The 54,775-nt window shown below is 63.1% G+C and carries 57 protein-coding genes and 1 pseudogene (2 of these 58 only partly in view); 30 read left to right on the top strand and 28 right to left on the bottom strand.

Annotated features, from left to right (window positions below; genetic code table 11):
- Positions 1-1,231: the 5' portion of an HNH endonuclease signature motif containing protein gene (locus HAV21_RS06540; RefSeq protein WP_166841120.1), read on the bottom strand. It extends 296 nt beyond the left edge of the window; 1,231 of the gene's 1,527 nt are visible here — the first part of the coding sequence; its start codon is at positions 1,229-1,231; the stop codon falls past the left edge of the window.
- A 151-nt stretch (positions 1,232-1,382) separates the two neighbouring features.
- Positions 1,383-2,198 carry a tryptophan-rich sensory protein gene (locus tag HAV21_RS06545; RefSeq protein WP_166841121.1) on the bottom strand — a complete coding sequence of 272 codons (816 nt, stop codon included), beginning with the start codon at positions 2,196-2,198 and terminating at the stop codon, positions 1,383-1,385.
- Between the two features lie 124 nt (positions 2,199-2,322).
- On the opposite strand from HAV21_RS06545, the gene HAV21_RS06550 reads away from it, so the two are divergent.
- Positions 2,323-2,862, top strand: a complete 540-nt coding sequence (locus tag HAV21_RS06550) for a MarR family transcriptional regulator (RefSeq protein ID WP_208096357.1) — start codon at positions 2,323-2,325, stop codon at positions 2,860-2,862.
- Here HAV21_RS06550 and HAV21_RS06555 read toward each other — a convergent pair.
- Genes HAV21_RS06555 through idi form a run of 6 tightly spaced genes read right to left on the bottom strand, consistent with a single transcriptional unit; the run spans position 2,857 to position 8,683 of the window.
- The gene (locus HAV21_RS06555; RefSeq protein WP_166841123.1) at positions 2,857-4,062 is read right to left on the bottom strand and encodes a prenyltransferase; all 1,206 of its coding nucleotides are present in this window, start codon (positions 4,060-4,062) and stop codon (positions 2,857-2,859) included. The genes HAV21_RS06550 and HAV21_RS06555 overlap by 6 nt on opposite strands.
- The gene (locus HAV21_RS06560; RefSeq protein WP_142937005.1) at positions 4,059-4,415 is read right to left on the bottom strand and encodes a lycopene cyclase domain-containing protein; all 357 of its coding nucleotides are present in this window, start codon (positions 4,413-4,415) and stop codon (positions 4,059-4,061) included. Before HAV21_RS06560 ends, HAV21_RS06555 begins: the two co-directional genes overlap by 4 nt.
- Positions 4,415-6,067 carry a phytoene desaturase family protein gene (gene crtI, locus HAV21_RS06565; RefSeq protein ID WP_166841124.1) on the bottom strand — a complete coding sequence of 551 codons (1,653 nt, stop codon included), beginning with the start codon at positions 6,065-6,067 and terminating at the stop codon, positions 4,415-4,417. The genes HAV21_RS06560 and crtI overlap by 1 nt, the downstream gene beginning before the upstream one ends.
- Positions 6,064-6,999 (bottom strand): squalene/phytoene synthase family protein, encoded by a 936-nt coding sequence (locus HAV21_RS06570; protein ID WP_166841125.1) that lies wholly within the window; start codon positions 6,997-6,999, stop codon positions 6,064-6,066. Before HAV21_RS06570 ends, crtI begins: the two co-directional genes overlap by 4 nt.
- A complete protein-coding gene (locus tag HAV21_RS06575; protein WP_142937002.1) occupies positions 6,996-8,132 on the bottom strand; it encodes a polyprenyl synthetase family protein in 1,137 nt (378 codons plus the stop codon). The genes HAV21_RS06570 and HAV21_RS06575 overlap by 4 nt, the downstream gene beginning before the upstream one ends.
- A complete protein-coding gene (idi, locus tag HAV21_RS06580) occupies positions 8,129-8,683 on the bottom strand; it encodes an isopentenyl-diphosphate Delta-isomerase (protein WP_166841126.1) in 555 nt (184 codons plus the stop codon). The genes HAV21_RS06575 and idi overlap by 4 nt, the downstream gene beginning before the upstream one ends.
- A 103-nt stretch (positions 8,684-8,786) precedes the next feature.
- Here idi and HAV21_RS06585 point away from each other — a divergent pair, with 103 nt between their 5' ends.
- Entirely contained in the window at positions 8,787-9,386 is a 600-nt protein-coding gene (locus HAV21_RS06585) for a MarR family transcriptional regulator (protein ID WP_166841127.1), read from the top strand.
- A 42-nt stretch (positions 9,387-9,428) separates the two neighbouring features.
- On the opposite strand, the gene HAV21_RS06590 is transcribed toward HAV21_RS06585, so the two are convergent.
- The gene (locus tag HAV21_RS06590; protein ID WP_166841362.1) at positions 9,429-10,232 is read right to left on the bottom strand and encodes a CPBP family intramembrane glutamic endopeptidase; all 804 of its coding nucleotides are present in this window, start codon (positions 10,230-10,232) and stop codon (positions 9,429-9,431) included.
- 188 nt (positions 10,233-10,420) lie between these two features.
- On the opposite strand from HAV21_RS06590, the gene HAV21_RS06595 reads away from it, so the two are divergent.
- From HAV21_RS06595 to HAV21_RS06605, 3 genes are all read left to right on the top strand, one after another.
- Entirely contained in the window at positions 10,421-11,521 is a 1,101-nt protein-coding gene (locus HAV21_RS06595; protein ID WP_166841128.1) for an EAL domain-containing protein, read from the top strand.
- A gap of 114 nt (positions 11,522-11,635) precedes the next feature.
- Positions 11,636-12,940, top strand: a complete 1,305-nt coding sequence (locus HAV21_RS06600; protein WP_166841129.1) for a glycosyltransferase family 87 protein — start codon at positions 11,636-11,638, stop codon at positions 12,938-12,940.
- Between the two features lie 25 nt (positions 12,941-12,965).
- Positions 12,966-14,237, top strand: a complete 1,272-nt coding sequence (locus tag HAV21_RS06605) for a glycosyltransferase 87 family protein (protein ID WP_166841130.1) — start codon at positions 12,966-12,968, stop codon at positions 14,235-14,237.
- Here HAV21_RS06605 and mptB read toward each other — a convergent pair.
- The 3 genes from mptB to HAV21_RS06620 all read right to left on the bottom strand — a co-directional run bounded on the left by mptB (position 14,234) and on the right by HAV21_RS06620 (position 17,823).
- Positions 14,234-15,841 (bottom strand): polyprenol phosphomannose-dependent alpha 1,6 mannosyltransferase MptB, encoded by a 1,608-nt coding sequence (gene mptB / locus HAV21_RS06610; RefSeq protein ID WP_166841131.1) that lies wholly within the window; start codon positions 15,839-15,841, stop codon positions 14,234-14,236. The two genes, HAV21_RS06605 and mptB, sit on opposite strands and share 4 nt — an antisense overlap.
- A 186-nt stretch (positions 15,842-16,027) precedes the next feature.
- Positions 16,028-16,915: an SGNH/GDSL hydrolase family protein gene (locus tag HAV21_RS06615; RefSeq protein WP_142936994.1), complete on the bottom strand. Its 888-nt coding sequence runs from the start codon at positions 16,913-16,915 to the stop codon at positions 16,028-16,030.
- A 47-nt stretch (positions 16,916-16,962) separates the two neighbouring features.
- Positions 16,963-17,823: a helix-turn-helix transcriptional regulator gene (locus HAV21_RS06620; RefSeq protein WP_142936993.1), complete on the bottom strand. Its 861-nt coding sequence runs from the start codon at positions 17,821-17,823 to the stop codon at positions 16,963-16,965.
- 86 nt (positions 17,824-17,909) lie between these two features.
- On the opposite strand from HAV21_RS06620, the gene ilvD reads away from it, so the two are divergent.
- Positions 17,910-19,772, top strand: coding sequence for a dihydroxy-acid dehydratase (ilvD, locus tag HAV21_RS06625; RefSeq protein WP_166841132.1), 1,863 nt, complete (start codon positions 17,910-17,912; stop codon positions 19,770-19,772).
- Between the two features lie 127 nt (positions 19,773-19,899).
- Here the strand turns inward: ilvD and hxlA are convergent, their stop codons facing one another.
- A complete protein-coding gene (hxlA, locus tag HAV21_RS06630; protein ID WP_166841363.1) occupies positions 19,900-20,517 on the bottom strand; it encodes a 3-hexulose-6-phosphate synthase in 618 nt (205 codons plus the stop codon).
- A gap of 80 nt (positions 20,518-20,597) precedes the next feature.
- Complete coding sequence (hxlB, locus tag HAV21_RS06635; RefSeq protein WP_223941546.1) at positions 20,598-21,194, bottom strand: 6-phospho-3-hexuloisomerase; 597 nt, start codon at positions 21,192-21,194, stop codon at positions 20,598-20,600.
- 138 nt (positions 21,195-21,332) lie between these two features.
- On the opposite strand from hxlB, the pseudogene HAV21_RS06640 reads away from it, so the two are divergent.
- Both HAV21_RS06640 and HAV21_RS06645 read left to right on the top strand, forming a co-directional pair.
- A pseudogene (locus tag HAV21_RS06640) lies at positions 21,333-22,596 on the top strand (LuxR C-terminal-related transcriptional regulator).
- Positions 22,597-22,844: 248 nt separating this feature from the next.
- Positions 22,845-23,066 carry a hypothetical protein gene (locus HAV21_RS06645; RefSeq protein WP_142936988.1) on the top strand — a complete coding sequence of 74 codons (222 nt, stop codon included), beginning with the start codon at positions 22,845-22,847 and terminating at the stop codon, positions 23,064-23,066.
- Positions 23,067-23,136: 70 nt separating this feature from the next.
- Here the strand turns inward: HAV21_RS06645 and HAV21_RS06650 are convergent, their stop codons facing one another.
- Positions 23,137-23,346, bottom strand: coding sequence for a hypothetical protein (locus tag HAV21_RS06650; protein ID WP_142936987.1), 210 nt, complete (start codon positions 23,344-23,346; stop codon positions 23,137-23,139).
- Between the two features lie 135 nt (positions 23,347-23,481).
- Between HAV21_RS06650 and HAV21_RS06655 the strand changes: the two genes are divergently transcribed.
- On the top strand, positions 23,482-24,219 hold the full coding sequence (locus HAV21_RS06655) for a GAF and ANTAR domain-containing protein (protein WP_142936986.1): 738 nt from the start codon (positions 23,482-23,484) through the stop codon (positions 24,217-24,219).
- A 14-nt stretch (positions 24,220-24,233) separates the two neighbouring features.
- Here the strand turns inward: HAV21_RS06655 and HAV21_RS06660 are convergent, their stop codons facing one another.
- Positions 24,234-24,527: a hypothetical protein gene (locus HAV21_RS06660; protein ID WP_142936985.1), complete on the bottom strand. Its 294-nt coding sequence runs from the start codon at positions 24,525-24,527 to the stop codon at positions 24,234-24,236.
- A 368-nt stretch (positions 24,528-24,895) separates the two neighbouring features.
- Between HAV21_RS06660 and HAV21_RS06665 the strand changes: the two genes are divergently transcribed.
- Entirely contained in the window at positions 24,896-25,276 is a 381-nt protein-coding gene (locus HAV21_RS06665; protein ID WP_166841133.1) for an META domain-containing protein, read from the top strand.
- A 31-nt stretch (positions 25,277-25,307) separates the two neighbouring features.
- On the opposite strand, the gene HAV21_RS06670 is transcribed toward HAV21_RS06665, so the two are convergent.
- Both HAV21_RS06670 and HAV21_RS06675 read right to left on the bottom strand, forming a co-directional pair.
- Positions 25,308-26,624 carry an MFS transporter gene (locus HAV21_RS06670; RefSeq protein WP_166841134.1) on the bottom strand — a complete coding sequence of 439 codons (1,317 nt, stop codon included), beginning with the start codon at positions 26,622-26,624 and terminating at the stop codon, positions 25,308-25,310.
- Positions 26,625-26,702: 78 nt separating this feature from the next.
- Complete coding sequence (locus HAV21_RS06675; RefSeq protein WP_165450140.1) at positions 26,703-26,870, bottom strand: hypothetical protein; 168 nt, start codon at positions 26,868-26,870, stop codon at positions 26,703-26,705.
- Positions 26,871-27,068: 198 nt separating this feature from the next.
- Between HAV21_RS06675 and HAV21_RS06680 the strand changes: the two genes are divergently transcribed.
- The 3 genes from HAV21_RS06680 to HAV21_RS06690 are packed head-to-tail and all read left to right on the top strand — an operon-like array spanning position 27,069 to position 29,465.
- Positions 27,069-27,887 (top strand): hypothetical protein, encoded by an 819-nt coding sequence (locus tag HAV21_RS06680; RefSeq protein ID WP_166841135.1) that lies wholly within the window; start codon positions 27,069-27,071, stop codon positions 27,885-27,887.
- Positions 27,871-28,620 (top strand): 5-oxoprolinase subunit PxpA, encoded by a 750-nt coding sequence (locus HAV21_RS06685; RefSeq protein ID WP_166841136.1) that lies wholly within the window; start codon positions 27,871-27,873, stop codon positions 28,618-28,620. Before HAV21_RS06680 ends, HAV21_RS06685 begins: the two co-directional genes overlap by 17 nt.
- 35 nt (positions 28,621-28,655) lie before the next feature.
- Positions 28,656-29,465, top strand: a complete 810-nt coding sequence (locus HAV21_RS06690) for a biotin-dependent carboxyltransferase family protein (protein WP_166841137.1) — start codon at positions 28,656-28,658, stop codon at positions 29,463-29,465.
- Between the two features lie 90 nt (positions 29,466-29,555).
- Here the strand turns inward: HAV21_RS06690 and HAV21_RS06695 are convergent, their stop codons facing one another.
- On the bottom strand, positions 29,556-29,984 hold the full coding sequence (locus HAV21_RS06695; RefSeq protein ID WP_142936979.1) for a VOC family protein: 429 nt from the start codon (positions 29,982-29,984) through the stop codon (positions 29,556-29,558).
- 40 nt (positions 29,985-30,024) lie between these two features.
- Positions 30,025-31,371 (bottom strand): DUF445 domain-containing protein, encoded by a 1,347-nt coding sequence (locus HAV21_RS06700; RefSeq protein ID WP_166841138.1) that lies wholly within the window; start codon positions 31,369-31,371, stop codon positions 30,025-30,027.
- Between the two features lie 50 nt (positions 31,372-31,421).
- Between HAV21_RS06700 and HAV21_RS06705 the strand changes: the two genes are divergently transcribed.
- The 4 genes from HAV21_RS06705 to HAV21_RS06720 are packed head-to-tail and all read left to right on the top strand — an operon-like array spanning position 31,422 to position 33,852.
- Entirely contained in the window at positions 31,422-32,309 is an 888-nt protein-coding gene (locus HAV21_RS06705; RefSeq protein WP_166841139.1) for a glycerophosphodiester phosphodiesterase family protein, read from the top strand.
- Between the two features lie 51 nt (positions 32,310-32,360).
- Positions 32,361-32,795, top strand: a complete 435-nt coding sequence (locus tag HAV21_RS06710; RefSeq protein ID WP_166841140.1) for a hypothetical protein — start codon at positions 32,361-32,363, stop codon at positions 32,793-32,795.
- Positions 32,792-33,544: an AzlC family ABC transporter permease gene (locus HAV21_RS06715; RefSeq protein WP_166841141.1), complete on the top strand. Its 753-nt coding sequence runs from the start codon at positions 32,792-32,794 to the stop codon at positions 33,542-33,544. Before HAV21_RS06710 ends, HAV21_RS06715 begins: the two co-directional genes overlap by 4 nt.
- Positions 33,541-33,852 (top strand): AzlD domain-containing protein, encoded by a 312-nt coding sequence (locus HAV21_RS06720; protein WP_142936974.1) that lies wholly within the window; start codon positions 33,541-33,543, stop codon positions 33,850-33,852. Before HAV21_RS06715 ends, HAV21_RS06720 begins: the two co-directional genes overlap by 4 nt.
- A gap of 7 nt (positions 33,853-33,859) precedes the next feature.
- Here the strand turns inward: HAV21_RS06720 and HAV21_RS06725 are convergent, their stop codons facing one another.
- Positions 33,860-34,489 (bottom strand): TetR/AcrR family transcriptional regulator, encoded by a 630-nt coding sequence (locus HAV21_RS06725; RefSeq protein WP_142936973.1) that lies wholly within the window; start codon positions 34,487-34,489, stop codon positions 33,860-33,862.
- 92 nt (positions 34,490-34,581) lie between these two features.
- Here HAV21_RS06725 and HAV21_RS06730 point away from each other — a divergent pair, with 92 nt between their 5' ends.
- The 6 genes from HAV21_RS06730 to HAV21_RS06755 all read left to right on the top strand — a co-directional run bounded on the left by HAV21_RS06730 (position 34,582) and on the right by HAV21_RS06755 (position 38,752).
- Positions 34,582-34,914, top strand: a complete 333-nt coding sequence (locus HAV21_RS06730; protein WP_142936972.1) for a thiamine-binding protein — start codon at positions 34,582-34,584, stop codon at positions 34,912-34,914.
- A 40-nt stretch (positions 34,915-34,954) separates the two neighbouring features.
- The gene (locus HAV21_RS06735) at positions 34,955-35,626 is read left to right on the top strand and encodes an O-methyltransferase (RefSeq protein WP_166841142.1); all 672 of its coding nucleotides are present in this window, start codon (positions 34,955-34,957) and stop codon (positions 35,624-35,626) included.
- Between the two features lie 3 nt (positions 35,627-35,629).
- A complete protein-coding gene (locus tag HAV21_RS06740) occupies positions 35,630-36,133 on the top strand; it encodes a GNAT family N-acetyltransferase (RefSeq protein ID WP_142936970.1) in 504 nt (167 codons plus the stop codon).
- Positions 36,134-36,277: 144 nt separating this feature from the next.
- On the top strand, positions 36,278-36,595 hold the full coding sequence (locus HAV21_RS06745) for a BatC protein (RefSeq protein ID WP_166841143.1): 318 nt from the start codon (positions 36,278-36,280) through the stop codon (positions 36,593-36,595).
- Positions 36,596-36,635: 40 nt separating this feature from the next.
- Positions 36,636-37,802, top strand: a complete 1,167-nt coding sequence (locus HAV21_RS06750; protein ID WP_166841144.1) for a cupin domain-containing protein — start codon at positions 36,636-36,638, stop codon at positions 37,800-37,802.
- Positions 37,803-37,846: 44 nt separating this feature from the next.
- Positions 37,847-38,752, top strand: coding sequence for a sucrase ferredoxin (locus tag HAV21_RS06755; RefSeq protein ID WP_243753177.1), 906 nt, complete (start codon positions 37,847-37,849; stop codon positions 38,750-38,752).
- A 64-nt stretch (positions 38,753-38,816) separates the two neighbouring features.
- Here the strand turns inward: HAV21_RS06755 and HAV21_RS06760 are convergent, their stop codons facing one another.
- The gene (locus HAV21_RS06760; RefSeq protein ID WP_166841145.1) at positions 38,817-38,987 is read right to left on the bottom strand and encodes a hypothetical protein; all 171 of its coding nucleotides are present in this window, start codon (positions 38,985-38,987) and stop codon (positions 38,817-38,819) included.
- A 117-nt stretch (positions 38,988-39,104) separates the two neighbouring features.
- Here HAV21_RS06760 and HAV21_RS06765 point away from each other — a divergent pair, with 117 nt between their 5' ends.
- Positions 39,105-40,031, top strand: a complete 927-nt coding sequence (locus tag HAV21_RS06765) for a fused MFS/spermidine synthase (RefSeq protein WP_166841146.1) — start codon at positions 39,105-39,107, stop codon at positions 40,029-40,031.
- On the opposite strand, the gene HAV21_RS06770 is transcribed toward HAV21_RS06765, so the two are convergent.
- The 3 genes from HAV21_RS06770 to HAV21_RS06780 all read right to left on the bottom strand — a co-directional run bounded on the left by HAV21_RS06770 (position 40,014) and on the right by HAV21_RS06780 (position 44,520).
- Positions 40,014-41,768: an ABC transporter ATP-binding protein gene (locus HAV21_RS06770; RefSeq protein WP_166841147.1), complete on the bottom strand. Its 1,755-nt coding sequence runs from the start codon at positions 41,766-41,768 to the stop codon at positions 40,014-40,016. The two genes, HAV21_RS06765 and HAV21_RS06770, sit on opposite strands and share 18 nt — an antisense overlap.
- Complete coding sequence (locus tag HAV21_RS06775; protein ID WP_243753155.1) at positions 41,765-43,552, bottom strand: ABC transporter ATP-binding protein; 1,788 nt, start codon at positions 43,550-43,552, stop codon at positions 41,765-41,767. The genes HAV21_RS06770 and HAV21_RS06775 overlap by 4 nt, the downstream gene beginning before the upstream one ends.
- A 71-nt stretch (positions 43,553-43,623) precedes the next feature.
- Positions 43,624-44,520 (bottom strand): LysR family transcriptional regulator, encoded by an 897-nt coding sequence (locus HAV21_RS06780; RefSeq protein ID WP_208096361.1) that lies wholly within the window; start codon positions 44,518-44,520, stop codon positions 43,624-43,626.
- A 137-nt stretch (positions 44,521-44,657) separates the two neighbouring features.
- Between HAV21_RS06780 and HAV21_RS06785 the strand changes: the two genes are divergently transcribed.
- Positions 44,658-46,049: an MFS transporter gene (locus tag HAV21_RS06785; RefSeq protein WP_166841149.1), complete on the top strand. Its 1,392-nt coding sequence runs from the start codon at positions 44,658-44,660 to the stop codon at positions 46,047-46,049.
- Between the two features lie 4 nt (positions 46,050-46,053).
- Positions 46,054-46,803 carry a 3-hydroxybutyrate dehydrogenase gene (locus HAV21_RS06790; protein ID WP_166841150.1) on the top strand — a complete coding sequence of 250 codons (750 nt, stop codon included), beginning with the start codon at positions 46,054-46,056 and terminating at the stop codon, positions 46,801-46,803.
- Between the two features lie 13 nt (positions 46,804-46,816).
- Here the strand turns inward: HAV21_RS06790 and HAV21_RS06795 are convergent, their stop codons facing one another.
- Complete coding sequence (locus tag HAV21_RS06795; protein ID WP_142936962.1) at positions 46,817-47,194, bottom strand: helix-turn-helix domain-containing protein; 378 nt, start codon at positions 47,192-47,194, stop codon at positions 46,817-46,819.
- 105 nt (positions 47,195-47,299) lie between these two features.
- Here HAV21_RS06795 and HAV21_RS06800 point away from each other — a divergent pair, with 105 nt between their 5' ends.
- Positions 47,300-48,163 (top strand): SDR family oxidoreductase, encoded by an 864-nt coding sequence (locus HAV21_RS06800; protein ID WP_166841151.1) that lies wholly within the window; start codon positions 47,300-47,302, stop codon positions 48,161-48,163.
- A 94-nt stretch (positions 48,164-48,257) separates the two neighbouring features.
- Positions 48,258-49,703, top strand: coding sequence for a DUF222 domain-containing protein (locus tag HAV21_RS06805; RefSeq protein ID WP_166841152.1), 1,446 nt, complete (start codon positions 48,258-48,260; stop codon positions 49,701-49,703).
- A 71-nt stretch (positions 49,704-49,774) separates the two neighbouring features.
- Here HAV21_RS06805 and HAV21_RS06810 read toward each other — a convergent pair whose 3' ends face one another.
- On the bottom strand, positions 49,775-51,235 hold the full coding sequence (locus tag HAV21_RS06810; protein ID WP_142936959.1) for an amino acid permease: 1,461 nt from the start codon (positions 51,233-51,235) through the stop codon (positions 49,775-49,777).
- Between the two features lie 268 nt (positions 51,236-51,503).
- On the opposite strand from HAV21_RS06810, the gene HAV21_RS06815 reads away from it, so the two are divergent.
- Together HAV21_RS06815 and HAV21_RS06820 are read left to right on the top strand one after the other, a co-directional pair.
- Positions 51,504-53,561: an ALF repeat-containing protein gene (locus HAV21_RS06815; protein WP_166841153.1), complete on the top strand. Its 2,058-nt coding sequence runs from the start codon at positions 51,504-51,506 to the stop codon at positions 53,559-53,561.
- Positions 53,562-53,744: 183 nt separating this feature from the next.
- Positions 53,745-54,551: an IclR family transcriptional regulator gene (locus HAV21_RS06820; protein WP_142936957.1), complete on the top strand. Its 807-nt coding sequence runs from the start codon at positions 53,745-53,747 to the stop codon at positions 54,549-54,551.
- Between the two features lie 7 nt (positions 54,552-54,558).
- On the opposite strand, the gene HAV21_RS06825 is transcribed toward HAV21_RS06820, so the two are convergent.
- Positions 54,559-54,775: the end of an SRPBCC domain-containing protein gene (locus tag HAV21_RS06825; protein ID WP_166841154.1), read on the bottom strand. It continues 221 nt past the right edge of the window; only the last 217 of its 438 coding nucleotides appear in the window; its start codon lies beyond the right edge, outside the window — the gene reads right to left on this strand; the stop codon is at positions 54,559-54,561.

The following is a 54,775-nucleotide window of genomic DNA, read 5'->3' on the forward strand; positions in this document are numbered from 1 at the left end:
GGGCTGTGGAGTCCATGCTCAATAGTTCGCCCGTTCCGGGTGCGGTGTAGAGCCGCCGGAGCCACACGGTGAAGTCGCGGTCCGGAACTGGTGAGCCCGCCCGGCCGGTCGCCAAACCACTTGCTTCGCCTTCCTGACTGGTCGCCAAACCACTTGCTTCGCCTTCCTGACTGGTCGCCAAACCACTGGCTTCGCCTTCCTTACGTTCACCAACCTGATGTTCACCAAGCTGACGTTTACTACCCTGAGGTTCACGAAGTAGTTTCCTGGCCCACTGGGCCGGGACGATTCCATAGCCTTTGAGCCGGGCCGGTTCGCTGTCTGCCTGAAACAGGGTCCGGTCCGTCATCACGAGATCGAGGTTGATGCCCGCGACCCCGCCCGGGGTTCCGGTAACGCGTTCGACCAGGGTGTCAGCCATGACCTGACCGCGGGAACGGGAGTCACCGCCGGCCCGGGCAGTATCAGCCTCACGGGTCAGGGCCGCATACGCCGCGACGCCTTGGGCCACTGGCAGGAGGGCGGTCAGGTAAGTCATGGTGTCCGGGGCGGGTCGCAGGCTCACGGTCCGTTCAGTGGCTGCGTGACTGGCGCGTTGGGCCACCGAGCGGGGATCACGACGATACGCGGCAGCCTTGACCGCGGCGATGATGGCCCGGTCGCCCTTGCCTTCGAACGTCCCCCAATCGGGGGCGAGTTCCTCATCCACCGCGCACCGGTCCTCCGCGGACAGGCACGCTGTTTCCTTCACCAGCAGCATGGCCCGCCATTCATTGAGCTGGCCTGATTCCAGGGCGGCCAGGGTGCGGGGCATCTCCGTCACCAACGCCCTCGCCAAGCCCAACAACCGGGGACCCTTATTGGGAGACTCCCTCCGAGCCAACGCCAGCTGCGCCCCGACACCCTGACCCTGCTCGGACGCAGGAACACCAGCAGCGGCCTGCTCGGCCCGCTGCGCATGATCAAAGGCCACAGCAGCCCGCGCCTGCAGGCCGGTGATGGCGGACTTCAGCTCCTCCAACCCCCGGAGCTGATCAATCAGCTCGCCACTGGAGCCGGCAAGCGGAACAGAGCCAAGGAGCGCAATGAGGTCAGACACCCGGGGCGATGAATAGCCTGGCAGAGGCCCCGTAGCAGGGAGTGCGGAGTGGGAGTGCCCGGGTAGTGCTTCCCAGGCGCGCCCGAGCTCATCATCGTGTGACGGCGTCTGCGTGGCCCGGATCTGCTCCATGCTCCAACTCTTCCAGCACGCAGCAGGCGCTATAAGACCACAACTTCCGTATGTGGAAACCACGCCCTATGTGGAAAACAGTGCCCGTGCGGAAAACAGTGCCCTGGAGGAAAACAAGTGCCCGGTCGGCAAAGAGTTGAGATCTCGCCCCTCAGCGGTCGCTCGCAACTCCAACTCCAGCCCCAGCCATCACGCTCCTGGCCCGCACCGTGACGGCTGCCCCGAGAACTAGAGCAGCAGCAACAGCCGCGGCCACCGCCGTCGGGAATGACTCGGGTGCGTCGGCGCTGCGGCCCACGGTGATCCACAAGAGGCCCCACGCGATTGCAGCCGCCAACGCGAGCCGGCCGTGACCCTTGATTGCCAAAGCGATTCCAACCACGGCTACCACCACCAGCACAGCCACGGACCAAATTTCGGGACGCAACCCAAAGCCCTGAAAACCAGATGCCTTCAGAGCCGCCGCGATGTTGGCGCATGTGGCCACACTGACCCAGCCCAGATAGAGGCCCAGGGTCCCGTCCACCACCACAGCTTCAAGCCAGGAGCCAGCGCGGGTCTGGCTGTAGCGGAGGAATGCCACCACGAGCGTCGCCAGCAGGGCCAGGATCACCACAACACTGACCAAAAGAAGACCCGCCTGCACGGACAGGATCCACGCCGCATTGAGAATCATGGACGCCGCAACCATCCAGCCAAGGGAGCGCTGCCGTTCCGAGGACCGCTGCGAGGGCAACCACTGCCACACCGTGTAAGCAACAAGCCCGGTGTACACCACGGACCATATGGAGAAGGCAGGCGTGGCTGGCGCCAGCAGGGTTGAGTCCGCGGCTAGGGCGCCGCCGGCGGCCTGCGCGATCGGGGTCCCGCCAAAGACTCCGACGCCGATCATGGAACCAACAATGCAGATCACCAAGCTCACAGTGACTGCGATCTGCCGCCGAAGATCCGGGCTTTGGGTTGCCATGTGCAGTGCCTCTTTCCTGGTGCTATACGGGGGTGGGATGTGCGGGGTCATGCATTCAGGGGGTACGTGACTTACTATCAAATTGCTAGTGAAACGAGCTTTACGCTTATCGAAGGAACACGGGATGGACGCTCAAAGTCACGCAAAGGGCTATTGGTACGGCAAGGACCCTGGTCAAAAGGCCATAGCCATCGACGTGCTGAACGCCCTGCGGGATTACCGTGCTTCCGAGCAAGCGATGCGGCGCAGGACGCGTTCGTCCATGGGCATGGGCGAAAAGGACCTCCTGGCGCTGCGCTATCTGTTCGAAGCCGAGGCCGACGGCAAGGTGATGAAGCCGAAGGATCTGGGCGACAAGCTCGGCATAACGTCGGCGTCCATGACAACCCTGATCGACCGTTTGGTGGAGTCCGGCCATATTCGGCGGGAACCCCACCCCACCGATCGCCGTGCACTGATCCTGAAGGCAACGCCTGGCTCGGACCAGGAAGTACGGCATACCTTGGGCGGCATGCATCGGAGGATGCTGGATGCGGCCTGCGCTTTGACCCCCGAAGATTCCCGGGTGGTGGTGGGCTTCCTGCAGCACATGCGGGAAGCACTCGACACGATCGATGACGAGACTGAAGACGGTGCGCATCCTGAGGGGCCCGCCCAGTCATGACGTGAGGCTCCACTGCAGGATGAAAATAAGCGTCACCAGGAATCCTGAACCGTAGTTAAGCCAGATGAACCGCCGCCATGCCACATTGGTGCGTGCCGCCGTCGTGTCCGTGACGTTCCAATAGCGTGCGCAATTGATGATGTAGGGGACGGCGATGATCGCCGCGAGCGGTCCGGGCCACGGAGTGGCCAGCATGGCCAGTCCGGCAACCAGCCAGAGCACGACGGCGAGCCTCACCGTCCGGCGGGCGCCGATGACTGTTGCTATGGAGCCGATCCCGGCCTGACGGTCGGGTTCGATGTCCTGGACGGCGCCGAACGCATGGGCCGCCATACCCCACAGGAAGAACGCCACAAGCAGGACCACCAAGCCGGGTGTCACGTCCGCCCCCGCCAAGGCCAGTCCGACGACGGCGGGACTCACGAAGTGCGTACTGGACGTCAGCGAGTCCAAGACAGGGCGTTCCTTGAAGCGGAGTCCTGCGACGGAGTAGGCCACCACGGCGAAGGCGCTGACGGCCAGGCTGATCCATGCCGCAGGCCCGCCGGCGAATGCCAACACCAGCAGGAAGGGAACGTTGGTGATGGCTGCGAGCCACAGCATGGGGCGATGGAGCCTCGGCTGGAGGAGCGCGCCTTCCATGCCGCCTTTGCGCGGGTTTTTGAGGTCCGACTCGTAGTCGAAGACGTCGTTGATCCCGTACATGGCCAGGTTGTAGGGGATCAGGAAGTAGAAGGTGCCCACGATCAACACCCAGTCGATTTCCCGCGTGGTGAGGAGCATGGCCGCGGCAAACGGGTAGGCCGTGTTGATCCAGCTGACCGGTCGTGATGCGAGTAACGCCTGTGGGATAAGGCCTTTGAGGTTACCCCCACGGTTGGATTCTCCGGAACGCTTGCGCGTCAGCCACATCCACAGACCAGGCAATGCCACGGCGCCGGCCAAGGGGTAGGCGAAGTCCTCGATGGGTGCCAGGCCTACTTTGAGGCCAAGGATGTGTGCGGAGTCGTAGTGGAAGAGTTCCATGCCGATCATGACGGAGTCGAACACCGCCGTGAGGACGGCGAGCGCAGCGAACGCGAGGCCAACGGCTTTCCAGTGTTTGCCGCTTTCACCAGGACGGGCGCCCTGACGAGCAAAGATCACACCCGCGGCGACTGCCGCGGCGATGAAAGCGAGCGCGAGCCACAGGTAGGTCATACGTTCTCACGCTCCCGTGCTCTTTCACTGCGTTTGGCCGGAGTCCGGTCAAGAAGCTGCCGTGCGCCTGTGTACAAAACCATGGTGCACAGCACCAGGAAAAGCAGGAATACGGGTTCCTCTATTGGCAGTTCTGGTGCCAGGAGCAGCCCGGTGGCGATGGTGCCTTCGCCGCGCAGAAAGATCCCCAGGCCGATGCCGGCCACGTCCCAGCCGAGCAGGAACAAGACCCCGACGGCGGTCACGATCGCCGCCGCTTTTGCGTCCCGCCAGAAGAACAGGCGGAAGCGGTGGTCGAGCAGAAGCATGCAGGTGATGCCCATGAGTAACGACGCCAAGTAGAGAAAACCCATCAGCCAATCCTGCTAGCTACAGGCCTCACAGTGGTAGGGCCGGTGCTGTGATCGCCGCGGATTCGCTTCAGGACCAGCTCGGCACTGATGAGGCACATGGGCACGCCCACGCCTGGAGCGGTAGTAGCCCCGGCGTAGTACAGGCCGCGAACACGCTTGGAAGCATTCTGGGCCCGGAACATGGCGCTTTGCTTCAGGGTGTGTGCCGGTCCCAGCATGCCGCCGCGCCACGAGTTGTAGTCCCGGGCGAAGTCGGCCGGTCCGATGGTGTGCCGGACCACCACTCGTTCGCGGAGATCCGGGATGTTGGCCCACTGGGCGATCTGGTCGATGGCGGCGTCGGCGGTCCGTTCGATGAGTTCGTCGCCTGCGCCGTCGGGTCCGCCTGCTCCCAGCGAGGGGTCGGCGGGGATGGGAACCAGAACAAAAAGATTCTCGTGGTCCTTGGGTGCGACGCCGGGGTCGGTGGCGCTGGGTTTGCACACGTAGATGGAGGCGGGATCCGGGATGCTGGGGTCGTCCCCGAAGATTGAGGCGAAGTTGGCCTCCCAATCCCGGGTGAAGAACAGGGAGTGGTGGGGAAGATCCGGCAGGGAACCTTTCACGCCCAACATCACCAGGACTGCGCCGGGCCCACTGGTCCGGCTCTGCCAGTACTTCTTGTTGTAGCTCCGGTCCTGGACTCCGAGTAGTTGTGTCTCGGTGTGGTGGAGGTCGGCGCCGGATACTACTTGGTCGGCAACGCTGTAGTGCTCCGCGCCGGAACTGTCGCGCCACTTGACGCCGGTGACTTCCCTGCTGTCTTTGCCGGTAAACCATGCAGGAAGTTCCAGGCCGTCAAAGCGCCCGATCTTCTTGGGGTGGGCCGCCTCGCGGGTGGTGATCTTGAGGGCTTCGGCCCCCGTGTGGATCCTGACTCCCGCGTCGATGGCCAGGGTTTCCAAGCGTTCAACCAGCGCCCAAAAACCGCCCATTGGGTATTGCACGCCGTCGCCCAGGTCCAAGGCACTCATGAGGTGGTACATCGCCGGAGCAGCGGACGGGCTGGTGCCCAGGAAGACCGCCGGGTAACCGAGGACCTGGCGAAGGACGGGGTGCTGGAAGCGCTGCGAGACGTATTTGTCCAAGGGCGTCAGCAGTAGCTGGGCGAGCTTGGGCAGGCTCCGCACAACGTCCGGTTGAAGCAGTGCCTGCAGTTTGGTGAACGGGTTGTAGAGGAAGAACCGTTCAGCCATCTTTGTGGTGTGTTGCGCCGAAGCGAGGTAGGAACGGAGTTCCTTGGCGCTGCCGGGCTCAACGCTTTCGAAAGTGCCCAGAACCTGGTCGCTGCCAAGGGGGATGGTCAGCGGGTCCGGCCGCACGCCGTCGTGGTTTGGCTCGCTGAAGATCCGGTACGCGGGACTGAGCGTGCGCAGATCCAACTGTTCGGCGGTGCTGGTGCCGAGCAGCTCAAAGAAGTGATCGAAGACGCCCGGCATCAAGTACCAGGAGGGGCCGGTGTCCCAGCGGAAGCCGTCGCGTTCGAGGCTTCCGGCGCGGCCACCCACTTGGTGGCGTTGTTCGAGGAGCTGGACCTCGTGTCCTTCGTGGGCGAGGAGTGCGGCGGTGGCAAGCCCAGCGATGCCACCACCGATCACCACTGTCCGGGTCATCGCTGGAGCTCCATCCATGTTGAGGCGACGGCACGGGCGGCGAGCCCGGCTTTTACCGTGTCCGGTACCCGGACCCGGGATCGGTAGAGCTCGTCCACAGTGGTCTGCTCAATTCTGTCCGTCAGTGCCTGGAACAGTGCTGAGGCGCTCCGGACGGCGGCCCTGGCGTCACGCGGCAGCAGGGGAATGACGGCGTTGGCATCGGCCAGCTGCGCACGGATGGTGCGGACCCATTCCATGCGCTCGCGGTCCTCAAGATGGTCCGAGGTGCCAAGGTAGCTTCGGCCCAGGCGGGTTGTGTCGTCGGCCAGGTCCCTCAGGAAATTGATGTTCTGGAAAGCAGCACCCAACCTGCTGGCGCCGTACTCCAAAGCCGCGGCGTCGCCGTCGTCGATGCTCTCATCCCGCATGAAGACGCGCAGGCACATCAGCCCCACCACCTCGGCGGAACCGTGAACGTAGCCGTCGTGGGCGTCGGCGTCGAAGCGCAGCGGGGCCTGCTGTGGGGCCTGCTGTGGGGCTACAACGGGCGAGCCTTCAGTGTGCTCGCCAAGGTCCATGCGCATGGAGTCAAAGAACGGATCGATGAGCGAGTCATCAATCCTTGCGGTGCGGGCTGTCTGGGCGAACGCGTGGATGATGAGGTCGCTGCTGTAGCCGAGCTGGACGGCCCTGTGTGTCTCGTCAATGAAGTGGGTCAGGGCGTCGCACTGCTCCTGGTAGCTCAGGCCGGCTTCGGCCGTCACTCCGTCAACGAGTTCGTCGGCCACCCGCACCAGGGCGTAGATGTTGCGGACGTGCTGGCGGTGCCGGGAACCCAGGAGCCTGCACGCCAGGCCAAACGAGGTGGAGTAAGCGGAGATGACCTGGTTGGCGGCACGTTCGGCCGTGCGGGTGAAATGCGTGAATGAGGTATCCGTCGCGACGCTCATGATTGCCGCCCCTCCAGCTGTCCCGCGAGATCGAGCATCACGTTGCGGACACTTTCCGGGATGGTGCTGGTCAGTTGATGGTTGAATGCCTGCATTTGTTCCTCGATGAGGCTTTGGACAAATGCCTCGGCCCCGCAGTCGGTGAGATGCCGGCGGACATGCTCGCCGTCTCCGACGCTGAGTTCGGGCCTGCCGAAGAAGGGTTGGATATCCGTCCACGCGATGGTGGTCCGTGCGTGGGCGATGATGGCCGTTTCCTTGCCTTCGCGGAGGTCCGAAAAGGGATCCTTACCGTGCCGGCGAGGATCCCCGAAAGTGGACAGGAGGTCGTCCTGGAGTTGGAAGGCGAGGCCAAGATGCCTGCCGGCTGTTGCCAGCGCATTTTCGATCCCGAAGTCGGCGCCGGCCAGCGTAGCGGCGGCTCGTAGCGGAAGTTCGAACGTGTAGGTCGCTGTCTTGTAGCCGCACATCACCAGGATGGTCTGGAGGTCCGGGGCAATAATGCCGTCGCCCAGGCCCACGTCCAATTGTTCGCCCGCTACGGTCTCGTTGATGGTGTGTTCCAGGAGGTCCAGCAGCCGCAGGCGGAGCTCGTGGGGGAGGTCTGCGCGGGCAAAGGACTGGTGTGTGGCGGCAAGGAGCATGTCGCCCATCAGGATGCCGCCGGTCTGGGCCCAATGAAGGCCGTTGCCGGATCGGGCGCTATCTTCGCCGGTGGTTTGGGCGCCGGCGGTTTGGGCGCGGGCGGTTTCGCCGGCTTCGGCGAGGAGGGATCCGATCAGGTTGGGGTGTCCGCGGCGGACGAGGTCGCCGTCGATCACGTCATCATGCAGGAGGAAGGCGTAGTGCAGGAGTTCGATGGCGGCGGCGATGCTGATGGCGGTTTCGCGGTGGCGTGGTTGTGCGGAACGGCGGTGTTCCTGCTGTAGGGCGTCGTAGGTCTCCATGAGCAGGAGCGGCCGAACGAACTTGCCGCCGAGGACGTTCTGGCCGGCGAGCGCCCAGAGTCTGGCGAAGTCCGGTCCGTAGGCTGTTGCTGCGCTGGCCCTCTTGCCGATCAGCCCGCTGAGCTCGTTCTCGATCGCGGTGCAGAGATCGGTCCGGCCACGGACGGTGTTTGAGGTGACGGTCATGCTTGGGCTCCAGCTTGGAGTGGCAAGGCGTCGGCCTCGAGGAGCTGAGGGAATTGAAGTCCAAGCCAGGGGCTGAACGCGGCCGGCGTGTGTTCAAGCGCGTCGGCGAGCAGCGCAGGCGAGATCCAGGCCCAGTCCGCAACTTCGGCGGGATTTGGCTTCAACACCCCGGCGATGCGGGCTGTGTATACGGGGCAAACTTCATTCTCGACGATCCCCAGGGGGTCTACGGCCCTGTAACGGAAGTGCGGGAGGACCAGGTCAATCCTGGTGACGTCTACTCCGAGTTCGAACTGTGCCCGCCTGAGGATGGCGTCCTCGAATTCCTCGCCGGGGCCGGGGTGGCCGCAGAAGCTGTTGGTCCACACCCCGGGCCACGTCTTTTTCTCGGGTGAACGGCGGGTGAGGAGAACTTCCCCGACCTCGTTGAGCAGGTAGCAGGAGAATGCCAGGTGGAGGGGGGTGTTGAGTGTGTGGACTCCTGCTTTGGGAGCCTGCCCAATGGGCGTTCCTTCGTCGTCAAGGAGGACTACCATCTCTGTCGCGTTCATGTTGCGCCTTCCTCCACACCTTCGTTTCTGCCTAAACCTGAATATTGCTAGACAAGCTAGAAGAAAGGCTACCATGTAGGAAGTTAGGTGTAACATACCAAACATGTCCAGATCTGAAGATATACCCGAAGAAGCCGGGACCCCGGTATCTGCCGGCATTTATCATCTGGACGCCAATGACCCACATAAGGAACTGGTGGATCGCTCCGGCCTTTCCGGCGAGGACGTTGAGCAGATCAGCGAGCTCATGGCAGCGCTGGGACGGCTGCGCGAGGCCGAAGAACGCCTCTCCGACGCCTCGCTCAGATACATGAAACTCAACCAATCGGACATGCGCGCACTGCACTATCTGATTGTCTGCGCCAATCACGGTGTTATTGCCACACCCGGCGCCATCGCGTCCAGATTGCACATCTCGACGGCGTCAACCACCAAGCTGCTCGACCGGCTGGAACGCGCCGGGCACGTCACACGACACGCCCACCCCTCCGACCGCCGCGCGCTCGCCATCGCCATTACTCCCGAAACGCACGCGGCCGCCATGAAGACCGTCGGCCGGCAGCAAGCCAAGCGGTTCCTGGCCGCAGCACGCCTCACCCCCTCCGAACGGAAGACGGTTGCGCGCTTCTTGGATGACATGGCGCAAGAGATCGAGGTTTCCGGTGAAGCGTGGGCTGGTTCTGGGGCGCAGCCCGGGGTTTAGGACGGAACCCGGCACCAGTGCTGGACGCTCAGTTCAGGAATCTCAGTACAGGAAGATCGGCAGCCAGTCCCTGTTGTGCGCATGAACCAGCGCGAGGAACAGCACCAAGTCGAAGAGCAAGTGCACGGACACCACGTAGGTGAAGGATTTGGTGAGCTTGAACGTGTAGCCCTGGAGCAGGGCGAAGGGAAACGTCAACAGCGGACCCCACGACTGGTAGCCGATCTCCCACAGGAATGACGAGAACACCGCTGCTTGCAGGAGGTTGGCCAGCCAGTCCGGAAAATGTTGGCGCAGCAGGGTGAACGTGGTGCAGATGAAGAACAGTTCGTCCCAGATTCCCACGGCGTTAACGCCAAGGAAGAGCCTCCAGAAGATCTCCGGATCGGAAGCATCCGGCCAGTTTTGGTAGACGCCCGTCCTGATCAGGTACACCGGCAGGATGAAGTACCCGAGTGCAACCACGCCTATGAGGTACAGCTTCGCGGCCAGCGGCCACTTGCGGCCCGTGTTCACCGGGAATCTGATGATGTCTTCCCGGTAGAGGAACCGCGACACGAGCCACGGCAGCAGCACAGCCAACGCCAGGGCGCCACCCATGAGTGCCATGTGCTCTGTGCTGAGGTCAGCGTTGAGGGGCACCAGGCTGAAGATGGTCATGCCGGCCGCGATCAAGGCGAGGTGCCGCATCAGCCGGTGGTCGATGAACGCCGCAGTCAGTACGCTGGCCACCAGCAAGCCGTAACCGAGCAGCCCGTTACCCAAGGCAAAGAGCGGCACGCCGGACAAGGAAAGCAGCGCCGCTGGCAGCAGCTTCCAGGTCAGGGCGGTCCGGGGCAATTCCATGGACATGGTTGTCACCCCTCCAGCATGTCAGGGGTTCGTGTCCGGCAACATGTTTTCCCTCGTCAGGAGTCATCCCGGTGTCTCAGGTGCAGCGATTCGTCTGTAAGATTCGTGACAGGGCCCACATGTTTTCGTGGGGCCGGTCATGGCTGGCTTTGCCCAGTGGGGGACACACAAAGGAATAATTTATGGCTCAAGACGCGGGCTCTTCACGACCGGAAAGCGGCGACTCCACAAAGGGTGACGCTGAGGCATCACCGGCCGGAGAAGACATGACCATGCGCGAACAAGTGCTGGACATCATCGAATCCATCCTTGCCGACAGCGATGCGCGGAGCGAAGGCGTCAGGAACAATCTTCGCGCGCTGCTTGATGCACGCCCCGAAGACCCGGAGCGCGTTCTGCTGGAGCACTTGCTGGGGACCCGCAAGACGCAGGGCTCAACGGCCAAGGTACCGGTCCAGCGTGAAGCAGCCAGCCTGCACTTGGAGTCCTCGGACATAGCCCGGACCGTATCGGTCCCCGTCAGTCATGAAGTCCGCGAAGGTATCCAATCCATCCTCGCGGACAAGCTCCTGTTGACAGCCTTCCAGCCTGTTCACGCGCTGCCCGGCGGCGAAGTGGTGGGTGTGGAGGCGCTCACCAGGTTCGTCGGTGAAGATGGCGCCGGTGCAGATGTGTGGTTCAACGAGGCAGCGGCAGCCGGCTTGGGCACAGAACTCGAAATTGCGGCACTGCATTGCGCCCTGACGGCCGCACACGATGTCCCCGAAAACATGTCCGTTGCGCTGAACCTCACTCCCGCAACGTCCAGCGACCCCCGTGTGCGGAACCTGCTGGCCGCGGCGACGCTCGCCCCGGACAGGATCATTATTGAACTGACGGGCAGTTTGGACGTGGTGGGAGGGCAAACCGGCGCCGACGGCCTGGGCCCTCTGCGCGCCTTGGGTTTGCGCCTGGCCATCAGCGCGTCCGGAGCCGCTCTGGTTTCCATGGAACGGATTGAACAGCTGCGCCCGGACATCATCAAGCTGGATCGCCACTTGATTGAAGGTATTGAAAGCAACGACGGCCAAAAGACACGGGCCAGGGCCATCGTGGAGCTCGCGCGGGAGATCGGTGCGGACATCATCGCGGAAGGCATCGAAACGGCCGCCGAACTTGATGAAGTCACTGCGTTGAAGGTGACGGCAGCGCAGGGGTACCTCTTGGGCCGCCCCTCCGTTCACCCCTTGGACTGGTCCGCGTGGAGCATCCGTGCGCAGACCGAAGCACAGCCCGCAGGCTAGCCAACTGCCCGGCATTTGGGTGACTCGCGTAAAGTAGCATGCGGGGGTTTTTCGGTCCCAAAAAATCGGGGACTGCTAAGGCAGGGACCCACCTAGCCAGGAAGTTCTTCGTTGATGGACAGTTTTTTCAGTATGCTCGCGGATCTTCGCGATAAAACAATCCCAGCGAGGTTGGCGGCACGCATGAACTCCCCGCGGGGCCTTCTGTGGGGCTTCGTGGTGATTCACCTGGTGTTTCTGGTCTTCGCCGCCGTGCTGTCGTTGCGCGGGGAGGCCTTCAGCGACACCTTTATCTACCGTGACTGGGCGCTCGCAGGATTCAACGATGCCAACCTGAGCGGTGGTCCCAGCCCCTGGGTGTACCCCATCCTGGCGCTGATTCCCATGGGCCTGGCAGCAGTTGCCGGCCCCGGCCCTTTCTTCTTTTTGTGGGTCCTGCTCACCACGCTGTTGAACGGTTGGGCGGTCCTCAAGCTCACTGACCGCGGCCGTCGGCAGGAAGCAATCCCCGCTGCCTGGTGGTGGCTGGTCTTCGTCTTCCTCATGGGCTGGTTGGGATTCGCCCGTGTTGACGGGCTGACTGCCCCCATAGTGCTGGTGGCACTGGTCTACGGCGCCACACGGCCCTTCGTCGCGTCGATCCTCCTCAGCGTCGCCACCTGGGTGAAGGTGTGGCCCGCGGCCGTCATGCTGGCCCTGTTCGCGGTGGTCAGGAAACGCCTGCACGTTGTGGCGGCAGGAATTGCGACGACGGCGGTGGTGGTTGGGCTGGCCGCGGCAGTTGGCGCCGTGCCCAAATTGCTGAACTTCCTGACACAACAGGGAGACCGTGGCATGCAGCTCGAAGCGACCTTCACCACTCCATGGTTGTGGTTGTCGGTCCTCGGCGTCGGGGATTCGCGCATGTACATGAACACCGACATCAACTCCATGCAGGTTGACGGACCCGGTACAGCGTTCATGTCTGTGCTGATGCAGCCGCTGCTGCTGTTGGCCGCGGCCGCCGTCGCCGGTTTGACCTTCTGGGCATTGCACAAGGGAAAGCTCAGCGGAGGCGTGGACCGCACGGAACTCCTCCTTTCAGGAGCCCTCACCCTGGTGACCGCCTTCATCGTTTTCAACAAGGTGGGTTCACCACAGTTCATGGTGTGGCTCGCTCCGGCCGTGGCTGTGGGACTTGCGCACAACTGGAAAGAGTGGCGCGTGCCGGCCACCATGCTGATAGTGATCGCGGTTGCCACCTACTTCATTTATCCGCTCTTCTACGATGCGTTGAGCCACAACAATCCGTGGATGGCGCTGGTCCTGACTATCCGCAACGTGCTACTGGTGGTCCTCTTCTTCTGGTCAGCGCGTCGCCTGTACTCGCTGGGCCGTAAGCCATCCGAGGTCACTGCACCTGCGGGCAAGGAGCACTAAGATTTCCGCGACGTTCTTTGACCGGATGGTCCATCTCCGCAGCCGGGTCCTGCCCCCTGCCGTTGTAGCGTGGTTCGCCCGCCCCTCCAGTGTGTGGTGGGGATTCGCTGCGGTCCACTTCTACTTCCTGTGCTGGATGGCGTCCTTCTTCCTCAGCGGCAACACCTTCAGCGACACCGAGCAGTACCGCCAGTGGGCCATGGAGGGTTACAACCCGGAGAACCTCAGCGGGAAGATCAGCCCCTGGGTTTATCCTGTGCTGGCCCAGATACCCATCTTCCTGGCAGGGATTGCCGGTCCGGATCTCTATCTCTTGATGTGGACCCTGGGGATCACTGCCCTCAACGCCCTGGGCCTCTGGTACCTGACGCGCGGCCCACGGCGTGTTACCGGGATCGCGCCCGCATGGTGGTGGCTGTTCTTCACCGTGTTCATGGGGTATCTCAGCTTTGCCCGGGTTGAGGGCATCACAGCCCCCATCGTGCTGATCGCGTTGATCTGCGCAGCCCAAAGGCCCGTTGTTGCGTCCGTCCTGCTGAGCATCGCGACGTGGATCAAAGTGTGGCCGGCAGCAGTGCTGGCACCCATGATCATTGCTTCGAAGAACCGGCTGCAGATGGTCGCTGCCGGGGTGGGCGTCACCGTCGTCGTAGGCCTTGGAACGTACCTCGCCGGTGGCTTCAGCCACATCCTGGACTTCTTGATCAACCAGGGTGAGCGCGGCATGCAACTGGAAGCTACTTTCTCCACGCCCTGGGTGTGGCTCAGTGTCTTCAACATTGCCGGATCCAAAATGGCGGACAATACGGCCATCAACTCCACGGAGGTTTACGGGCCCGGTGCCGAGGTTGCTGCGTTCCTGATGCAGCCATTGCTGATAGTTGCCGCTATCGCGGCCGCCATCCTTCTCATCCGTGCCTTGAGGCGGGGAGCGGAGCGCGAGGAACTGTTCCTCGAGGGCGCCTTGATGATGACTACCGCGTTCATCGTGTTCAACAAGGTGGGCTCGCCGCAGTTCATTATCTGGCTGGCCCCTGTGATCATTGCCGGGCTGACGCACGACTGGAACCGTTGGAAGGTGCCGGCAGCCTTGCTGATGGCCATTGCCATGACCACGTTCGTGATTTATCCGCTGTTCTACACCCCGCTCATTCACGCCCACCCGGTCATGGCTGCGGTGCTGACCACCCGGAACGTCCTGCTGGTGGTACTGCTGTGGTGGTCGGTGCAGCGGACAGTGGAACTCGGGCGGCGAGTAAAGCACGACGACGCCCCGGTGGTCCCGAAAGCGCTCTAGCGGATAGTCGGAGGGCGGTGGAGCAGGCGACGGTCAGTCTGCCCCACCCAGCGCGATAACTTGCCTTGAACCAGCAGCCTGCGGGTATGGATGTCCAGGAACACCAGGTAGAACGCGAATAGCAGCGCAATGGCGAATGCCAGCGAGGACAGGTCCACGGAGACCTCCACAAAGGACCATACCGACAACTGATCCTGCGCTCCGAACACCACAAAGAACGTCACCCCCACGTAGAGGCACCGCATCTGCCAGTCATCCCTGATCCCCGTCACAGCCAGGAACGGGACGAACCACAGGATGTACCACGGCTGGATGATGGGGGAGAGCAGCACGATCGCCGCGAAGGCAAGCGCCATTCTCCGAACCACCCTGGAATGGTCCCCGCGGAACATCAGCACCAGCACCAAGGCCACAGCGCCCCACTTCATGGCGGCTCGCAGAATGTCCGCCATGGCATTGCCGGGAAGCCCCAAGGCGTTGCCGAGGAACTCGATCTGCTGGCCTATGAAGCCGGACGGCGAGTAGCCCGTAAAGCCCGGGGTGGGATCCGTGATAGCCCACGCCCAGCCCAGCCCCAGGCCATAAGGGACACCGCTGACCACCAGGATGGCGAAGCTGATGCTTGCCGTTGCTGCCCAGATTCCGAACTTACGCGGCCAGGAGGCCCCTGCGCCTGCCCACATCAGACCAATGAAGGGCAGCAACAGAACGGTGGCCGGTTTGATCCCGATGGACAGTGTCACCAGCAGGATGCCCAGGAGAGGCCGCTTGGTGGCCGCGAAGTAGGTTCCCGCAACGGCGAAGCCCACCATGATGGCGTCGTTGTGGGCGCTGGCCACGAAGCTGATGAGGAAGAGTGGATTGGCCACCGCGATCCAGAGCGCCCGAGCACCGTTGATGCCGTGCAGCTCCGCGAGCTTGGGCACATAAATGACGCACAACAGCACCCCGCCTGCGGCAAGTAGCCGGAACAGCAGGACTGATACGTCCGGTTGGGCGCCCGTGATGGCAACCACCGCGTGGGCCATCCACAAGAAGTACGGCCCGTACGGAGTACGGGCTTCCGCCCACGCCGGGTCCGCGCCCAAGGCGAACCAGTTGTTCAAAGCCGAGATGCCGACGTCGTAAGGGTCCTGGCCCTCCATCATCAGCCGGCCTTGGCCTATGTACGCATAAACGTCACGCGAATAGACGGGCACAGCGAACAGCAGGGGAAGCGACCAGGCTCCGATCGCAGCGACAATCGGTTTGAGGGAGTTCCCCTCCCAGCTGCCCATCCGTTGGCCCAAACGCAGCCAGGAACGCACCAGCAACATGGCACCCACGGTCAAGAGGACAGCGGAGACCGTGACGCCCCAGCCCTCAGTGCGCAGGGCAATGACTATGGGATGGCGGATCATGGGGGAGCCATTGGCGATCCAGCCGATGCCAATAGAACCGGCAAACATGAACAAGGAGCCAAGGAACCCTTGCAAAATAGCGGGATACGCAACGGGCTTTGTTGCTGGTGTTGTTGGTTTCGGGGACTTGGTAGCAGTGGAGGTAGACGGGCTTGCTGCTGCTGAGGTCTCTGGATGTGGACTGGGGGTACTGCCTGCCGTCATGACTGGTCGGTTCCCCCACTCACGGTATGGCGCTTCCAAGAAATGAAACGCGGATTGAAGCCGAAGAGCTTGTACTTGCGGCAAGTGAAATTTTAGCGTCGATCCAGCCAACACCACCACAGGCGCGGCAAAGGGTGACGGACTCCATAGCCGTGCACCGTTATGCCGCGGAATATTCCCCTGATGTCATGACTGCTGAGGAATGGTCCCCGGGTCCCGGCCTATATATGCTCCTGGAGGCATGCTTGCTCCGAATACGGGGCCTGGCTCCGGCCGCTTTGCGTGCCGCCCGTCGTCGGCCTTTCGCTGCGTCAAGCGGCGCACCACCCACGGAAACAGGTGCTCCCGCGCCCAGATCATGTCGCCCGCGCGCGCCTCACGCCAGTTCCGCTCAGGCAGGGCCTTGGGCGTCAGCGGTTCCAGGGAATGCGGGACGTTGAGTGAATCGAGCACCATGATGGCAATGGTGTGTTGACCCAGCGGGGAAAAATGTAGCCGGTCCGCATTCCACATGCGGGGGTCCGTGAGTTGGCGTAATGCCCAGAGGTCGGCGATCAGGGCATCATGCCGTGCCGCAACGACCCTGATGTTCTCGTTGAAAATGGCCACTTTGCCGCGGGCGAGCCCCAGCACAGGGGTAGCGCCAAAGTCCGGCCCGGCAAAGAGCAGGATGGTTGCGCCGGTAGCTGCCAGCCGCTCAACACCCGCGTCCAGCTCGAGGGCGAGCTTGTCCGGATCGCTCCTGTGGAAGAGGATGTCGTTTCCGCCGGCGTTGAGGGTGATCAGATCAGGGCGCAGCTCGATTGCCGGGCCCACCTGCTCGTCGAGTATTTGGTGGAGCAGCTTTCCGCTGATGGCCAGGTTGGCGTAGGCGAAATCCTCATGACCAGTGCTCAATTCCTCGGCAACCCGGTCCGCCCAGCCTCGGAGGCCGCCGGGGCTCCGCGGTTCGGGATCCCCCAAACCTTCCGTGAACGAATCGCCCAAAGCCACATAACGGCTCCACGGGTGCTGGCCGGTCCGGAAACTTCCGGAACCGGCCTGCCCCGAGCCATCCGTATATTGGGCGTTCATCTCCCCATAGTGCGCCGAATCATCGGGTTTTAGTACAGTTAATGCCCCTAAGAGCGCGTCTTCCGGGCGATATCTGTATCGAAAATCCCCATCAACCGCTGCATCTGTTCCCCGGCGTCGCTCCCGGGCGCCGGGGTGTAGACCACTATGTGCAGGTCCGGCCTGTCCGAAGGCGAGACCTGGTGGTGCTCCATCTGCAGCACTCCGACGGCGGGATGGTGAAACTGCCGTTCGCGGGACTCAAAGCCCAGGATGTCGTAGCGGTCCCAACTTTCCTGGAACTCCGGGCTGGCTTCCTTGAGCCGCTCCACTTGGTAGGCCACGTCCGGGTCTCCCAGCCGCTGCCCGGTTTCTGCCCGGAACTCCGCAAGGAACCTTTTGCTGGTGACGTCCCAGTCCGGGAGCAGGTCCCGGACATAGGGGTCAGTGAACACCAACCACAACAGGTTCCTGTCCGCGGCGTCGAACGTTCCTATATTCGGGTACAGCGCCTCATAGGCGCGGTTCCACCCGGCCACGCCCCAGTCCGGGGACAACGCATAGGACGGGTTGGGGTCCAGCGCGTCCAGAAGCCGTTGCACATGGGCGGGGGCATCGGCCGCCACGGGCCCTTTGGGCAGGGCAGAGGAGTAGCCACCCAGGGACAGCACGTAGCTTAGGCCGGTGTCCGAGAGGTGCAGTGCGCGGGCTATGGATTCCAGGACCTGCCGCGACGGGCTGATGTCCCGGCCCTGCTCCAGCCAGGTGTACCACGTGACGCTGACCCCGGAGAGGAAGGCGATCTCTTCCCGTCGGAGACCGCGTTCCCGGGACCTGCCCACCGGGGGCAACCCGTAATCGGAACGCAGGGCCTGGGTCCGGCGCGTCCTGAGGAACAGTCCCAGTTCTTTGCGTCTCTCATCTTTCACGGGCTCAACACTATTACTCTGGTACTACCAGTACTAGTAGCAGCACCGTCTTCCGCCCTGTGACGAACGACAGCAGGATGGTATTCATGCCTGCACTACGCTCAAGAACTGTCACCCACGGCCGCAACATGGCCGGAGCCCGCGCGCTGTTGCGTGCCTCCGGCGTTGCCAACACGGACATCGGCAAGCCGATCATTGCCGTCGCCAACTCCTTCACCGAGTTTGTCCCCGGCCACACCCACCTCGCTCCAGTGGGCCGGATCGTCTCCGACGCGATCCTCGCCGCAGGCGCCGTGCCGCGCGAGTTCAACACGATCGCCGTGGACGACGGCATCGCCATGGGCCACTCCGGCATGCTCTACTCGCTGCCGTCCCGTGACCTGATTGCCGACTCCGTTGAGTACATGGTCAACGCGCACTGCGCTGATGCCCTGGTCTGCATCTCCAACTGCGACAAGATCACCCCGGGCATGCTCATGGCCGCCCTGCGCCTGAACATCCCCGTGGTGTTCGTTTCCGGCGGTCCCATGGAGGCCGGCCGCGTGACCCTGACAGACGGATCCGTCCGCTCCCTTGACCTGGTGAACGCGATCTCCGACGCCGTGGACGAATCCATCTCAGATGAAGACATCAACCTGATCGAAGAGAACGCTTGCCCCACCTGTGGCTCCTGCTCAGGCATGTTCACCGCCAACTCCATGAACTGCCTGGCCGAAGCGATCGGGCTGGCCCTGCCGGGCAACGGTTCCGTGCTGGCCACCCACACCGCCCGCAAGGCGCTGTACGAGAAAGCCGGTTCAACAATTGTTGAGCTGGTGAAGCGCTATTACGACGGCGACGACGAGTCCGTATTGCCGCGCTCCATCGCCACTGCCGAGGCTTTCGACAACGCCATGGCCCTGGACATCTCCATGGGCGGCTCCACCAACACCATCCTGCACTTGCTGGCTGCGGCGCAGGAAGCAGGCGTGGACTATGGCCTGGCCGAAATGGATGCCAAGTCCCGCCAGGTTCCCTGCCTGGCCAAGGTTGCCCCGAACGTTGCCGGCAACAAGACCTATTACATGGAAGACGTGCACCGTGCCGGCGGCATCCCGGCGCTGCTGGGTGAGCTGAATCGTGGTGGCCTCCTGCACAAGAACGTCCACTCGGTGCACTCCAACGACCTTGACGGCTGGCTGGATGATTGGGATGTCCGCGGCGGCAAGGCAACGGAAGAAGCCAAAGCGCTGTGGCACGCCGCTCCCGGTGGTGTCCGGTCCTCCACAGCTTTCTCGCAGTCAAACGTATGGACCTCCCTGGACACGGACGCTGAAGATGGCTGCATCCGGTCGGTGGAGCACGCGTTCTCCAAGGACGGTGGTTTGGCTGTGCTGCGCGGCAACGTCGCAGCGGACGGCGCCGTGGTGAAGACTGCCGGTGTGGACGAGTCCATCTGGATCTTCGAAGGCCCCGCAGTGGTGTGCGAGTCACAGGACGAAGCCGTGGAGAAGATCCTGAACAAGACCATCAAGGAAGGCGACGTGGTGGTGATCCGCTACGAAGGACCTCGAGGTGGACCCGGCATGCAGGAAATGCTCTACCCAACCTCGTTCCTCAAGGGCCGCGGCCTGGGCAAGAAGTGCGCCCTCATCACGGACGGCCGCTTCTCCGGCGGCACCTCCGGCCTGTCGATCGGGCACATCTCCCCGGAAGCTGCCTCCGGCGGCACCATCGCCCTGGTGGAGAACGGCGACATCATCAGCATCGACATCACCCAGCGCTCCCTCCAGTTGCAGGTCTCCGACGAGATCCTCGCCGAACGCCGCGAAAAGCTCCTGGTCAACGGCGGCTACAAGCCCAAGGACCGCGAACGCCACGTGTCTCCCGCACTGCGCGCCTACGCCGCCATGGCGCTGTCCGCAGACAAGGGCGCAGTCCGCGACGTCTCCCTGGTGGAAAACCTCTAAGGGTTTCGTTTTCAACAGAAAGCCGCCTGCCGTCGTCGTACTTCACCAACGTACGACGACGGTGCGGCGCCAACAGAACCGTCGACCTGCCCGGATGGGCAGGTCGACGGTTTCGTTGAGGGCTGGATCAGTTGATGGCTGCCTTCAGTTCCTTCGCGGCCAGCTCCGGATCTGCGGCACTGTAGATGGCACTGCCGGCGACGGCGACGTCGGCGCCCGCCAGTTGCACTGCTGCGATGGTCCCAGCATTCACCCCGCCGGCCACGGAGAACGGGACGCGTGCTTCCTCGCCCGCGTTGAGCAGGGTGCGCAGGTTGTAACCGGGCTGTGCCTGCTCATCCAGGCCTGCATGGAACTCGACGAACTTGGCGCCCAGCGCGCGAACTTCCTTGGCCCGGGACACCTTGTCCGCCACGCCGATCAGGTCTACTACGATGCCCTTGTTGTGCGCCTTGGCGGCCTTCACCGCGCCGGCAATGGTGGAGTCGTCAGCGGTGCCCAGGACCGAAACGAGGTCCGCTCCAGCCTTGAACGCTATATCCGCTTCGAGCTCGCCGGCGTCCATGGTCTTCATGTCGGCGAAGACGATCTTGGTGGGGTGGGCATCCTTGATGGCGGTGACGGCGGTCAAACCGGCAGCCTTGATGAGCGGCGTCCCGAGCTCGATGATGTCCACGTGCTCGGCCACCTTGCCGGCCAGGTCAAGGGCGTCCTCGACGGTGAGGAGGTCCAGTGCTACCTGCAGTTTCTTGGGTTCTTCTTTCTTTCGGAGGGTTTCGTTTGGAACGGATGGTGAGTGTTGGGGCGAAGCGGGTTTTGGTGCGGCTACTCGAGGTTGGCGTGGCGCAGCCAGAGTTGCTCGGCGGGCTCTTCGGTGTTCTCCCACAGGGTTTGGAACACTGCTTCGGTTGCCAGGAAGAGGGATTGCTCAAACAGGCTGCCGGAGTACTGGCGGGAAAGGCCGGAGCCGTGATCGGTCTTTTGCACTGCGGGAATGATCACCAATGCATCGGCCATGCCGGCCAAAGGTGATCCCGGGTTGGTGGTCAGAGCAGCCACGTCCGCGCCGGCGGCGATGGCTGTTTCGGCTGCCTTGACCACGCCTGAGGTGGTCCCTGAGCCGGAGGCCACCACAAGGAGGTCGCCGGAGGTGATGGCAGGTGTGGTGGTGTCCCCGGCAACATGGACCGTCAAGCCCAGGTGCATGAGGCGCATGGCCGCCATGCGGAGAACCAACCCGCTGCGGCCGGCGCCGGCAAGGAAGATCCGCTCCGCCCTGCGGATCCTGCCTGCCAGGGCTGCCAGCTGGTGGGCGTCGATTGCATTGGTGGTGCTCACTATTTCGTCCTGGATCAGGGACAGGTTGAGGGCGGCCTGGGCTGGTGTAGCGCTCAGGGAGGGCTTGTCTACTACGGCGTCCACACTCTCTCCTTTACTTGCCGTGGTTCTGCTTCCCTTCCAGCTTGGTGCAGTAACCGGGTGGGCGTAACGCTGATTTGGGATGGCTCTTCCCACCCCTTTGGGTAGTTTCTGCCGGGGCTGGGCACGTATGCTGGCCGGATGCAGAACTGGGCACTCCTCCACTCCATTAGCGATCTGGCAGCCGCGCCGCTGAACCGCATCGCCGAAGCCCTCCGCACCGCCACACTCCCGTTCCTCGCCAGCAGTGCCCTGGTGATCTTTACCGAGGACTGCACCGGCCGGCCCCAGAAGAAGGCGGGTGATGAAGGCGTGGGTCAGCCGCGTATCCATCGCCGAACTGGACCGGCTGAGGTCGGCGATGCCCGGCGAGGTCCCATGGCGCACTTCCGCGCTCATCGCCGGTGAGGAACGGGAAGTTCTCGCCTTGGGCTATGGGCCCAGTCAGGCGCTCCTGGTCCTGACCGACCCTTCGCCGGTTGAAGGACCGCAAAAGGAAGAGGAGGCACTTCGTCTGCTCAGCTATCTTTGGCGACTCACCGCCCGACGCATCCAGGAGAAAGTAACCGACGCGCCGCCGTCGTACCTTTTGGAATCGCGGGCGGCATCCGCTGAGCGGATCCGTGTGACGGCCGAGTTGATCGACCAGCACTCCACCACTCTGGAAACCCTGCTGGCGGCCCTGCGGTCGACCTCCATGGACGACGCCGCGGCCCGAACCTCAGTGACGGACCTCGCGGTCAAGGCTTTGGTGGACCTGCGGACGGTTAGCGACCGGACCAGCGATCTTGTGGAAGAGCCGGTGGTGACTGCGTTCGAGCGGCTTCGCGAGGATCTTCGGCCCTTGATGCACTTCAGCAATATCGACATTCAGTTCATCGAGCCGCCCGCCAACGGGCGTGCTCTGCCTGGCGAAGTAGCCCATGCTGCCCGCGCCGTCGTTCGCGGCCTTGTGTTGGCCATCGCGGAGCAGCCGGATGTCCGGCGCGTCCGTGCGCAGTGGGACTGCGACGGTGAGAACCTGCTGATCAACGTGCGCGACGACGGCCTTGGAGCCCTCACTCCGGACTCGCCCAGCATCACCCGGTTGCAGCAGCGGGTGCAGGCCGTTGATGGGCGGATGTCCCTTGACGTGATGCAGGGGTGGGGTGCGGATATCTCCGTGGTCTTGCCGCTGGACCCGCCGGCAGCGCCCATTGGTGACGTTGCCGTCTGGGATCTGGCGCCGAGGGAGCTGGAAGTTCTGCAGTTGCTCACCGCTGGGCAGCGGAACCGGAGCATCGCGGGCGCTCTTCATATCAGCGAAAACACGGTGAAGTTTCACATCCGTAACCTCTTCCGAAAACTCGACGTGCGTTCCAGGGCAGAGGCGATTGCCTTGGCGCACTCGGCCGGACTTCGCTAGCTGTACTTACGTCCTTGCGTCGGCGCATCTGCGGACACGCTGAGCGATTCGCCGACCGGTGATGGCAGAGAATATTTATTTCCCTTGGGGCGCGGGGGTCAAGTGCGCCTCATTGTGGGCTATCTTGATCGTTATGCGGCCCCGGATCGTCAATTGGCGCATTGCCTCAATTGGCAGGTTGCTTAGCTAAAGGGGCTAATGTTCTACAGCACGTTTGCAATTGTTCCGTATCGATGAAAGGAAATGCCTTGGCTGTTTCTGTTGAATTGGGCAAAGCACTCGATAAAGCCTACGAGAACTCCACCCTTGACGAAATCCTGGCGGCCCCGCCGTCGGCGCTCGCCGGACTTACCGACAAGCACAGCGAACTTCTCGCTGAACTGGGTATCAAGACCGTCAGGGACCTCGGGAGCAATAAGTATTTCGCCACCGCCGGCGTGCTGGTCGCGCTGGCTGGTAAAGCCGGCTAACTCGCACCGCATCAGCGGACGACGGCGGGAGGTCCCCGCCGTCGTCCGCTGACTGTTACGGTGCTTCCGGTCAGAGTGGCGCGTCGATGCCGAGGTCTTCGAGTGCCCAGGACAATATCCGCAGCTCGAAGGGGTGCCGTTCCTGAATCTCAAAGACGTAGGCGTCAAGCTCGAGGACGGGAGCATTCCCTCCCTCGGCCCAGTACCTGATCCATAGGTCTTCGAGATCTATGGTCCGGTTTCGTATGAGCTCTCTCGCTGTTTTGCGTGGATCTTCCATGGCAGGTGTCCCGTTGCAAGCGGCGGGTCGCTCTCGGAGTGGATTAATCAGGTTCCTTACTTATGAACCATACCTTCTGCTCGGATTCCCGGGCAATGGGTGACGGGAAGCCGAAGTGTTCCTACGATTAGGCTCATGGAACCCACTGCAAATGCTGAACACATCAGAAGCCTGCACGAGCTGGTGGTCGGTAGTTCCGACATCCACGGGATTTTGAACGCGGTGACCGGCTTTGCCCGCGATGCGATGAGCAAGGTAGCAGGCGAAAACATCGACTGCGCTTTGACGCTGCGCCGGCGCAAACGCACCGCCACAGTTGCCGGCAGCAGCGAGAGGGCCGTGCAGCTGGACAAAATCGAACAGGAACTTCAGCAGGGACCCTGTTTGGAAGCCCTCGACGCCGGGCATCCTGTGCTTCTGGCTGACGTCGCCACAGACACAAAATGGCCGCTTTACAGCAGAGCGCTCGCAGCTGAGGGCGTCCGCAGTGCGTTGGGCGTTCCCATGGACTTGGGCGAGACATCTCAAGCGGTCATCAACTTCTTTGCACCCACAGCGGGCATCTTTACGGATGCTGTGATTGCTGAAGCTACCGCCTTCGCCGATGTAGTGGGCAGCACGTTGCGTCTGGCCATCAGGATCGAAGCGGTGGAGCAGCTCAACGCCGACCTCAAGACGGCGATGTCCTCCAGAACAGTCATTGACCTCGCATGTGGTGTCATCATGGCCCAGAACCGTTGCAACCAGGACGAAGCCTTCAGCGTGCTGACCAAGGCGTCAAGCCACCGAAACCAAAAACTGCACGCCGTTGCCTCGGAAATCATCGCCAACCTCAGTGGCAGTACTGACAATCAGTTGCGCTTTGACGACTAGTTGCGCTCTGACGACTAGTGGTCAGTGCAAGCGGCCCCTTGCTTGCCGCCGCCAAGTGACGACGGCGGTCGCGGCGCACCGCCGTCGGGCTTGCGGGCAGGGGCGGTGGAAACTGTGGCAAGCCTGCGGGGCCTGGTGCGCCCCAGAAAGAGCGTGGCAAAAGGTGCAAGCAGCAGGAGCAGGCTAACAGTGCCCAACCCGGCGAGGCCTGCAACGAAGACCAAACCGGCCATGAACAGAAGGTGGATGTCCGACTGTTCCGTCAATGACAGGGTGGTTACGAAGGCCGGACTTTGAGATAGTTTCATATTTGCTCCTGCGGGGCGTCATTTACTCACTTTTCCTACTGCTGATGAGTGTTGTGAAAAGCCGGAAAGTGTCGGCAATTTTGGCGTGTTTCTTTGGAGCTGAAACTTTAGTCCGAATTCTGCATCACGTTTCCGCAGGTCAGAGCACATATCCAGTGCCCATGTCGTTGAATCGCGCACTGCGCCGTTGCCCTTTTCGGCCGCGTTGCGGTTCACCGACGGAGTTAGCAGTGGTGGGTGTGGCGGGTTCTGGGGCCCGCCCGGGGCGCCATCACTGCGTAAACCGGGCTAGTGCGGTCGGTCGTCTGAGTCGCGGCCGACCGCACGATCCGGTAGACTGCCGGATTGCGCAAACCTAGACTGACCGCATGGCGCACATCCAGCCCCGCATCCTCCGCGCTGTTTCCCTGGCATTCATTGCTGCCATCGTGATGGCAGGCTGCGCCGGAAGCGGCACCAGTCCTTTCGTCGGTGTCTGGGGTGACACCAGCGAGACGAAGCAACCCTCCCTGGACCTCACATCAGATGGCAGTGCCACCGGAACAGATGGCTGCAACAGGCTCATGGGAACGTGGAAAGAGGACGGCAAGACCATCTCGTTCGGAGGTTTCGCGTCCACCCGCATGGCCTGCGAGTGCGTCGATACCTGGCTTTCGCAGGCGGCCACAGCCAAGATCCAGGAAGACGGAAAGTTGGCAGTGTTCGGCCAGGGCGGGGATGTGATCGGGACGCTCGCTCCCGGCAAGTAACCGAAACCCGATCAGAGCCTGAGGCAGCGAACTACACGGAGTCCGGCTGGGTGTCTGCAGATTCCGGATCCGCGGTGCTGGAGGACAAGGGGTTCTCAATCTCGTCGGTCATCATGCGTGCTGCGAACAGTGCCACAAAGGCCATGATGGGGCATACCAAACCGGCAACGAAGAAGATAAGCCAGATAGGAACCACCTCGGCCATGGGCCCGGCCAGCGCCATGGACACCGGCATCAAGGCCAGCGAAACGAAGAAGTCCAGGCTCGAAATCCGGCCCAGCAAATGCCGTGGCACCCGCCGTTGCAGCAGTGTCCCCCAAATGACCATGCCGACTCCCTCGGTGGCACCGAAGATCAGCATGGCGGCGCCGAGCACCCAGAAATTGTCCATGAATCCTATGGCGGCCACAGGGAGGCTACCCAAGCCCCACGTCACAACCATTACCGTCAGGTAGCGCCGGGGGAGGCGGACCGTTGCCGTGGCCAGCGCGGCCGCGGCGCTGCCTACCCCCATGACTGCCAGCAGGAAGCCGAACGTCCTCGAATCGCCGCCCAACTGATCGCGGACGACGAACGGCAGCAGGACTTCGATGGGGCCAATCAGGAAAAGCACGGACAGGCAGGCCCAGATGAGGGTCCACAGAAGCCACGGTGTGCGGATGGTATAGCTGAATCCCTCCCGAAGGTCCTTCAATAGTGAGGACTTGCCAGTCGCTGCAGCGTCCGGTCCAGCGTCACCCCAGCCTGGAGCGAGTGGCGCTTGACGGCTCAGGAGGTTCACCATCCCAAACGCCAGCAGGTGGCAAACGGCCACCCCGGCCACTGCATGTGCCGGGGACAGCACTGCCACCAGGATTCCCGCGATGGCCGGACCGGCCGCCTGCTGCAAAACCGGCCGAACTGTTCCTTCCAGGCCATTTGCCGCCAGGAGATCGTCGGCGGGCAGGATCCGCGGGAGCATGGCCGAATACGCGGGGAAGAAGAATGCCTGGCCCACACCTATGACGAAAGCACCCACGGCCAGATGCCACAGTTCAATGACGTTGAACATGGCAAGCGCTGTGATGGTGGCAATGACAGCCAGATTGGCGCCCTCCACCGCGATGATCAGGAGCCGCTGCGGGAACCGGTCCGCCGCGATGCCACCGGCCAGGACGAAGCCCACCAACCCGATGCTGGCTGCGGTGGCCACCAAGGACAGTTCAAGCGGGCCGCCGCCAAGGTGTATCACCTCATAAACCATCGCCACCGCCCACATACCGGAGCCGAAGATGGAAATGGACAGCGCGGAAATCAGCACCCGGAATTCCCGGTGTGCAAAGGGACGCAACGCTCTCAGCGAGGCCATTTCACTAGCCTAAACCTGTGTGTTGGTGGCGTGCCTGGCACCCCGGTTACCGAACCCGGGTCCGGGAGGAAACTCCAGTTAGGAAGCGCCCGACGGCGGCGCGTCGTCGTCGTCGATGTCCGCACCTTCTGCGGGGTCCTGGCTGTGCAAACCGGTATCGTGCGGAACCCAGCCTTCAGTTTCACCCTCCGCCGGTGTGTCGGCGTGGTGCCGGACGGCATGTTCGTTCCTGTCCGAGGCGTTCATAACGGATACTCCCTGTCCTTGATTGGACTGCTTCCGTGAGTGCATCCCAGTTTACGCCCGGAGGATGGTCGATGGGGTCCGCTCTCCGCGGAATACTGTCCACATACGGCCTTTACCGTGTCTCGCAAAGCGAGGGCGTGGCATAGGCTGAAGCAAGCAGTTCCCCGTGAAACGACTAACTGCCAAGGAGAGGTGAAGATGCCCAAGCGCCCCAACCCGGCGGTGAAGATCGCCCAGGAAACAGCCCACAACGCAGTCTTTGACGCTGAAGGCAACACCAAGCCCGGAGTGCACAATATGCTGCTGAAGGCTGTGGAAGTCCAGCGACCCCTGGTCCTGGCCAACCTCCGCCGGCTCCAACGGAGGCACCCCAATGATTCACCGGCGCAGCTGGCCGCCAAGCTGGAGCGCCACTACCTGCTGGCCATCTCCGGCGGGGGCGCGGCGGTGGGTGCTACCGCCGTCGTGCCTGGTATTGGAACCGCGGCGTCGCTGGGACTATCCGCGCTCGCAACCGTGGGCTTCCTGGAGACCACAGCGCTCTACGCGTCGTCGCTTGCGGAGCTGCACGGCATTCGGCTGACGGATCCTGTGCGCGCGCAAACCATGGTCATGGCCATCATGCTGGGAGAAGAAGGCACGTCCATGCTGGGTGCCCTGAGCGGTCAATCGCTGGGGCGCGGCAAAGGCGTGACCAATGCCTGGGGCCGGACGCTGACCAAGAAGATTCCAGGAAGCGGCTTCGGAGTCATCCGGGACTCCATCCAGCGCGCCTTCTTGAAGAACCTCCTGAAGCGGCAAGGAACCGCGTTCCTCGGACGCGCCCTGCCGTTCGGCATAGGCGCCGTAGTGGGTGGCGGCGGCAACCTGATGATGGGCCGTGCTGTGGTGTCCACCGCCAAGGAAGCGTTCGGCCCGTTACCGGACACCGTCCCTGGCGAGCTGCTCCCAAACGCTCCCAGGAACACCGTGAACAACCCGACTTTGGAAGGCGGTAGCAGTGGATCTGAACGCTGACCTCGGGGAGTCTTTCGGCTCCTGGACCATGGGGGACGACGCCTCGATGTTCCGCATCGTGAGCAGCGCCAACGTGGCCTGCGGATTTCACGCCGGGGATCCCCTCACCATGCTGGACAGCTGCCGTGCGGCGTTCGAACTGGATGTCCGCGTCGGCGCCCATGTGGGGTACAGGGACATGGCCGGCTTCGGGCGGCGTTCCATGGACATGACTTTTGACGAGTTGTTCGGGGACGTTCTTTACCAACTTGGTGCCCTCGACGGCATGGCCCACGCGGTGGGAGCATCGGTGGACTACGTCAAGCCCCACGGTGCGCTTTACAACAGGATTGTCCGCGACGCTGAGCAGGCAGAAGCCGTGGTGGCGGCCGTCCATGCTTACGATCCCGGTCTGCCGGTTCTCGGATTGCCAGGGTCAGCGTGGCTGACGCTCGCCGAAGAAGCCGGGCACCCGGTGTTCCGCGAAGCATTCGTGGACCGGGCTTACCTGCCGGACGGGACCCTGGTACCGCGTACTCAGGAAGGTGCCGTGCTGCATGACCCTGACGCAGTCGTTGCCCAGGCCGTGCGGCTCGCAACGCGCAAGGAAGTGCTGGCCATCGACGGAACCGTGGTGCCAGTGCAGGCCGATTCGCTGTGCATCCACGGCGATACGCCCGGCGCGGTGAACATGGCTGCTGCGGTTCGGGAGGGCTTGGAGAAGGCCGGCGCTGAGATTGAAGCGTTCGCATAAATCCGTGTCCGTAAACCTGTGACTGGGGAGGTCCGATGGGTGCGGTAGTGGTGGAGCCGGGATCGAGCACGCTGGTTCTGGGCAAGGAGAAGGTACTGGACCGCGCGTCCATGCATCTGGCCAATGCCCTCTTGGGCAACCCGGACTCCGCCACTGGACTTGAGGTGCTGCTGGGCGGGCTGAAGCTGAGGTTCGTGACGGGCTCGGCTGTGGCGGTCACCGGTGCCGAGGGCCTGGTAACCCTCAACGGCAACGAACTTCCGCTGAACAAAGCCGTTAGGGTCCCGCCCGGAGCAGTACTTGAGTTCGGCCCTGCCCTGTTTGGTATTCGCTACTACCTGGCGGTCCAGGGCGGACTGTCGGCGCAAGGAGAGGCCCCACAAGGAAAGGCGCTGCGCGCTGGTGCGGCTTTAAAGTTCGGACGCCCGCATGGTTATGGTTTCCCCGACGTGAACCACCCTGCCCGGCGTGCTTTGGATCCGGAACGCCCGGTGGTGGTCAGGATTTCGCGCGGGCCGCAGGCAACGAACTTCGACGCCGGTACGTGGCTTCGATTGACCAGTGAACCCTGGATTCTCTCGCCGAAATCGGATCGGGTGGGTGCGCGGCTCGCTGGCCGACCACTTGACGGTGCTGCTGCTTCTTTGGATGCCGCTACGGAATCAGGCCAACCCCAACCGCGAATATCGGGCTCTGTCCTGCTGCCGCCGTCGGGCCTTCCTGTTGTTGCCCTGGCCGGCCACCCGGGTACTGCCGAGTCCCCGGTCATCGCAGTGGTCCGGGACGAGGACCTGGACCTGATCGGCCAAGCCAGGCCTGGACAAATGGTGCATCTTTTGGGCTGAGGGGGAAAGCTCAGCTCTGCCCACAGAACCGCGTCCGGGTGCCACAGCACATGTTCCCAATCAGGGTGCGTGGCATGGACGTGTCTCCCTTTAGAGTTTCTGCGCCAGCATGACCAGAATCCCGCTGGGGCCGCGAAGATACGTGAGCTTGTAGACGTCCTGGTAGTTCGCCACACCGCGCAGCGGGTGGCATCCGTGCTTGGCGGCTATCTCAAGGGCGTGGTCGATGTCGTCAACCGAGAAAGCCACGCGATGCATGCCGATCTCGTTGGGAAGGGTGGGATCTGTCTCTATCGCGTCAGGGTGCAGGTATTCGAAGAGCTCAAGTTGGCCCGTGCCGTCCGGGGTTTGGAGCACCGCGATTTTTGCGTGGTTGCCGTCCAACCCCACGGCGGTGTCGGCCCACTGACCGCTGACCGTATCCCGGCCCAAGACTGTGAGCCCCAGATCCGTGAAGAAGGCGATGGTTTCTTCGAGATCCCGAACCGCAATACCGACGTTTTCAAGTTTGATAGGCATGCGTTGAAGCTACCAAGGCAGACTTCATAGCTCCAGCGCCTTAGCCAAAGAGCAGATGCGCCACAGTGAAGATCGCCAAGCCGGCCAGGGCGCCCACCACGGTTCCGTTGATGCGGATGTATTGGAGATCCTTGCCCACCTGAAGCTCGATCTTTTGCGATGTCTCCTCGGCGTCCCAGCGGGCTACGGTATCGGAGATGACGCCAGCGATGTCCGAGCGATACGTATTCACCAGGTACCCGGCAGCATCGCCAATCCAGGTGTTCACCTTGCCGGCCAGTTCGTCATCGTTGACCAGGCGCGTGCCAAAGTCGCGGACGGCACTCTTGAAGCGCTGGCTCAGTTCGCTGTGGGGATCGTCGACGGCGTTGAGCAGCGCAGTCTTTACCGTTCCCCACGTGCGGGACGCCAGTTCGCGGACCTCGGGGTCGCCAAGGATCTGTGCCTTGATGGACTCGGCGCGCTCGATCATGGCGGGATCATGCTGCAGGTCCTGGGCCAGGTCTGCAAGGTAGGCGTCGATCGATTGCCGTACTTGGTGGTTTTGGTCCGCCTGCACAGCGCGAACAAATTTGGATAGTTCCACGTAAACCCGGTCACCAACCAGGCCGTCCACGAACGTCGGCACCCATAGGGGCGAGCGATCCGAGACGAGCCGGTTCACCGTTGCATGGTTGGCGTCCACCCAGTCGGCCGCACGGTCTACAAGGAGGTCAACCAAAGTGTGGTGGTGGCCGTCAGCAAAGATCCGTTCGGCCATGCGGCCCACGGGTGGTCCCCATGGCGGGGTGAGCAGGTGCTTGCGGACCATGCCCTCGATGACCGCCTGTACATCGTCGTCATTCAGTACGGTGAAGGCGCCGCGGATCACCGCGCCGCCTTCCTTGGCTACGCGCTCTGCACCGCCGGGCGCTGACAACCAGGTGCCGGCTTTGCGTGCGATGTCGATGCTCGCCAACTTGTCCTGCACAACCTCCTGGGACAGGAAATTGCTTTCGACGAAGTCGCTGAGGGATTCGCCGATCTGATCCTTTCGGCGGGGAATGATGGCAGTGTGCGGAATCTTTAGGCCCATGGGGTACTTGAACAGGGCGGTGACGGCGAACCAGTCGGCCAAGGCGCCCACCATGCCGCCTTCGGCCGCCGCCCGGACGTATTCCAGCCACGGGTACTGCTTCTGGAACGCGAACGCCACCGTGAAGATCACCGCCATGGCGATCAGTAGTGCCAGGGCCAACCGTTTCATGCGGAGCAATGCTGCCGCTTTTTCCATGTCTCCTGTGGGGGGAGCGACGACGCCGGAAGCCCTGCGTGGGGGCACGGCGCCAGTGGTGGAATTGGGGTTGGTGAGGTCTTCGGTTGGGATTCGTTCAGAGTTCACCTGCATTAGCCCAGCGTAGCCCCCGAGCATGCAGCGGTGTGGGCTAACGTGTCTGCATGACTAGCGACGACTTCGCCCCAAGCCGGCCCAAGGTCTATGCACATCGCGGCGCCAGTGCTGCGTTTGCCGAGCACACCCGGGCCGCCTATCTGAAGGCCATTGCCGATGGCGCTGACGGCGTGGAGTGCGACATCCACCTCACCCGGGACCAGCATCTCGTCTTGCTCCACGACGCAGACCTGGACCGCACGTCCACCGGGACAGGTCCGGTTGCGGAGCGCACTCTTGAGGAGCTCCGCGCCTTGGACTTCTCCTCATGGAAGGGTGCGCGGATCCCTGAGGCTTATGGGGGTGTGTCGGATCAGTTCCTCACGTTGCCGGACCTGCTGGACATTTTGTGTGAGGCTGGACGCGAAATTGGCCTGGCCATTGAACTCAAACACCCGAGTCCCTACGGACTGAAACTTGAAGATCGTGTTCTTGCCCGGTTGGAAGAGGAGGGCTGGACGCCGGAGGAGTCACGGCTGGAAAACATCCACATCTCCTTCATGAGCTTCGACTCGGACTCGGTGGGGCGCCTGCTGGAGACCGTTCCCGGGAAGCACATCTGCCAGTTGGTGGACAATTTCACGGCGAAGGAAATTCGTGAGGAGTTTGGTCTGGGATTCTTCACCGGAGGGGCTGTTGCCAACGTCATGAGGGCAACTCAAGAGGATGCGGAGCGTGTCCTGGATGAGGGCTTGGTAGGTATTGCGGGTCCTGGCATCGACTACGTACGTGAGCACGCGCGCAACGTTCAGCGCTGGTTAGAGGCGGGCCGCATCTTCCGGGTGTGGACCGTTGACTCGGAGAAGGACGTGGCCCTGTGTCAGGGACTCGGCATCCACGAGATCACCACCAACAAGCCGGCCCAGGTGCTCGCACAGTTGATGGTGTCCAAGTAGATCAGTTGGGTCCGGCTTTGGGTGCCACCCTGCCTGTGATTGAGTGGTCTCATGTCTTTTCGCTGGTCAGCCCAAGCAACCCGAACCACCTCCGCAGTCGCTCTGAGCGCATTGCTTCTGGCCAGCGCCGCGAAGCACTTCCGCACGCCCAAGTTCTATTACCCGGTGGTTCCGGATTACCTGTGCCGCAAGGATGAGCCCGGCAGTCGTCCGAACGGCCCGCTGGCAGTGATGTCACGCGAGGAATGGATCGCGACGTCGGGCCTGCTTGAGGTGACTGCCGGCGTCGGCCTCCTGATCCCCGGCACCCGTAAGGTAGCCGCGGATGCCACTACAGCGATGTTCACTGCATTCCTTGCGGGGCATATAGATGCTCTGCGACGCGCCTACGGTCCGAAGGGCACGGCCGCCGAACGGCGCATCCACACACTCCGCTTGCCTCTGCAGATTCCGCTCATTCTGTGGTCCTGGAGCCTGCGGAAATGAGCAGCAGTGCTCCTCCCATGAAGCTCAGGGAATCACCGGCATTCAAGGTGGCGCTGTCCCTGAGCATTGCGACCGGCCTCTACGGGGTGTCTTTCGGTGCCCTGGCGGTGGCATCGGGGTTTGATTTCTGGCAGACGATGGTGCTGAGCCTCCTGCTATTCAGCGGCGGTTCGCAGTTCGCCTTCATCGGCGTGGTTGCCGGCGGCGGCTCCGGGGTAGCGGCCATGACAGCCAGCGCGTTGCTGGGTCTTCGCAACGGTATTTACGGAATGCAGATCAACGCCATGCTCCGCCCCGGCGGGTGGAAACGTTACGTTTCCGCGCACATCACCATAGATGAATCGACGGCGACGGCGTCCGGTCAGACGGATCCCGACGAGCAACGACGCGGGTTCTGGACAGCCGGAATCGGAATATTCATCTTGTGGAATATTTTTACGGCCATTGGTGCGTTGGCTGGGGACGCCATGGGTGATCCCAAACAGTGGGGCTTGGATGGGGCTGCCGTTGCGGCGTTCCTGGCTCTGTTGTGGCCACGCTTGAAGGGACGCGAACCCTGGGCGATCGCCGCTGCCTGTGCGCTTGCGACTATCCTGGCCGTGCCGTTTGTTCCTTCGGGTGTTCCCATTCTGGTGGCCGCAGTTGTGGCCGGAGTGATCGGCTGGTTCAGCCACGCACGTTTGGATGAAGGTCTGGAACCGGACGTGGATCCGTATGCGGAGAAGCACCAGCGCGGGGGCGGAAAATGAACCTCTGGCTGTGGATCCTCATTGCCTGTGCGCTGGCGTATCTGACCAAGCTGGTGGGCTACTTTGTTCCGGCCAAGTTACTGGAGAGCCCGAGGATCATGCACGTCGCCGGGACCATGACCATTGGCTTGCTGGCATCCCTGACCGTGGTGAACGCCGTGGCGTCGGGACAAGGCCTGGTCCTCGATGCCCGCATGGGCGCGTTGGTTGCTGCCGCCGTCGCGCTGTGGCTGCGCGCGCCGTTCCTCGTCGTCGTGATTTCAGGTGCAGCAGCCGCAGCATTGCTGCGGCTGCTGGGCTGGGGGTAGAACGCGGTTAGTGAACTTCGGTCAGCGTCACGCCTGGTATGGCGGACTGTTCCGGAAGGGGCCGGGACGGCCGCTCGGTCCGGATAGCGTCTTCAATCAATGCCACGGGACGCTTCCACGCCGCTGATCCAGGTTCCATGGTGTCCACGGCGCCGATCAGCATGGCGACGAGCCGGACCATGTCCTCAATGGTGATATCGCGCCGCAGGGAGCCTTGGTCCTGACCGCGCTTGAGGAGGAATTCCATGGAACCGATGATGCCCCGGGTGATTCCAATCAGGAGCCCGCGTCTGCCGGCAACGGCGCCAAGAAGGTTCGCGTCCTCGCTCGCTACCTGCATCACGGCGTCGATGACTTTGATGAGTCCTTCGGCAGCGTCCATACCTTGCGCTGCTTCAGCGGCTACCGGGTCTACGTGCAGCCGCAATTGACGTGAGAGTGCTGCGAGCACCAGTTGCTCTTTGTCTGAGAAGTTGCGGAACAGCGTTGCGGGGCCAACTCCAGCGGTGGCGGCAATGGTCTGAAGCGGTACTTCCGGGCCGTGTTCCCGGAAGCACTGCCGGGCGGCGGTGATGATTTTGTCCACGTTTCGTGCGGCGTCGGCCCTGAGGGGCTTGCGTTCAGAGGGCTGTTCCATGCTTGTCAGGGTAGCAATGGAGCGCCTCGGGTCCGTTGTTACGCGGGAGTACGTTCTTATATGACAAACCGGTACATGAAACACTGGATTTCATGTTGCTTGCATTTTCAGTCGCCCCTTCGGGCCAGCCCGCTTCCGCCGCCAACGGGGGACCAACCCCTGACGCTTCCGTGCACGACGCCGTCGCTGCCGCGGTCAGGATTGTCCGCGAGTCAGGTTTGCCCAACCACACGGACTCCATGTTCACCACCATCGAAGGCGAATGGGACGAGGTTTTCGACGTCGTCAAGCGCGCCACCGAGGCGGTTGGCCGCTACGGCAGCCGCGTCTCCCTGGTCATCAAGGCAGACATCCGGCCCGGCTACAGCGGTGAGCTGACCGGCAAGGTTGAACGGCTCGAAGAGGCCATTTCCGCCACGGAGTAGATCCTTCCCCCAAGGTGCGGTGAGTGCCAGACTGGGGGCCATGATTGAACACGTAACCGAGCCTGGTTGGGTTGACGTCGAGCGTTACCTCACTGACGTCGTCGTTCGTCCTGATCCTGCGCATCAGCGCGCCGTGACATCCGCCGTGGAGGCTGGCATGCCGGCAATCGAAGTCGCCCCCAACGCGGGAAAGCTCCTCCGGATGCTCGTGCAGATGTCCGGTGCAAGGCGGGTGCTGGAGATCGGGACCTTGGCAGGGTTCAGCAGTATGTGGATGGCACAGGGGCTGCCCGACGACGGCAGGATAGTGACGTGCGAATTCCTCCAAAAGCACGCGGACGTCGCACGCGCCAACCTTGATGCCGCCGGTGTGGGCCACAAGGTGGATATCCGGGTGGGCGCTGCCTTGGACACCCTGCCCACCTTGGCAGGGCAGGAAGCGTTCGACTTCGTTTTCATTGACGCCGACAAAGAGAACGACTCCAACTACCTCGACTGGGCTATCCGCTTGGGGCGCTCAGGCACGGTGATTGTGGTGGACAACGTCATCTGGGACGGGGCCATCCTGGAGCCTGCACGGGACCCCGTTAACGCGCCGGGCATCGTGGCGATGCTGGAAAAGATGGGCCAGGATCCGCGCCTCGATGCCACGGCCATCCAGACGGTCGGCAGCAAGGGCTGGGACGGCTTCGCGATAGCCAGGGTGCGGTAGCCGATGGATTTCACGATTCGCCCGGCAACGGTTGACGATGCCGAGGCCATGGCCCACATGCACGTCCAGTCGTGGAAGGAGAGTTACGGGCACTTGCTGCCTCCGGAGTTCTTCGAGAAGCAGGAAGCGGCACTGCCGGACCGCATCGAACGGTACCGGGCGTTCATCGCTGCGGGCCACACCCGGATGTTGGCCCATGACCCCGACGGCCACTTGGTGGGCCTTGGCGCCGCAGGTCCCGGACAAGACGAGGACGGACCGTGCGAACGGGAGCTGTTCATGCTTTACACCTTGGAAAGCGTTCATGGACGGGGTGTGGGGCAGGCGTTGGTGAAGGCCTTGATCGGCGACGGACCTGCTTACCTGTGGGTGTTGGATGACAACCCTCGCGCCCAGGCTTTTTATCGGCGCAACGGTTTTGTGCCGGACGGAAAGCGCCAACTCTGCGACCCGTCCTGGTACTCCCTGCCGGAACATCGGATGGTGCGTCCCGGCGTCGTGTCTTAGCGGGAATCACATCCGCCCAAGCTGTTCCCACAGCTGACCCATATGGATATGGTGATCACGGGCGGTGCGGCTGAAGATCGCCCGGGTTGAAAGCGGGCGCCGAAATCGGAGCCTGAGTACGCCATTCGATTCTCGGGAGGAAGCATGACTGATCCAGAGCAGGATCCAAACCAGCAGGAAGGCCCCGCGGACGGTGGCGCGGCTGGCGTCCCCGGCACTCACGACGGCGGTGCTGATGGTGGCGCCGACGGCGGTGCCGATGGCGGTGCTGAAGGCCCCGCGGACGGTGGCGCGGCTGGCGTCCCCGGCACTCACGACGGCGGTGCTGACGGTGGTGCCGACGGCGGCGCCGATGGTGGTGCTGAAGGCCCCGCGGACGGTGGTGCGGCTGGCGTTCCGGGCACTCACGACGGCGGCGCTGACGGCGGTGCCGATGGCGGCGCCGAACAACAGGGCAGTTGAATTTGAGCTCTACCAGCACTGATTTCCAGGAGCCGGCGCCGTGAAGGGCGCCGGGGTCCTGGAAACACGACTGATCGACGTCGGCCTTGAAAAGTTTGCCGGCAACGTCTGGGGGCGCACCGCGCTGCTTAGCCGTGGCGTCAGCGACTTCTCCGACGTGTTTTCTGCCTGCGCCGTTGACGAACTGATTTCGCGTCGCGGTCTGCGCACCCCTTTTCTTCGCGTCGCCAAGGGCGGCTCCACGCTTCCCGAATCCTCTTTCACGTCCCCGGCGGGCGTTGGGGCCACCATCTCGGACCAGCTTGATGACACTGCTCTGTGGCGCAAATTTTCTGACGGAGCCACCCTCGTTCTGCAGGCGTTGCATCGAACGTGGGATCCAGTTTCACGCTTCAGTGCTCAGTTGAGCACCGAGTTGGGGCATCCTGTGCAGGCCAACGCTTACATCACGCCGCCTCAGAACCGCGGTTTCGACGACCACTACGATGTTCACGACGTTTTCGTCCTGCAGATCGAAGGAACCAAGCGCTGGATTATCCACGAGCCTGTCCACGTGGACCCGTTGCGTAGCCAGCCGTGGACCGATCGCCGCTCGGACGTCGTCGAGGCTGCTCAAGGCCCCGCTTACATTGACACGGTCCTCGAGCCCGGCGATGTCCTTTATCTCCCGCGTGGTTGGTTGCATGCGGCTCAGGCACAGGGCGAAGTTTCGATTCACCTCACGTTGGGAGTCCACACGTGGACTCGCCATGCGCTGGCCGAACAGCTCGCGCAGGCCGCGCTTGCTGCGCTGTGCGATGACCCGGAGATGCGCGGATCTTTGCCCCTGGGCGTGGATGGACCCGAGGGGGAACTCGCTGCTATCCGTGAACGCCTTGCCGCCGCCGTGCTTGAGGCTGATACCAGCTCCCAGTTCCAGCGCGCACGGAGGGGGCAGGGGCGTCCGGCCCCGCTTGGTCCGGTGGCCCAGCTCGCAGCTGTTCAGCGCCTCGGGCCAGGATCGCTGATTCGACTCCGGGACGCGCTGGAAGCCCGGCTCGAGGGCTCGCGGCTGAATACCCGCGTGGGGTGGCTCGACTTCCCCGAGGCCGATTTGCCGTCCGTGAAACGCCTGCTGGACGGAGGAGAGCACCTGGCAGAGGATCTAGGGGTTGAACTCGTGGAAAGGCTGTTGCGCGCAGGAGTCCTCGTCCCCGCTGAGCATTGATATTGATGAACATTGATATTGATGAACAGGGACGGTGAGCCGTGATGTCCCCGGTGGCTGCAACTCCAGGTTTCTTCTGTGCCAACAGCGCCCGCGTGCGCGGCGACTCGATGGCAGGCACGGCGTCACCGGGCACGGTCTGGGTCCTCATAGAGCATCGGGCCGGATGGCCGCCCAGTGGTTACGAAGGCCTTGATCTTGAGGCCGGAACCAAAGCCCTCGTTTCCACGGCAGCCCGGACGGCTGGTGCAAGGGTCCTCTTAGTGCGACGTCCAGGCCCCCGCCCGCGGCACGGTCCAAAACGTTGGGCAGTATTGCGTTATGAGAGCTCCGGCGCCCATCGGCAGCTCTGGGGATCGTGGGAGCAGGATGCGGACCTCGCGGGGATCGTTCCTGCATTGGCATCCCCCGGAGACCCTGGACTCCCGCCGGTCATCCTGATCTGCGCGCATGGCCGGCATGATCCCTGTTGCGCAGTGCGTGGCCGGCCGGTGGGGCGTGCGCTGGGCGAGCGTTGGCCGGACCTGGTGTGGGAGTGCTCCCATGTTGGCGGTGACAGGTTCGCTGCGAACGCCGTGCTGGCTCCGGACGGTGTGTATTACGGAGGTCTGGACGCCGAGTCGTCCGTAGCCACGATTGAGAGTCATTTCTCCGATCGCATCCACGCAGAGTATTTGCGCGGGTACACGGACCTTTCCCCGGTGCAACAAGCGGCCATTGTGGCCGTGCTGGCCCGTTTCGGTCCTGCCGGCCGGCACCACTATGTGGTCACGGAAACCGTGCGCGACGGCGAACTGTGGCGTGTTCAGATCACCGGCAGGCCGCCCCGCCCGGCGAATATCACGGTGGACCTGCTGGCCCGCCGCTCCGTGCCGAGCCAGCTCACGTGCTTGGCGCCGTCGACGGGTTCTGTTGTGGTTTACGAGCCGACGTCAGTCCGGTCTGCCTGACGAAACGGCCGTCAGCCTCTCCTGGGGGGCGCACCTTTCCGGGGCCTCACCTCTCCCCGGAGCCTCAGCGCGGTTTCGTTTCCTCGGGTCGATCCATGTCCAGGGGCGAGCCGTCCAGTGACGTGTCGAGCAGGCTGGGTGGTTTGGGCACGCGTGCCAGGAGGAGGCAGACCACCGTCAGCCAAGCGACCGCCACGGTCAACACCTCCGCCCATACCGATGCTCCTAGTTCCATGTAGAGATCATATGGCTCTTAGAGGCAAAACTGTAAGTAGCCTTACTTTGTTGTGACGGGTAGAGGTCATGCAGTGCTCCACTAGGCTTGGAGTATGACTCAGGCAGGACGAAAGTAGTGGCGAAACGCGGCAGGATCAGTAAGTCGCAAAGGTCGACGGCGGGAGTCGTCGAGGTGCCCACAGGCACCCGGCCTGACGGTCCGGTGGCGGGGGTCTACTACATCGATACCGGCGATTGCGAGTTGCTTCAGGACCAGGACAACTCCAATGGCTGGCTGCTCAAGATCAACGGCGTCATGAGCTCGCACATTGACCTCTCGGATCCGCTGTACCTCGATTTTGAGTACATGCGCTGGATTGCGGCGCTGGTGGAATCCCGGTGGCCCCGGGAGCAGAAACCCAAATTGCGTGCCCTGCACCTGGGCGGGGGAGCTTGCTCCATGGCGCGGTACTTCCATGCCGCCTACCCGGAAGCGCGTCAGGTGGTTGTTGAGCTCGACGGGAAGCTGGCCGAATATGTGCGTGGCTGGTTCGACCTCCCCAAAGCACCTATGCTGCGGATCCGCGTGGGTGAAGCACGGCAGGTCACAGAGTCCCTTACCCCGGACAGCCGGGACCTCATCATCCGGGATGTTTTCGCCGGGGCCTTCACGCCCCGCGCCCTGACCACCAGGGAGTTCACTGCTCATGCGAACTCAGTCCTGGCCCCCGATGGACTGTATGTGGTCAATTCCGGCGACGCCCCTGACCTCAAGAACGCCCGGGCCGACGCCGCCACCATCGCGGACACGTTCGAGCACACCATGATCATTGCCGATCCCGCCATGCTCAAGGGGCGACGCTACGGCAACATGATCATGGCCGGCAGCCACGCGCCGTTCGGCGACGACCCCACGTTGGCCCGGAGGCTCCTGGGTGGCGGGGTCCCGGCACACATCTGGGACGACGCCAAAGTCCGTGCTTTTGCCCAGGGAATCCCGGTGCGGCACGATCCCGTTACCGTGGAGACGCTGGGGGAGGGCCCTTCAGCTTCGGCTGAGTGAGCTGTTCCAGGCCTCCCACAAGTGGGCGTAGCGGCCCTCGGCTGCCAGCAGATCCTGATGGGAACCCGACTCGACCATCCGCCCCTGCTCCATGACCACCACGGTGTCAGCCGAGGCTGCTTGGGACAACCGGTGCGCGATCACCACTGAGGTCCTTCCGGCCAAGGCTGCTTCGGCAGCCTGATCCAACATGTGGGCCGATCCAGTTCCGGCCTCAGCTGTAGCTTCATCCAGGACTGCCAAGGGTGGGTCTTTTAGCATCAAACGCGCAAGGGCCAACTGCTGCGCCTGCTCGGGAGTGAGCTGGTGGCCCCCCGCGCCCACGGAAGTCTCCAGTCCGTCGTCGAGCGTTTCAACCCAAGTAGCCCCAACTGCCTCCAGCACCTGCGTAAGTTCATCGGCGGACGCGTCCGGTTTGGCGAGCCTGAGGTCCTGGGCGAGTGTGCCCGAGAAGACGTGCACCTCCTGGCTGACCATGGCGATGCGCTCGTGGAGCTCTGACGGGGCAGCAGCGGCGGAGTCCAGCCCGCCCACCCATGCTGTCCCGCTGTAAGGGTGTTCCAAGCCCATGATGACTTTGGCGAGGGTGGTCTTCCCCGCGCCTGAGGTGCCCACAATGGCCACTCGCTCCCCGGGTTGCACCGTGAGGAAGACTCCGTGGAGAGCGGGCCGCTGGCCAGGGTAGGCGAAGGTGACGTTGTCCAGGACGATGCCGGCATCAGCGGCCGGTGACGAGGATCGGGCGGTGGATGGCCCCGCAGCCATGGTGAGCCCAAACATCCTGCCCAATCCGGCCGCGGCTTTTTGAAGCTCATCGAACTGCCCAAGAACCAGCCCGATCGGATCGAACAGCCGGTAGAAGTACAGTGCTGCTGCCGTCGCAGCGCCGATGGTCACGGTTCCCTCGGCGTGAAGCCAGAACCCCACCACCAGGACCGCGGACAAGCCGATGAGTTCGGCCAGGTTGAGGCGGTTGTAGAAACGGGTCAGGTAACCCACCCCGCGCAGCGAATGGCCGATGTTTGCGTGGGAGGCGGCCGCCACCAGATCAGCGTGGCGAGAGCCAAGGCCCAGCGCCACAACAGACGGCGAACCGTGCACGGTCTCAATGATCTGCTCGGTCCGGTTGGCCTCAGTGATACGAACGGTCCGGTAGATGGGCGCGGTTCGCTTGAGGAACCATTGCAGGGTGAAGACCTGCAGGGGCGCCGCCACGAGCACGGCCACTGCGAAGCGCCAGTCGATCACACCCAGGCCCAGCAGCGTCACGGCGATGGTGAAGGCAGCGCTGGTGAACGCCGGCAGCACGCCAGAGATGGCCTCGCTGACGGCTTCAACGTCGCCGGACACACGGGCCACGACGTCGCCGATGCCCGCCTTTTCCAGCTGGGCGAGCGGCTTCCGGACGGCGGCGGCGAACACTTCCTCGCGCAGTCCGGCGAGGGCTTCCTCGCAGATCCGTGCCAGCAGGTTCTGGCCCAGAATGCCCAGCAGGGCGCCGAGTCCACCAGCAACCAGCAGCCCGATTGCCAGCCAGAGCAGGGGCATGACGTCCCCGCCAGAGGCCGCGATGTTGACCATCACACCCAAAATTGCCGGGGCCGCCAATCCGCAACAGGACGCCGCCAGCAACACCACAATGGTCAGCGTGAGCCTGGCCGGGCGTTGCGCCAACAGGCGCCACATGGCCCTCCGGGTCTCACGTGGCGTGGCAATGGGCAGGATTTCCGCGCTCATGAGCCCACCACTGCGCGGTAGCCGGCGGACGTGGCAAGAAGCTCCCGGTGCGTTCCGGTTTCCGGTGGCCCATCGGCTCCGCCCACCACCACCCGATGGCAAATGCCCAGCAGTGTGGGGCTCGTGGTCACCAGCACCAGGGCCTTGTCCGGGAAGTTGCGCAAGCCATCGGCAATGACGGCTTCGGTAGCGGTATCGACGGCGGTAGTGGGGTCGTGCAGGACAATCACCGCCTGCTTCTGGTGCAGCGAGCGGCCGAGCACCAGTCGCTGCCGCTGGCCTCCGGAGAGACTCTGGCCGTGCCCGGTGAGAACAGTTTCCGTGCCTTCCGGTAGTTGCGAGACGAAGTCCTCGACGGCGGCAGCCACCAGGGCGCGTTCCTCAAGTTCCGTGCTGGCCACCGCCACGTTTTCGCGGACACTGCCGCGGAACAGGACGCCATCGTGGCGGTCGGCAAAGACCCGTGAACGAACGTGTTGGGGGTCAAGATGGGCGGCATCGCGGCCATCGATGGATATCAGACCCGGGGGAGCCGGTGTGCGGAAGCCGAGAGTGTCAACGAGTTTCCGCGCTTGGTCACCGTCCGGAAGAACGACGCCCACGATTTCGCCGATTGACGCAGTAAAGGGCGGGAACACGCTGTTGTCTGCCTTGCCGCTGAGTTCGAGCAGCGGCGCTGGGTCCCCGTATGGCGCTGGTTCCGTCGGCGAGGTGAGTGTTGCCGCTGAGCCAACTGCCGCCGTCGTACGTTCTTCCGCGTTCCGGGCGGGTACAGCGTTTGGTTCCTCAAGCAGGACTGCGATGCGTGCGGCCGAAGCGCGTTTGCGTGCGAGTTCCACGCTGAGGAAACCCAATGACGCCATGGGTCCTTGAACGAATTGGGCCACGCCAACAACGGCCACCAGTTCCCCCACTGTGATGGTTCCTTGAACGGCGAACCAGGCTGCGAAGAAGGCGATACCGGCCAGGAAAGCTGCGGACAGGGCTGTGCTGGCTCCTGTGTAAGCGGACTTGGCGCGAATGGCTTTCAGGGCGGAAGTGAGGGACTCCCGGCTCGTGGCACGGTAGCGCGCGATGGCCGCATCCTCGGCACCAAGGCCCTTGAGGGGTCGCGATCCGGTGATGAAATCGGTGGCAAGGGCGCCGGCCTGAGCAGCCGTGGACTGCTCCATGTCGCTGCGGTTTTCGAGCGGTTTAGTGAGCCGGTTCATCACCAGCAGCACGACCGGGGTTGCCAGGAGAACGGCAAGGCCCAGGGGTACCGAGATTAACAGGAGGGTAACGGCCGAGGTGATCACCCCGGCCACGGCAGCCAGACCACCGCTGATCAGCCAGGACAGCCCGGCCACCCTGTCGGCGTCGGAAGAAGCAATGGCCACAATTTCGCCGGGTGCCCGCCGCACGGCCATACCGCGGTGGTGAAGTGTCCGTTCCACCACCAGTTGCCGGAGGTCATGGGAGCCGTAATTGAAGGATCGCTCAGTGGCCAGCGTGCCCAGGCGCCACGACAAAGCAAGCACAACGAACACCACAGCCAAGGCGCCCAACCATCTCAGGAGGGCGCCGACGTCGTTCGGTTCAATGGCGTTGTCCACCGCGGCGCCGATAGTTGCCGGCACCAAAGCCTCGCTGATCTGATGCAGGGCAAGTCCGGCGCAGCCCACAAGCAACAGCCTCCAGCGGCGATTGGCGAACAAGGTGAGGGTGAAGAGACGGGAAACAGTCCAAGGTGCTCGCTGTTTGAGCCCGGGCGGGCAGGACGTAGTGGCGGAACCGGAGGGCATGCTTAACATAGTAAGGCTTGCCTAACATCGAGAACGTCGGATGGCCCACCGAGCCCGCCACCCCGGGCACGCTATTTAGCACCCAGCAACTCCTCCCGCCGGCTCTCCGTCTCCTCTCGCAAGGCCTGCACGACGGCGGCAACTGCGGGGCGGCGCATGGAGTCCGGGCGGAGGACCATCCAGTAGGGGAGGAGCTCGGCGAAATTCGAGGGCAGGAGCCGCACCAAATCAGCGTGCCGGTCAGCCATGAAGCACGGCAAGAATCCCACGCCCGCCCCGGCGCGGGTAGCCTCAACATGGACGAACACATTGGTTGAACTCAGGCCGTCGCGCATGGTGGGGACCAGCCGGCGGGGCGCATCCAGATCGTCCACTTGCAGCATCGAATCAACAAAATAGACCAGTTGGTGCTGAGTGAGCTCCTCAATGCTTGAGGGTGTCCCGTTGTCTGCCAGGTAAGCGCGTGAGGCATACATCCCCAGCCGGTATTCGCCGAGTCTGATGGCCTCAGCCCGGTGCACTTGCGGCGTCCCCACCACTACTTCGATGTCCAGCCCCGAGCGTTGTTGCAACGCCCTGCGCGTTACTGTGACGATCTCAACGCTGAGGCCGGGGTGCTGGCTTCTCAAGCGCGCCACGGCCGGAGCCGCGATATACGCGCTGAAGCCATCAGTCGCGGTCATGCGTACGACGCCGGTAATGGGGTCGGGTGCCCGGTGGCTGGGGCCCAGCGCGCCCACCGCAGCTTCGATCCGTTCCGCGACCAACACAGCTTCGGCTCCCAGCTCCGTCACCTCCCAACCACCGGCCGCACGCGCGAGGACCCTGCCGCCCAGAGCCTTTTCCAGCGCCGCTATCCGGCGCGAAACGGTGGTGTGGTTCAGTCCCAAGGCTTGTGCCGCCGTCGTAAATTTCCCGGAGCGTGAGACGGCCAGGAGGATGAGAAGGTCGTCGGGGTTTGGATTCATATCTGCAATTTTGCACATACTCAGTGCCACTTTGGTCATTGAGTGCGGAAGAATCTGCAGCAATACTCAGTGGAGCATGTCGTGTTGTGGATCACATCACGTTCACAAGGGTCAAAGAGGACACTGAGGAGATGGATATGAGCGTAGAGCAGCGCTCCGCATCAAGGGCAGGGAAAGGCGCCGGCGAGGGTTCCGGACTTAAGAAGATCGTCGCGGCGTCAATGGTGGGCACCGTGGTGGAGTGGTACGAGTTCTTCCTGTACGCCACCGCCGCCACGCTGGTTTTCGGCAAGTACTTCTTCCCGAGCACCGGCAATGAGTTGGACGGCATCATTCAGGCCTTCATCACCTACGCGGTCGGCTTCGTGGCCCGTCCGCTCGGCGGAATCGTCTTCGGCCAGATCGGCGACAAGCTGGGCCGCAAACCCACCCTGCAGCTGACCATCGTGATCGTGGGTGTTTCCACCTTCCTGATGGGCTGCCTCCCCGGCTTCATGGACATCGGCTACTGGGCGCCGGCCATGCTGGTGGCTCTCCGCTTCATCCAGGGCTTTGCCCTCGGCGGCGAATGGGGCGGCGCTGTGCTGCTGGTGGCTGAGCATAGCCCCAACAAGTCCCGCGGCTTCTGGTCGTCGTGGCCGCAGGCTGCAGTACCGGTGGGCAACCTTCTGGCCACGCTGGTCCTCTTCGTCATGTCCTCCACGCTGAGCAGCGAAGCGTTCCTCGGCTGGGGCTGGCGCGTCGCGTTCTGGCTCTCCGCAGTGATCGTCTTTGTGGGCTACTACATCCGCACCCACGTCACTGAAGCTCCCATCTTCCTCGAAGCCAAGGCACAGGTGGAGGAGTCCAAGGCCATCAGCTACGGAGTTGGCGAGGTCATCCGCAAGTACCCCAAGGGCATCCTTCAGGCCATGGGTCTGCGCTTCGCGGAGAACATCATGTACTACCTGGTGGTGAGCTTCGCGATCGTCTACCTCAAGAGCGTGCACAAGTACGACACGTCCTCGCTCCTGCTGGCACTCCTGATCGCCCACGTCATCCACTTCCTGGTCATCCCGCAGGTTGGACGCCTGGTGGATTCGTGGGGACGCAAGCCCGTGTACCTGGTGGGTGCCATCACCGGCGCAACCTGGCCGTTCTTCGCCTTCCCCATGTTCGACACCAAGAACGCCGTGGTGATCGTGCTCGCCGTGACTATCGGCCTGTGCCTGCACGCCTTCATGTACGCAGGGCAGCCGGCCATCATGTCCGAGCTCTTCCCCACCCGCATGCGCTACTCCGGCGTTTCGCTCGGCTCGCAAGTTACCTCGATCTTCGCCGGCTCACTCGCCCCGCTGCTGGCAACCCAGTGGCTCAAGGACACCGGATCCTGGGTTCCCACAGCGATCTACCTGGTGGTCGCCTGCGCGATTACCGTCGTCGCAGTCGTTTCGCTCAAGGAAACCAAGGGCATCGCGCTGCAAGAGGTGGACGAAGCCGACGCCATCCGGCACGGTCTGACACCGGCCTCCGCAACCTCGAAAGGCTAGTTCCATGGACAACTCCTTGAACGGACGCAAAGCACTGGTGACCGGCGGTGCCAGCGGGATCGGGGCCGCCTGCGCCCGTGCGCTCGCCGCCCGCGGGGCGAAGGTAGTAGTGGCCGACGTCGATGCCTCCGGAGCTGCGGCCCTCGCCGATGAGTTGGGCGGCACGGCCTGGACGGTGGATCTGCTGGACGTCGACGCCTTGGCGGCCCTGAGCCTGGACTGCGACATCCTGGTCAACAACGCCGGCATCCAGAAAGTTGCACCGATCGAGGAGTTCGAACCCGCGGAGTTCCGGCGGATTCTGGCCCTGATGCTGGAGGCCCCGTTCCTCCTCATCAGGGCCGCGCTCCCGCACATGTACGCCAACGGGTTTGGCCGGATCATCAACATCTCTTCCGTCCACGGGTTGCGGGCCTCGGCCTACAAGAGTGCGTATGTCTCGGCCAAGCATGGGCTCGAGGGCCTCAGCAAGGTCACTGCCCTGGAGGGTGGCGAGCGCGGTGTCACCTCGAATTGCATCAATCCGGGCTATGTACGCACGCCCCTGGTGGAGAAGCAGATCGCCGATCAGGCGCGGCTCCACAAGATCCCCGAGGCGGAGGTCCTGGCCAAGGTGATGCTCACAGAGTCCGCCGTGAAGCGGTTGGTGGAGGTGGACGAAGTGGCGTCGTTGGCCGCCTGGATGGCCTCCGACGACGCCGGGATGGTCACCGGCGCGAGCTACACCATGGACGGCGGGTGGTCGGCGCGGTAAAGGCGCCGCCGGGTTAGTTCTGGCCGCCGATGATGGCGTCGGCGTTGTCGAAGGCCCACGTCACCAGAGGAATGAGGAGCGTGCTGAGCTCTCGACCGCGTTCGGTAAGGCTGTAATCCACGCGGGGCGGGATGACTGGTTGCGCGTCACGGCGGACCAGCCCGTCCCGCTCCAGTGTCTTCAGGGTTTGGGCGAGCATTTTCTCGCTGATGCCCTCAGCCCGGCGCCGCAGTTCGCTCCAGCGTTGATCGCCTTCGGATAAGGAAAGCAGGATCAGCACACCCCATTTGCTGGTGATGTGATCCAGGACTGTCCGGCTGGGGCAGCCGGCCGGGAAAACGCCGTCGGCGATGGTTGCCGGCAACCGCGCTGGAAGGTCACTTACTTTCATGTCAGTACCTTACCTTAAAGTGCGTACTAACTTTTGGGAAGTTTCTGGATGTAGGGCTCGTTGTCCACCATGACAGAGCAAGACTTCCGTTGAAAGGAAACACCCATGAGCATCGTTATCACTGGAGCAACCGGACAGCTTGGCCGCCACGTTGTAGAGGCGCTCCTGGAGCGCAACGTTCCGGCGGGGGACATTGTGGCCACCGGGCGTTCGGTGGAGAAGCTGGCTGACTTCGCCGAACGTGGCGTCACAGTCCAGGAGATGGATTACGAAAACCCGGCATCAGTCGCCGCGGCACTGAAGGGCGCCACCAAGGTGCTGCTGATCTCCACCAGCGCAGTGGGCCAGCGGGTTGAGCAGCACCGCACGGTTATTGAGGCTGCCAAGGCGGAGGGCGTGGACCTTCTGGCCTACACCAGCATTGCCAACGCGGACACCACAGGCATGAAACTGGCCGCCGAGCACCAGGCAACGGAGGAGCTCCTCAAGGAGTCCGGTGTTCCGTTCGTCCTGCTGCGCAACGGCTGGTACTTGGAGAACTACACCGAGCAGCTCCCGGGAACCCTTGCCCAGGGTGCCATTGCAGGAAGTGCCGGCGAGGGCAAGGTCAGCGCAGCCGCGCGTGCAGATTACGCGCACGCCGCGGCGGCGGTCCTGGTGGCGGATGACCAGGCCGGGAAGGTCTACGAACTCGGTGGGGACCACGCGTTCACCATGGACCAGTTGGCCTCTGAAATTTCCTCCGCTGCCGGGCGAGAGGTGACCTACAACGATCTTCCTGCCCACGAATACCAGCAGATCCTGGTGGGCGTAGGCGTGCCGGACGCCTTCGCCGAAATCCTTGCCGACTCTGATCTGGGAATTGCCCGTGGCGATCTTCTGGTCACCAGCGGTGATCTCCAGAAGCTGATCGGCCGCCCCTCAACTCCGCTGTCCGAGGCCGTACGTTCCGCCGCTGCCTCCCTCTAGAACAACCCGCCGATTGGTGGTTGGTTCCAATGTTCGGCGAGAACATTGGAACCAACTGTCTCTTGGGTTTTCCACATAGGCAACTTTGGGTCTGATGTCCGGCGAAGGTGGCTGGAAGAGTGGCTTTATGGACGGAATTCGGCGATCGCAGCGGGCAACAGTGGCTTCGCCCCCACTAGTTTCTGCCGGTGTAGTGGCTTCTGCACCTACCGTGGCGGTTGCGTCCGGAGTGGCAGTCAGCGGAGGGAGCATCCGGGAGCTCATCTTTGAGCTGGGGTCACTTCCGATCACCGCCGATAGCTCGGCGCTGATCGATGAGTTACGGGATCTTGAAGACCTGAAGTCTGCCATTTCAGCCCGGCAAGCCCGGATTGCAGTGGCGTTTGATCTGGCGCAGCGGGCCGAGCAGGCCCAGGCCGGGGTTCCTGCGGCTGAACGTGGCATGGGCGTTGCTGCACAGGTGGCGTTGGCGCGGCGGGAATCACCCAATAAGGGATCCAGGCTCTTTGGCTTTGCCAAAGCGCTAGTTACGGAAATGCCGCGAACCATGGCAGCACTGGAGTCGGGTCAGTTGAACGAATGGCGGGCCACGCTGCTCGTGAAGGAAACAGCTTGCCTGTCCGTTGAGGACCGGGCATCGGTGGACGAGGAACTCGCCCCGGACTCCGGGACCTTCGACGGCACGGGCGACAAAGCCATCATCGCCGCTGCAAAAGCCGCCGCATATCGTCGTGACCCGCGGTCCGTGTCGCAGCGAGCCAGCCGTGCGGCTGCGGAACGTACGGTCAGCCTCCGTCCTGCGCCGGACACCATGACGTACCTCACCGCACTGCTCCCGGTCGCCCAAGGCGTGGCCGTCTACGCAGCGCTGACTCGGACAGCTGATTCCGTCCGTTCCAGCGGGGACACACGGACCCGCGGCCAAGTCATGGCTGACACCCTGACCGAACGCGTAACGGGCACGTCGGGTGGCATTGCGGGCATCAACCTCAACCTCGTCATGACCGATCGCACACTCTTTCAAGGGGACCCCGAGCCTGCTCGGCTCGAAGGCTACGGAATCGTACCCGCTGAATGGGCAAGGGCACTTCTGGTTGATGAACAATCAGGGTATGAGGATCAGCTTCATGGGAACCTGGAGCCCACGGACCGCAGCGAATTTAGAGTGCTGCTCCGCCGCCTCTACACAGCTCCCAGCAGCGGCGAGCTCCTGACGATGGACTCAAAAGCACGGTTCTTCCCCCAAAAATTGAGACGCTTCATCCACATTCGGGACAACACGTGCCGTACTCCGTACTGCGATGCGCCTATCCGGCACATCGACCACGTCATTCCCTGGCATTCTGCAGGCAGCACCCACCTCAACAATGGGGCCGGGCTTTGCGAAGCCTGCAACCACACCAAGGAGACTCCGGGCTGGACCGCAAAGAGCATGCCCGGTGATGTGCACACGATCCGCGTCAGCACTCCCACCGGGCACAGCTACAAATCCAAAGCGCCACCGCTGCCGGGAAGCAAGTCCACACGGCTGAGAAACTAGACGCAGCCCGCGAACTACAGCGCAGCCAGCGAACTGCAGCGCAGCCAGCAAACTACAGCGCAGCCAGCAAACTAGGTTGCCTTCACCATTGGCATTTGCGCGGTCTCGTCCACCAGCTCGGCCCGGCGGAGCCCGCCGCCGCGGACCCACATTTTGTAGGCCACGAACAGCAACACCAGCCAGGTGCCACCAACGTACAAAGCAACACGCGTGTCCTCGAAGACGCCCAGGATCACGATCACCATGGCCATGAACGCCATGGTGAGAATGGAAGCGACAGGCCACAAAGGCGAACCGAATTCCGACGCCGGCAAGCCCTTGCGCTTGATCTCCCGTTTCATGGCAACGTGCGAAGCCAGGATCATCACCCAAACCCACACGGTGGCAAAGGTAGCGATCGAGGCAATGAGCACGAACACGTCCTCCGGAATCACGGCGTTCAACACGACGCCCACCAGCAGGATGCCGCCCATCATCAACACGGTCATCCAGGGGACACCATGCCGGGAAATCTTGCTGAAACTCTTGGGTGCGTGACCCTGCTGGGCAAGTCCGAAGAGGATACGTCCGGCACCGAAGATGTCGCTGTTGATCGCCGAGAGCGCTGCGGTAATGACCACGGCGTTGAGGATATGCGGTGCGGCCGGGATCCCCAAGCCATCAAAGATCTGCACGAATGGACTACCGCTGCTGCCAATTTCGTTCCACGGGAAGATGCTCATCAGCACGCCCAACGTCAGTACGTAGAACAACAAAACGCGGACGGGCACTGTATTAACTGCTTGCGGGATGACCTTCTTGGGGTTCGTGGCCTCGCCAGCCGTGATACCGATCGTCTCGATCCCGCCAAAGGCAAACATCACGACGGCGAATGCGGCCAGGAGCCCTTCAAAACCGTTCGGGAACAACCCGCCGTGATTCACGAGGTTCCCGAGTCCCGGTGCCACGCCGCCGCCGTCGCCCGTTTGGAAGCCGAACACGACGATCGCTGCACCGCCGACGATCATGGCGATAATCGCCACCACCTTGATCAGCGAGAACCAGAACTCGAGCTCGCCAAACACCTTCACGCTGAGCAGGTTCATGGCGCCCAGGAACAGGATGATTGCGAGTACCCAAATCCATCTGTCCACCTGTGGGAACCAGAAACCCATATAGATACTGAAGGCCGTGACGTCGGCGATGGCCACAATGGCCATCTCGAACACGTAGGTCCACCCGGTCACAAAACCTGCGAACGGTCCCAGGTACTTGGACGCGTATTGGCCGAAGGACCCGGATACGGGGTGTCGGACGGCCATCTCGCCCAGTGCTCGCATCACCATGAACACGGCCGCGCCGCCGATGATGTAGGCCAGCAGGACGGCCGGCCCGGCTTTTTGGATGGCGGAGGCGGAACCGTAGAAAAGGCCGGTGCCGATCGCGGATCCGAGCGCCATGAAGCGAATGTGACGAACGTTGAGGCCTCGGCTGAGCGCCGTACCCGCGGCGTGGAGGACAGAGCTCTCCACAGCCAGCTTGGTTTGTTGCATAGTAAAACCTTCTCGTCTTTGGGAGGGGATCGCTATCCAGCAGATCACTTTTGGGCGACTTGTGATGGGACTCACGGGCCTTTGGTGTCTTTGATTGCAGACAGTCAGTGGTGTCGACTTTCGGCGTCGACATTCACAGTGGTAAAAGTCATAGTTCCCAGTCGGATATGATGACCGCGGACAGCTCGTCACCGGTCAGGCATCCCTCGCATCCGCGTCGCCCCCATTGAACTCCGTGCTGCCGCCGCATCCGTTACTTGGGGGACCCTTGTTTTCTTCATTCCGCGCTACCCGGCGCCGTGTTTCTGCTGCCCTGATAGCCGTTGTAGCTGGGGCTTCTCTGCTCTTCGCTGCGCCAGCCCAGGCCTATGACATTCCCGAATTCGAGGTGCCCCACGCCGCGCAGGCCCCCGTTCCGTTCGTGGAGCGGGCTACTGATACTGCCGGCGTTGTTGAGCTGTGGAAGACAGGTGGCCCCGCAACCCGTGCCGCTGCTGCGACCGCGCTGGTGGGTGGCGCAGATGCGCTTCAAGCATTCCTCGACGCCGGACAGGACGTCACTCTCGCCGCGGACCGCAAGCAGTTGGTCGCCGAGCTGACGACGCGGGGGAGTGCGCATGTTCGCTCATCTGCGCAAAAGATCCTGGCATTAAGCGACCCGGCGGCCATCGATGCTTTTCTCTCGACAGGTTGGGCCGGAGCGTGGCAGCTTGACCTTGATATCACTGCCTACAGGTTTCTAACTCTGAACGGCGCAATCCGAACGCAGGCCTCCGACAGTTTGGACAAAGGCGACCAAGCAATTGAGGAGTTCGTTCTCGGGGGCTGGCTGGAAGCCGCAGAGATAGACGACCGCCAGGCTGCGTTCCAACTCTTTGATTCTCCTTTTGTGGGTGTCCGCGCTGCGGCCAAGGCAGCGGTCATGACGGACGACAGGGAAATCGTTGCTGATTTCCTTCGCTACGGGCAGCTCGTTGCAGCCGACCGGGACGCTGAGTCGACGGCTGTTGCCGCGCTCCTTCAAAAGGTCAGATCAGACATTGCTTCGAACCCCAACGGCACCGCTGCGGTCGCGGACCGTGCGAAGACCGCTGTCGAACAAGCCCGGAGCACCGCCTCTGCGGCAAGGGCGGCAGACTCATCGCGGCTCGCGACAGACAGGGACCTCCTCTCATCGCAGGCCACACCGAGACGGATCGCGGACGAAACTCAAATGGCATCGCAGGAGCCGGCGAAGGCCGCCTTTGCAAAGGCGGCCCGTGAAATTCCGGAGCTCCTTACCAAGCTGGATGCCCCCGGAACCGACCTTGACGCGCTGATCAGCGAAGCCCGTCAGGCCACCTTGGATCTTGCCTTGGTGGGGACACCCAAAGTTCGGGAAGCCGCGGAAACGGCGCTGTCGGGTGGAGATACTTCCGTAAAAGCTTTCATCATTGAAGGCCACGCAGCAGCTATAGAGCTGGACGCCATTAAGCCGTCGGCATTCACCGCGGATCGACAACGCTCTTTCCAGCTTCTGGCAGTCGGAGGCGAATTTGTGGAGAAGGCCGCTAGGAAAGCGCTCGAATCAGTCAGTCACGCAGACGTCCGCTACTTCCTGGAATACGGTTTTGTTCAAGCCCGGAATCTGGATAATCGCATCCAGACCAGTTATGCGTTGGATTCGACGCCGGAGGTTCGTGCGGCAGCGAGCGTTGCTCTTGACGGCAGCCGTGCAGATCTCGAGGCCTTCATGACCACAGGCCAGGCCGCGGCTGCGAATCGAGACGCGGCAACCACTGCCCACGTTGCCTCCATCGACGCCATGATCGCCGAGCTTGCCGGTTTGGCAGACACTGCAACCGTCGACGCCGGTAAGGCGGCTGACGCTGCCAAAGCCGCGGAAGCGGAAGCGGCTCGTCAAGCTGAAGCTGCCCGTCAGGCGGAAGCTGCCGCGGCCGCTGCTGGTGGACAGGCCGGGCAGGCTGCAGCCGGCCAGGTCGACGTTTCGCAACACTCCGGAACCGGAGTAGCCCCGATCGTCGTTCCTTGGCCGCGCGACTATGCTCCCGCCGTCGGGCTCGCCGAAACCGGTACGCCAGCCGAAGCGGCGGCAACACCTGCGGCAACTCCGTCGGCCATGCCCAGCATTTCAGTGCCGCCGGCCGCGTCGGCTGACAATGATGCCGCCTCGGTTGATTCGCAATCGCAGGAGGCAGCCACCCCGTTGGCCGCTTCGTCTGCCGGAATGAGCGGCTGGACCATTGGCCTCATCGTGGCGCTGGTCTTGGCTGCGGCCGGAGCCATCACGTTCCTGCTTCGGCGTAAGGGTGCCGCTTCCGCGTAAGGGCCGCGTTGCCTAGGGGTAGAGGTTCGGGCTCGCTAAGGGAGTCCGGCATCCCAGACACCGATCAATGCATTCGCGCTGGTGATTGACTCTCCGAGGGTGCACGCTTGAGTACGGGATACCGGACAGCGGTACCTGTATACACCGGACTAATCCCGCAAGCAGCCCGAGCAGCGAGGAACCATGACAACCACGCCAACCGCACCAGGAAAAGCCACGTCCAAAGTCCCGGCGGCCGAAAATACGCTGAGGATTTTGAAACTGTTGGCTTCGCGCCGCGGTCCCATGGCGGCGTCGAACATTGCCACCGCGCTCGGCCTGCCGCGATCCAGCGTGTACCACTTGCTCGGCGTCATGGAGGCGAACGGGTTCGTCCTTCACCTGCATGAAGAGCAGCGCTACGGGCTAGGCATCAGCGCCTTCGAACTCAGCTCGGCGTATTCGCGCCAGGAACCCTTGTCCCGGCTGGGCCGGCCGATGCTCGCCGCCCTGGTGGACGTGATCGGCGAGAGCGCGCACTTGGCGGTGCTTCACGGCCGTGACGTGCTCTACATTGTGGAGGAACGCGCCAAGAACCGCCCCAGCCTGGTGACCGACGTCGGGGTCCGCCTGCCCAGCCACCTCACGGCGTCGGGCCGCGCGATCCTTGCCGCCCTGCCAAAGTCGCAGGTTCGTGCGCTGTATCCGAATGCCGCCGCCTTCACTTCGCGACATGAGGTGGAGTTCCCCATCATGAAGTATTCGGCGTTGTCGTCGCACTTGGACCAGGTCCGGCAGCGCGGCTACGCCACGGAAAACGGCGAAATCACGCCGGGATTCTGCTCCATCGCCGCCGCAGTAACGGACCATGTTGGATGGCCGACGGCGGCAGTCGCCGTCACGTTCCTTGAGGACAAAGTGCCTGCTGAGCAATGGCCGGTCCTTGCCGCGCGCATTCGGAAAGCGGCGGACGAACTATCGGTGCGGATCCACGGGCGGCCTGGAGCCTAACCTGGCGCTAGCTTCGCCCCGTGGTTTCCTTCTCCACGAGTTTGCGGAAGGTCTCCAGTTCGCCTTTGAAGCTGCCCTTGTAGGAGCCCATGGCGAAAAGCCGCCCGACAATGGCCGCGACGAATCCGCGGGTCACGAACTCCTGCCGGATACGGGTGCCGTCGCCCTCGGCCGCAAACCGCACATCAGACTCGCCCTTGAGGATCGCATTGCCGAACCGCGTG

The organism is Paenarthrobacter sp. MSM-2-10-13 (assembly GCF_011605365.1).
Classification (GTDB): domain Bacteria; phylum Actinomycetota; class Actinomycetes; order Actinomycetales; family Micrococcaceae; genus Arthrobacter.

Excerpts from the sequence above, each read along its gene's own strand:
- HAV21_RS06545 (WP_166841121.1), bottom strand. The coding sequence starts at position 2,198 with ATGGCAACCCAAAGCCCGGATCTTCGGCGGCAGATCGCAGTCACTGTG.
- HAV21_RS06550 (WP_208096357.1), top strand. The coding sequence starts at position 2,323 with ATGGACGCTCAAAGTCACGCAAAGGGCTATTGGTACGGCAAGGACCCT.
- HAV21_RS06555 (WP_166841123.1), bottom strand. The coding sequence starts at position 4,062 with ATGACCTACCTGTGGCTCGCGCTCGCTTTCATCGCCGCGGCAGTCGCC.
- HAV21_RS06560 (WP_142937005.1), bottom strand. The coding sequence starts at position 4,415 with ATGGGTTTTCTCTACTTGGCGTCGTTACTCATGGGCATCACCTGCATG.
- crtI (WP_166841124.1), bottom strand. The coding sequence starts at position 6,067 with ATGACCCGGACAGTGGTGATCGGTGGTGGCATCGCTGGGCTTGCCACC.
- HAV21_RS06570 (WP_166841125.1), bottom strand. The coding sequence starts at position 6,999 with ATGAGCGTCGCGACGGATACCTCATTCACGCATTTCACCCGCACGGCC.
- HAV21_RS06575 (WP_142937002.1), bottom strand. The coding sequence starts at position 8,132 with ATGACCGTCACCTCAAACACCGTCCGTGGCCGGACCGATCTCTGCACC.
- idi (WP_166841126.1), bottom strand. The coding sequence starts at position 8,683 with ATGAACGCGACAGAGATGGTAGTCCTCCTTGACGACGAAGGAACGCCC.
- HAV21_RS06585 (WP_166841127.1), top strand. The coding sequence starts at position 8,787 with ATGTCCAGATCTGAAGATATACCCGAAGAAGCCGGGACCCCGGTATCT.
- HAV21_RS06590 (WP_166841362.1), bottom strand. The coding sequence starts at position 10,232 with ATGGAATTGCCCCGGACCGCCCTGACCTGGAAGCTGCTGCCAGCGGCG.
- HAV21_RS06595 (WP_166841128.1), top strand. The coding sequence starts at position 10,421 with ATGGCTCAAGACGCGGGCTCTTCACGACCGGAAAGCGGCGACTCCACA.
- HAV21_RS06600 (WP_166841129.1), top strand. The coding sequence starts at position 11,636 with ATGGACAGTTTTTTCAGTATGCTCGCGGATCTTCGCGATAAAACAATC.
- HAV21_RS06605 (WP_166841130.1), top strand. The coding sequence starts at position 12,966 with ATGGTCCATCTCCGCAGCCGGGTCCTGCCCCCTGCCGTTGTAGCGTGG.
- mptB (WP_166841131.1), bottom strand. The coding sequence starts at position 15,841 with ATGACGGCAGGCAGTACCCCCAGTCCACATCCAGAGACCTCAGCAGCA.
- HAV21_RS06615 (WP_142936994.1), bottom strand. The coding sequence starts at position 16,915 with ATGAACGCCCAATATACGGATGGCTCGGGGCAGGCCGGTTCCGGAAGT.
- ilvD (WP_166841132.1), top strand. The coding sequence starts at position 17,910 with ATGCCTGCACTACGCTCAAGAACTGTCACCCACGGCCGCAACATGGCC.
- HAV21_RS06650 (WP_142936987.1), bottom strand. The coding sequence starts at position 23,346 with ATGGAAGATCCACGCAAAACAGCGAGAGAGCTCATACGAAACCGGACC.
- HAV21_RS06655 (WP_142936986.1), top strand. The coding sequence starts at position 23,482 with ATGGAACCCACTGCAAATGCTGAACACATCAGAAGCCTGCACGAGCTG.
- HAV21_RS06660 (WP_142936985.1), bottom strand. The coding sequence starts at position 24,527 with ATGAAACTATCTCAAAGTCCGGCCTTCGTAACCACCCTGTCATTGACG.
- HAV21_RS06665 (WP_166841133.1), top strand. The coding sequence starts at position 24,896 with ATGGCGCACATCCAGCCCCGCATCCTCCGCGCTGTTTCCCTGGCATTC.
- HAV21_RS06670 (WP_166841134.1), bottom strand. The coding sequence starts at position 26,624 with ATGGCCTCGCTGAGAGCGTTGCGTCCCTTTGCACACCGGGAATTCCGG.
- HAV21_RS06675 (WP_165450140.1), bottom strand. The coding sequence starts at position 26,870 with ATGAACGCCTCGGACAGGAACGAACATGCCGTCCGGCACCACGCCGAC.
- HAV21_RS06680 (WP_166841135.1), top strand. The coding sequence starts at position 27,069 with ATGCCCAAGCGCCCCAACCCGGCGGTGAAGATCGCCCAGGAAACAGCC.
- HAV21_RS06690 (WP_166841137.1), top strand. The coding sequence starts at position 28,656 with ATGGGTGCGGTAGTGGTGGAGCCGGGATCGAGCACGCTGGTTCTGGGC.
- HAV21_RS06695 (WP_142936979.1), bottom strand. The coding sequence starts at position 29,984 with ATGCCTATCAAACTTGAAAACGTCGGTATTGCGGTTCGGGATCTCGAA.
- HAV21_RS06700 (WP_166841138.1), bottom strand. The coding sequence starts at position 31,371 with ATGCAGGTGAACTCTGAACGAATCCCAACCGAAGACCTCACCAACCCC.
- HAV21_RS06705 (WP_166841139.1), top strand. The coding sequence starts at position 31,422 with ATGACTAGCGACGACTTCGCCCCAAGCCGGCCCAAGGTCTATGCACAT.
- HAV21_RS06710 (WP_166841140.1), top strand. The coding sequence starts at position 32,361 with ATGTCTTTTCGCTGGTCAGCCCAAGCAACCCGAACCACCTCCGCAGTC.
- HAV21_RS06715 (WP_166841141.1), top strand. The coding sequence starts at position 32,792 with ATGAGCAGCAGTGCTCCTCCCATGAAGCTCAGGGAATCACCGGCATTC.
- HAV21_RS06720 (WP_142936974.1), top strand. The coding sequence starts at position 33,541 with ATGAACCTCTGGCTGTGGATCCTCATTGCCTGTGCGCTGGCGTATCTG.
- HAV21_RS06725 (WP_142936973.1), bottom strand. The coding sequence starts at position 34,489 with ATGGAACAGCCCTCTGAACGCAAGCCCCTCAGGGCCGACGCCGCACGA.
- HAV21_RS06730 (WP_142936972.1), top strand. The coding sequence starts at position 34,582 with ATGTTGCTTGCATTTTCAGTCGCCCCTTCGGGCCAGCCCGCTTCCGCC.
- HAV21_RS06735 (WP_166841142.1), top strand. The coding sequence starts at position 34,955 with ATGATTGAACACGTAACCGAGCCTGGTTGGGTTGACGTCGAGCGTTAC.
- HAV21_RS06740 (WP_142936970.1), top strand. The coding sequence starts at position 35,630 with ATGGATTTCACGATTCGCCCGGCAACGGTTGACGATGCCGAGGCCATG.
- HAV21_RS06745 (WP_166841143.1), top strand. The coding sequence starts at position 36,278 with ATGACTGATCCAGAGCAGGATCCAAACCAGCAGGAAGGCCCCGCGGAC.
- HAV21_RS06755 (WP_243753177.1), top strand. The coding sequence starts at position 37,847 with ATGTCCCCGGTGGCTGCAACTCCAGGTTTCTTCTGTGCCAACAGCGCC.
- HAV21_RS06760 (WP_166841145.1), bottom strand. The coding sequence starts at position 38,987 with ATGGAACTAGGAGCATCGGTATGGGCGGAGGTGTTGACCGTGGCGGTC.
- HAV21_RS06770 (WP_166841147.1), bottom strand. The coding sequence starts at position 41,768 with ATGAGCGCGGAAATCCTGCCCATTGCCACGCCACGTGAGACCCGGAGG.
- HAV21_RS06775 (WP_243753155.1), bottom strand. The coding sequence starts at position 43,552 with ATGCCCTCCGGTTCCGCCACTACGTCCTGCCCGCCCGGGCTCAAACAG.
- HAV21_RS06780 (WP_208096361.1), bottom strand. The coding sequence starts at position 44,520 with ATGAATCCAAACCCCGACGACCTTCTCATCCTCCTGGCCGTCTCACGC.
- HAV21_RS06785 (WP_166841149.1), top strand. The coding sequence starts at position 44,658 with ATGAGCGTAGAGCAGCGCTCCGCATCAAGGGCAGGGAAAGGCGCCGGC.
- HAV21_RS06790 (WP_166841150.1), top strand. The coding sequence starts at position 46,054 with ATGGACAACTCCTTGAACGGACGCAAAGCACTGGTGACCGGCGGTGCC.
- HAV21_RS06795 (WP_142936962.1), bottom strand. The coding sequence starts at position 47,194 with ATGAAAGTAAGTGACCTTCCAGCGCGGTTGCCGGCAACCATCGCCGAC.
- HAV21_RS06800 (WP_166841151.1), top strand. The coding sequence starts at position 47,300 with ATGAGCATCGTTATCACTGGAGCAACCGGACAGCTTGGCCGCCACGTT.
- HAV21_RS06805 (WP_166841152.1), top strand. The coding sequence starts at position 48,258 with ATGTCCGGCGAAGGTGGCTGGAAGAGTGGCTTTATGGACGGAATTCGG.
- HAV21_RS06810 (WP_142936959.1), bottom strand. The coding sequence starts at position 51,235 with ATGCAACAAACCAAGCTGGCTGTGGAGAGCTCTGTCCTCCACGCCGCG.
- HAV21_RS06820 (WP_142936957.1), top strand. The coding sequence starts at position 53,745 with ATGACAACCACGCCAACCGCACCAGGAAAAGCCACGTCCAAAGTCCCG.